The sequence below is a fragment of the Bacteroides sp. AM23-12 genome (genome assembly GCF_003434395.1).
In the GTDB taxonomy this organism is placed as follows: domain Bacteria; phylum Bacteroidota; class Bacteroidia; order Bacteroidales; family Bacteroidaceae; genus Bacteroides; species Bacteroides thetaiotaomicron.
Genome location: NZ_QTLF01000012.1, coordinates 39,128 through 96,798, shown reverse-complemented (window position 1 = coordinate 96,798; position 57,671 = coordinate 39,128). Strand labels below are relative to the sequence as shown.

32 protein-coding genes and 2 pseudogenes (1 of these 34 cut by a window edge) are annotated in these 57,671 nt (G+C 41.7%); 15 read left to right on the top strand and 19 right to left on the bottom strand.

Annotated features, from left to right (window positions below):
- Both DW640_RS12375 and DW640_RS12370 read right to left on the bottom strand, forming a co-directional pair.
- Positions 1-2,903: the 5' portion of a TonB-dependent receptor gene (locus tag DW640_RS12375; protein WP_117578274.1), read on the bottom strand. 397 nt of this gene lie to the left of the window's left edge; 2,903 of the gene's 3,300 nt are visible here — the first part of the coding sequence; the start codon lies at positions 2,901-2,903; its stop codon lies beyond the left edge, outside the window.
- A gap of 249 nt (positions 2,904-3,152) precedes the next feature.
- Complete coding sequence (locus tag DW640_RS12370; RefSeq protein WP_008766780.1) at positions 3,153-4,076, bottom strand: FecR family protein; 924 nt, start codon at positions 4,074-4,076, stop codon at positions 3,153-3,155.
- A 222-nt stretch (positions 4,077-4,298) separates the two neighbouring features.
- Between DW640_RS12370 and DW640_RS12365 the strand changes: the two genes are divergently transcribed.
- Positions 4,299-4,868, top strand: a complete 570-nt coding sequence (locus DW640_RS12365; RefSeq protein ID WP_011109391.1) for an RNA polymerase sigma-70 factor — start codon at positions 4,299-4,301, stop codon at positions 4,866-4,868.
- On the opposite strand, the gene DW640_RS12360 is transcribed toward DW640_RS12365, so the two are convergent.
- The 9 genes from DW640_RS12360 to DW640_RS12320 form a co-directional block, all read right to left on the bottom strand.
- Positions 4,842-5,945: an AMP-binding protein gene (locus DW640_RS12360; RefSeq protein WP_054958918.1), complete on the bottom strand. Its 1,104-nt coding sequence runs from the start codon at positions 5,943-5,945 to the stop codon at positions 4,842-4,844. The two genes, DW640_RS12365 and DW640_RS12360, sit on opposite strands and share 27 nt — an antisense overlap.
- Positions 5,945-6,970, bottom strand: a complete 1,026-nt coding sequence (locus DW640_RS12355; protein ID WP_022471050.1) for an o-succinylbenzoate synthase — start codon at positions 6,968-6,970, stop codon at positions 5,945-5,947. Before DW640_RS12355 ends, DW640_RS12360 begins: the two co-directional genes overlap by 1 nt.
- A gap of 3 nt (positions 6,971-6,973) precedes the next feature.
- Positions 6,974-7,798 (bottom strand): 1,4-dihydroxy-2-naphthoyl-CoA synthase, encoded by an 825-nt coding sequence (gene menB, locus DW640_RS12350; protein ID WP_008760413.1) that lies wholly within the window; start codon positions 7,796-7,798, stop codon positions 6,974-6,976.
- Between the two features lie 3 nt (positions 7,799-7,801).
- Entirely contained in the window at positions 7,802-9,469 is a 1,668-nt protein-coding gene (gene menD / locus DW640_RS12345) for a 2-succinyl-5-enolpyruvyl-6-hydroxy-3-cyclohexene-1-carboxylic-acid synthase (protein WP_117578272.1), read from the bottom strand.
- A gap of 19 nt (positions 9,470-9,488) precedes the next feature.
- Complete coding sequence (locus DW640_RS12340; protein WP_022471048.1) at positions 9,489-10,601, bottom strand: isochorismate synthase; 1,113 nt, start codon at positions 10,599-10,601, stop codon at positions 9,489-9,491.
- Positions 10,598-11,830 (bottom strand): Cof-type HAD-IIB family hydrolase, encoded by a 1,233-nt coding sequence (locus DW640_RS12335; protein WP_008760410.1) that lies wholly within the window; start codon positions 11,828-11,830, stop codon positions 10,598-10,600. The genes DW640_RS12340 and DW640_RS12335 overlap by 4 nt, the downstream gene beginning before the upstream one ends.
- 84 nt (positions 11,831-11,914) lie before the next feature.
- Positions 11,915-12,277: a DUF488 domain-containing protein gene (locus DW640_RS12330; protein ID WP_061474234.1), complete on the bottom strand. Its 363-nt coding sequence runs from the start codon at positions 12,275-12,277 to the stop codon at positions 11,915-11,917.
- 70 nt (positions 12,278-12,347) lie between these two features.
- On the bottom strand, positions 12,348-14,117 hold the full coding sequence (locus DW640_RS12325; protein WP_117578270.1) for an AraC family transcriptional regulator: 1,770 nt from the start codon (positions 14,115-14,117) through the stop codon (positions 12,348-12,350).
- 378 nt (positions 14,118-14,495) lie between these two features.
- Positions 14,496-15,263 (bottom strand): N-acetyltransferase, encoded by a 768-nt coding sequence (locus tag DW640_RS12320; protein ID WP_008766786.1) that lies wholly within the window; start codon positions 15,261-15,263, stop codon positions 14,496-14,498.
- A 145-nt stretch (positions 15,264-15,408) separates the two neighbouring features.
- Between DW640_RS12320 and DW640_RS23975 the strand changes: the two are divergent.
- Positions 15,409-15,514, top strand: a pseudogene (locus tag DW640_RS23975) (MmcQ/YjbR family DNA-binding protein); the annotation flags it as partial.
- Positions 15,515-15,599: 85 nt separating this feature from the next.
- Here DW640_RS23975 and DW640_RS12310 read toward each other — a convergent pair.
- The 6 genes from DW640_RS12310 to DW640_RS12285 all read right to left on the bottom strand — a co-directional run bounded on the left by DW640_RS12310 (position 15,600) and on the right by DW640_RS12285 (position 27,056).
- Positions 15,600-16,850: a TolC family protein gene (locus tag DW640_RS12310; RefSeq protein ID WP_117578268.1), complete on the bottom strand. Its 1,251-nt coding sequence runs from the start codon at positions 16,848-16,850 to the stop codon at positions 15,600-15,602.
- Positions 16,828-19,935, bottom strand: a complete 3,108-nt coding sequence (locus DW640_RS12305) for an efflux RND transporter permease subunit (protein WP_008766788.1) — start codon at positions 19,933-19,935, stop codon at positions 16,828-16,830. Before DW640_RS12305 ends, DW640_RS12310 begins: the two co-directional genes overlap by 23 nt.
- Before the next feature lie 6 nt (positions 19,936-19,941).
- Positions 19,942-21,051 carry an efflux RND transporter periplasmic adaptor subunit gene (locus tag DW640_RS12300; RefSeq protein WP_182427166.1) on the bottom strand — a complete coding sequence of 370 codons (1,110 nt, stop codon included), beginning with the start codon at positions 21,049-21,051 and terminating at the stop codon, positions 19,942-19,944.
- Between the two features lie 237 nt (positions 21,052-21,288).
- Positions 21,289-24,282 carry a hypothetical protein gene (locus DW640_RS12295; RefSeq protein WP_233525440.1) on the bottom strand — a complete coding sequence of 998 codons (2,994 nt, stop codon included), beginning with the start codon at positions 24,280-24,282 and terminating at the stop codon, positions 21,289-21,291.
- 287 nt (positions 24,283-24,569) lie between these two features.
- The gene (rlmF, locus tag DW640_RS12290) at positions 24,570-25,493 is read right to left on the bottom strand and encodes a 23S rRNA (adenine(1618)-N(6))-methyltransferase RlmF (RefSeq protein ID WP_072067604.1); all 924 of its coding nucleotides are present in this window, start codon (positions 25,491-25,493) and stop codon (positions 24,570-24,572) included.
- Between the two features lie 117 nt (positions 25,494-25,610).
- A complete protein-coding gene (locus DW640_RS12285; RefSeq protein WP_117578294.1) occupies positions 25,611-27,056 on the bottom strand; it encodes an alpha-amylase in 1,446 nt (481 codons plus the stop codon).
- A gap of 296 nt (positions 27,057-27,352) precedes the next feature.
- Here DW640_RS12285 and pulA point away from each other — a divergent pair.
- Together pulA and DW640_RS12275 are read left to right on the top strand one after the other, a co-directional pair.
- Positions 27,353-29,320: pseudogene (pulA, locus tag DW640_RS12280) on the top strand (type I pullulanase).
- 56 nt (positions 29,321-29,376) lie between these two features.
- Complete coding sequence (locus DW640_RS12275; RefSeq protein ID WP_008760401.1) at positions 29,377-30,441, top strand: mechanosensitive ion channel family protein; 1,065 nt, start codon at positions 29,377-29,379, stop codon at positions 30,439-30,441.
- A gap of 593 nt (positions 30,442-31,034) precedes the next feature.
- On the opposite strand, the gene DW640_RS12265 is transcribed toward DW640_RS12275, so the two are convergent.
- Complete coding sequence (locus tag DW640_RS12265; protein WP_032813529.1) at positions 31,035-31,613, bottom strand: RNA polymerase sigma-70 factor; 579 nt, start codon at positions 31,611-31,613, stop codon at positions 31,035-31,037.
- 134 nt (positions 31,614-31,747) lie between these two features.
- Between DW640_RS12265 and DW640_RS12260 the strand changes: the two genes are divergently transcribed.
- From DW640_RS12260 to DW640_RS12225, 7 genes are all read left to right on the top strand, one after another.
- Positions 31,748-32,773, top strand: coding sequence for a FecR family protein (locus tag DW640_RS12260; RefSeq protein WP_225657906.1), 1,026 nt, complete (start codon positions 31,748-31,750; stop codon positions 32,771-32,773).
- Positions 32,774-32,943: 170 nt separating this feature from the next.
- Entirely contained in the window at positions 32,944-36,474 is a 3,531-nt protein-coding gene (locus DW640_RS12255) for a TonB-dependent receptor (protein ID WP_117578264.1), read from the top strand.
- A gap of 10 nt (positions 36,475-36,484) precedes the next feature.
- Positions 36,485-38,506, top strand: coding sequence for a RagB/SusD family nutrient uptake outer membrane protein (locus DW640_RS12250; RefSeq protein ID WP_117578262.1), 2,022 nt, complete (start codon positions 36,485-36,487; stop codon positions 38,504-38,506).
- Between the two features lie 194 nt (positions 38,507-38,700).
- Positions 38,701-41,388, top strand: coding sequence for a glycoside hydrolase family 2 protein (locus DW640_RS12245; RefSeq protein ID WP_117578260.1), 2,688 nt, complete (start codon positions 38,701-38,703; stop codon positions 41,386-41,388).
- A gap of 54 nt (positions 41,389-41,442) precedes the next feature.
- Positions 41,443-43,014, top strand: coding sequence for an arylsulfatase (locus tag DW640_RS12240; protein WP_048693576.1), 1,572 nt, complete (start codon positions 41,443-41,445; stop codon positions 43,012-43,014).
- 202 nt (positions 43,015-43,216) lie between these two features.
- On the top strand, positions 43,217-45,658 hold the full coding sequence (locus DW640_RS12230; RefSeq protein ID WP_048693570.1) for a glycoside hydrolase N-terminal domain-containing protein: 2,442 nt from the start codon (positions 43,217-43,219) through the stop codon (positions 45,656-45,658).
- Positions 45,659-45,707: 49 nt separating this feature from the next.
- A complete protein-coding gene (locus DW640_RS12225; RefSeq protein WP_048693566.1) occupies positions 45,708-47,285 on the top strand; it encodes a beta-N-acetylhexosaminidase in 1,578 nt (525 codons plus the stop codon).
- 7 nt (positions 47,286-47,292) lie between these two features.
- On the opposite strand, the gene DW640_RS12220 is transcribed toward DW640_RS12225, so the two are convergent.
- A complete protein-coding gene (locus tag DW640_RS12220; protein ID WP_048693563.1) occupies positions 47,293-48,564 on the bottom strand; it encodes a histidine-type phosphatase in 1,272 nt (423 codons plus the stop codon).
- Positions 48,565-49,831: 1,267 nt separating this feature from the next.
- On the opposite strand from DW640_RS12220, the gene DW640_RS12215 reads away from it, so the two are divergent.
- Genes DW640_RS12215 through DW640_RS12200 form a run of 4 tightly spaced genes read left to right on the top strand, consistent with a single transcriptional unit; the run spans position 49,832 to position 57,391 of the window.
- The gene (locus tag DW640_RS12215) at positions 49,832-51,187 is read left to right on the top strand and encodes an IPT/TIG domain-containing protein (protein WP_080973887.1); all 1,356 of its coding nucleotides are present in this window, start codon (positions 49,832-49,834) and stop codon (positions 51,185-51,187) included.
- 30 nt (positions 51,188-51,217) lie between these two features.
- Entirely contained in the window at positions 51,218-54,343 is a 3,126-nt protein-coding gene (locus tag DW640_RS12210; protein WP_048693557.1) for a TonB-dependent receptor, read from the top strand.
- Positions 54,344-54,362: 19 nt separating this feature from the next.
- On the top strand, positions 54,363-56,381 hold the full coding sequence (locus DW640_RS12205; RefSeq protein WP_080979788.1) for a RagB/SusD family nutrient uptake outer membrane protein: 2,019 nt from the start codon (positions 54,363-54,365) through the stop codon (positions 56,379-56,381).
- 56 nt (positions 56,382-56,437) lie between these two features.
- Positions 56,438-57,391, top strand: coding sequence for a BT_3987 domain-containing protein (locus DW640_RS12200; RefSeq protein WP_008766809.1), 954 nt, complete (start codon positions 56,438-56,440; stop codon positions 57,389-57,391).
- Positions 57,392-57,671: the final 280 nt, after the last annotated feature.

Genomic DNA, 57,671 nt, shown 5'->3' with positions numbered 1-57,671 from the left:
GCCTGTGTCTGTGATACAACTACACCACCGACACGTGCCGTGAACAGGAATCCCAATGAAAGCCCTTTGTAACTGAATGTGTTTCCCCAACCGAGGTTATACTTAGGAGCACTATTACCAGCCTTTACAAATTCATCAGGCTGAGTAACTACAACCTGGTCCGAAGGATGGACATAGATAGCTCCATGTTCGTCCGTGCGAAGCGTATTCACATAAATATCGCCGATAGATCCGCCTTCTGTCAGTATCATTTTATACATACTTGTCCCGCCCATATCAATTCTATCCAAAGAAGTAAGTTCGTGCGTATAAGGATCTTCATAGTTGCGCAGCAATTCCACCACTTTATTTCGGTTCAATGAATAGGTCAGATACGAACTCCAGCCAAAATTTCCCCATTTGTCCTCAAAACGCAAAGACAATTCGATACCTTTATTATCTACACGACCGCCATTGACTACTTCCGATTTATAGCCGGTAGTAGAAGAAAGGGTACGTTCAAAGAACTGATTGTAGGTACGTGACTGATAGATAGATCCATCCAATCTCAAACGGTTCTTGAAGAAGACAAAGTTAAATCCGGCTTCCCATGATTTGGTACGTTCCGGCTTCAGATTGGGGTTAGGACGTCGGGACTGAGTAACAGGAACGCCATCAACCAACGCATAAGTCGGAATAGCCAGAAATACATCCGGTGAATTACCTACTTCCGAATAAGAAATACGTACTTTCATGTATGGCATAATATCCGTACTGCAACGGAATATATCTGTGATAATCCCCGAAAGACCGATAGACGGATAGAAGAAAGAACCGGTATTCGTCCCTTTGAAGGTAGATGACCAGTCGTTACGAGCCGTCACATCCAGATAAGCCATAGACTTGTAACCGATCTGAGCACTACCGAATATGGCGCGTTTTTTCAAATGATAGCCATATTGGTTGGCCAGATTCTTCTCTGAAGTATCCACGTTGCCAAAAGTAAAGAGGTTGGCTACCGACTTCAGTTTGCCTCCGAAATAATCAGACTGATAATCATTGTTTTCAAAGTTCCCACCCACATTAGCTGTTACATTTAGGGTATTATCGACAAAGTACTTATTAATATTCAGCAATAATTCACCGTATATCTGTTGATTCTCGATATTACTCTTGGAGTAATAACCGTATTTAGAAGCAAACAAAGTATTTGTTCCGGCATCATACATGCGCTCACGGCGTTCGTTGTTGCGGTCCATTTTGGCACGGGCTGTTACATTAATCCAGTCAGCAAATTCATATTTTGCCGATGCAGTTGCCATATAACGGTTCTTATGATTAGGTATTTTAATATGCTCGGTAATCCAGTATGGATTCTGTAAAGCCAGACTTGTGCTGTAAGGCCAGTACTGAGTCAGTAAATTTCGTTCCGAATCATACCGCTGATATGCCTGTACTTTGGAGAAATCATCTCCCGCAGGAAATAGATAAAGAGGTACTAACGAGTTATAATAAAGTCCCTGAGAGGTCATATTTTGTTCTTTTACAGAGCTAAGCATAAAACTCAGGTCAAGAGTCAGCTTATCTTTCAGCATCTTGGCAACATTACGGACAGTGACATTGTAACGTTCGTAGTCATTATTATGGATAATACCTTTGGCATTGGTAGTACCTAAAGATAAGTAAGTCTGATTCTTGTCAGTACCTGTAGAAAGACTGGCAGCATTTGTTACATTCACACCTGTCTGAAAGAAGTCTTTAGGATCATAGCTGCTCGGCGTATTCAATTTACTGCCCCAGCTGTAGTAACTACCCACTTCTGTCTGCCCATAAGTATTTTGAAATTCGGGCAAGACAAGAGGAGCGGAGAAAGTCGTATTATTGGATATGCTGACTGAAGTACGTCCTTCCCTACCTTTTTTAGTAGTAATCATCACAACACCATTGGCAGCGGCACTACCGTAAAGAGCTGCAGCTGACGGTCCACTCAAAACAGAGATACTCTCTATATCCTCGGGATTCAGACCGGAAATAGGATCACCGGACTGACCGGCACCTTCGTATGAGTCCGTAGGCTGTGTAGAAGCGGCACTCATATCACTCATCGGGATACCATCAACCACATAAAGAGCATTGTTATTACCATTCAATGATTTGGTTCCACGCATCACTACACGTGAAGAGCCACCGACACCAGCTGAAGATGAGTTAATTGTAACACCCGCAACTTTACCGTTCAGATTATTGACGAAGTTGGCATCTGCAATGCGTGTAATCTCGGCATTGCTTACTTGCTGTACATTGTATGACAAAGATTTAGCTTCCTTCTTGATACCCAATGCAGTAACAACGACTTCATTCAGTACTTCTGTATCTTCTGTCAGCACAATATTCAGAACTTGGGCATTCTGTACCTTTACTGTTTTCGTGGCATATCCCACATAAGAAATTTCCAGAATATCTCCTTTCCTGGTCTGTAGCGTAAAGTTTCCGTTTATATCGGTGATAGTACCGACCGTAGAATCTTTCACTTTCACATTCACACCGATCAAGGGATCTCCGCCAGCATCTTTCACAACTCCTTTTATTTGGATTTGTCCTTCCTGCTGAACAAGTTGCATTTTATTAGTCGATAAAATAATCTGCTTGTCAACTACGGTATACGTAATATCGGTCCCCTTAAAAATATCATCTAGAATATCCAGAATCTTACCTGATTTATTTCTCACAGAAACAATACGATTCTTCTGAATCGTTTTGTCATTGTAAAGGAAAACATAATCGGAAGCTTCTTCTATTTTATTCAGTACCTGTTCTACAGATACATTGTTCATAGAAATGGCAACATGCGTCCGTTGAGCATAGCCATTCTCTGCAGATAGTTGTAAAACGACTGCAAAAAGTAGTGCCAGACTAATCCTCATAACTAAAGGTAGTTTTAGATTTAAAGCATATTTAGGATATAATGCAATAAATGAATGATTTTTTTTCATACATTTGCGGTTAACTAAAGTTTATTACTATAATGAACTGTGGTTTGATTCCGGTTAGCGTTTGCAAGACTCCTTACCGCGAATCTGAAAAATTGGGGGAAGACAGCTGTTGGTAGCAGCTTTCTTCCTTTTTTTACGATCTTTGTGTTATCTCATAGGCTATTCTCATTTTTATGGTTACTAATATAAATCTACTATTATCTTTTTCTTTGTGAATGTATCATCTGCCTGTTGTACCGCCTCCTCAGTTCTCCACTTCAAGGCAGCAGACTTAGCCAGATAATCCAATATCTGTGGCAGTGTTTCATTACGGAAGGTCGCACGATATTTATATTCTTTTCCCGATATATTATTAAACTGAATATCTACATTAAAATGCCGTGCCAGCCGTTTGAATATTTCACCCAACTCGGCATTGCGGAATATCAACTTACCGTCTTTCCATGCCACCTTTTCATAAACATCCACTTTTCCCTTCAACAATTTCTGATCTACCTTATTATAAAGCAATCGTTCTCCTGGAGCTAACTGAACTGTTGTTTTTCCGTCCGGTGAAATAACGTTTACTTTACCCTTTTCTAATACCGTTTCTATACTATTATCATCTTCGTAAGCATTCACATTAAATTTGGTTCCGTACACATAGACACTTAACCCGGCAGGAGTATTGACGTAAAAAGGCCGTTTCCTGTCCGCTTCTACTTCAAAATAGGCTTCACCTTTTAATTCAACATTACGATTATCTTTCTTAAAAACGGTAGGATAACGTAAAGTACTACCGGAGTTTAACCAGACAACCGAATGGTCAGGAAGTTCGTAACGAATGACTGAACCTGTAGCCGCCATGACTTCTGCATACTTCTCTTCAGTATCCGTTGCTCCCCAATATAAATATCCCAAAATCAAAGAAGAAAGTAATAAAGGTATAGTCAAGAATGCAGCATAACGCATCAACTGATTATACATACTCCTTCTTCTGTTTGTCTTTATTTGGGTCTGTGCTTGTTGATAGGCACCCATTACATCAATAGACTCCATTTCCTTAATATCCTCTCCTAATGCCTGCGCTTTTCGGAGCAATGATTCCGGATTCATATTTTCCATATTCTCTTTCAAAATCTTATCTTTTAATTGCAATTACACTAATAGTACAACTGAGGTAATCGAAAAGGGACAGGTATAACATACTTTTTTTTTTTATTTTTTAAGCTATCTTATTTTCCACAGCTTCATACCAAAAACAAAAAAAGAAAGAAAATTTTAGGAAATGCTGATTTTCTTATTATATATTTGCAGTAAAATGAAAAACTACAGAATCTCAAAATAATGAAAATATCTTTTTCCAGACAGACTAAAGAAAGAGCTTTCAAACAACTTTACGAGGATTATTATGCCCCTTTCTGCCTGTATGCAAAAAGATTTGTAGATGATAAAGAAGTCCGCGAGGACATTGTTTCGGATGTATTCACCTCCCTATGGGACAAGTTGGATACCGACTCTTTCGATTTGCAATCAGAGACAGCATTGGGATATATAAAAATGTGTGTAAAAAACAGCTGTTTGAACTTTCTGAAACATCAGGAGTATGAATGGAGTTATGCCGAAAATATCCAAAAGAAAGCTCCTCTATATGAAACAGAAACAGATAGTGTATATACACTTGATGAGTTATACCGAATGCTATACGAAACATTAAATAAGCTTCCGGAAAACTATCGCACCGTATTTATGAAGAGTTTCTTTGAAGGCAAAACACATGCGGAAATTGCCGAAGAAATGAATCTCAGCGTAAAATCCATTAATCGGTATAAACAAAAAACAATGGAACTCCTGCGGAACGAGTTGAAAGATTACCTCCCGCTATTTTTATTATTCCTGTCTCCCGAGCAACTGTAAGCTCTCTGCTAAAACACGGCACTCTTTACGATTAATCTTCCCATTTCCCGTTTGAGGAATATGATTTACCTGATAAATATATTTAGGACGATAATAAGGTGCTAAGACTGATTCCAATTTAGTCTCTAGCGCACTTATTTCCATCTGCCCTTCTATCAATAAAGTAACAGCCTGCCCCAAACGTTGATCCGGAACGGAAGTGATTACAAACGGGACAGGAATAAACGACTGAAGTAACTTTTCGATCTCTTCTGCCTGCACTTTAATTCCTCCGCTATTGATTACATTATCCTTTCTTCCCAGAATCGTAAAACTACCGTCCGGATAAATGCGGGCAATATCATTTGTCTGCAGAGTATCATCGCAGACAAGCGGAGCATTAATCATCAAAGTATTTTCTGAAGACAAAAACAACTCTACGGATGAAAAAGGATAATAACGATCGGATGCTGCTGCGCCATTCAGACGGCGAAGAGCGATGTGAGAAAGGGTTTCCGTCATCCCGTAAGTTGAATAAACAGCATTGGACAGATTTCTGATTTTTTCCTCTAAAGCCTTGTCAACTGCTCCGCCTCCTATAATTAAAATCTCCGTTTGCTTTAATTTCTCTTTCTCTTCGGGTATCTGAAATGTATTATACACCTGCAAAGGCACCATAGCCGCAAACCTTAAAGGAGTGTCCACATCTGCCAATGGATGACCGGAAGCCCGACGTACTATAAGATTCAACCCGGCAATCAAAGAACGGACGACTACCATCATCGCCCCGATATAGCGAAGGTTCATACACAATAATGCCGTTTCACCCTGCTTTAAATCCAGAAACTCACAAGTCAGGCGTGCACTCTGTATCATCTGATCTTTGCGAACAAGCAATTCTTTAGGTGCCCCCGTAGAACCGGAAGTATGTACAGTGATCACAGGATCATCATTAAACCATTCGTTTAGAAAAAGATACAAGTCCCATATAGCAGAAGGGTGGTTTCCCTCACCTTCTGCTACAAGGCTATGTATATCGCCCGGAGTATATTCCTTTCCCTCCAGCAACAAACGCTGTTTTTGTCGGTCGAATATCATCATTTACAAAACCACAAACAATCTTTTCTGATTTCAAGAGGCATCTCTACATTATCTGTAAAGAGTAACCCGGTGCCTAACCCTTGCGGCAATGGATTCTGAAAAGTAGCACACCATTGAGCGATAGCATTCAGACCGATATTAGACTCCAGAGCAGAAGTTATCCACCAACCGATATTCAGTTTCTCCGCTTCTGCAATCCACTCCTCGCCACCGGCTAATCCGCCATGAAGAGAAGGTTTGATAATAATATATTGCGGACGGATAGCCGAAAGTAATCTTTGCTTTTCTTCCCAGGTATTATAGCCTATCAGTTCCTCATCCAAAGCTATCGGCAAAGGAGATTCGGAAGTAAGACGTGCCATTTCTTCCCATTGTCCGGCACGAATGGGCTGTTCTATCGAATGTAAGTCCAGTTCGGACAAGCGTTTCAATTTCTCCATCGCATCTGTTGGCGAGAATGCTCCGTTGGCATCTACACGCAATTCTATTTCTTTAAAAGAATAGTGAGAGCGGATATGTTGGAGTAAAGCCAGTTCTTCTTCAAAGTTGATGGCACCGATCTTCAACTTTATACAGCGGAATCCCGCCTCCATCTTCTTCTCTATCTGAGCAAGCATTCTATTGAAGTCACCCATCCAGATAAGCCCGTTTATCGGAATACCTGCTTCCCCACGTGAGAAGGGTGTATCCCACAAAGCCCAGCTTCCTTCAAAAAAGTGACGAATGGCTGTCTCCAAGCCAAAAAGGATGGAAGGGTACTTGCATAGAGCTTCCATGTCCAGCTTACCTCCCTGATTCTCTACCTGCCGGCAGATTTTAGCCAGCACTTCCTCGTAATCGGGAAGATCATCACAGCTAAGATTTGGCAGAGGAGCGCACTCCCCGATCCCTACCCAATTGGGAAATTCGGGAGCAGTAAAATGAAGATACCAGACTTTTCGCGTTGTGTATGTGCCTCGTGAAGTTCCGGCCGGCTGCTTGAAATGAAGCACCCGCGGAATAATGTCTATTTTGCAATCCATTGTTTAAGGGAACTTCGGATATTTCTTAAAGTTAGGTTTACGTTTCTCCAGAAATGCATTCTTTCCTTCCTGAGCCTCATCCGTCAGATAGTAAAGCAAGGTCGCATCCCCTGCCAGCTCCTGAATACCTGCCTGGCCGTCCAGTTCGGCATTCAATCCGGCTTTAATCATCCGCAAGGCCAACGGACTGAGCAGCATCATTTCTTCCGCCCATTGCACATACTCATCCTCCAGTTGCTCCAATGGAACTACTTTATTCACCAATCCCATATCCAACGCTTCCTGCGCATTGTATTTCCGGCAAAGGAACCATATCTCACGTGCCTTCTTCTGACCGACGACACGAGCCAGATAAGAGGCTCCGAAACCTGCATCAAAGCTACCTACGCGAGGACCGGTCTGTCCGAAGATCGCATTCTCCGAAGCAATCGATAAATCGCAAACTACATGAAGCACGTGTCCGCCACCAATGGCAAATCCATTTACGGCAGCAATTACCGGTTTCGGAATGCTGCGGATTTGTTTCTGTACATCCAGAACACTCAGACGGGGAACACCGTCCTTGCCGATATAGCCGCCACGCCCTTTCACATTCTGGTCACCGCCCGAACAGAAAGCCTTGTCACCAGCTCCCGTAATCACGATCACATCAATATCCGCTTCTTCCCGGCAAATGCGCAATGCGTCACTCATTTCAGCCGTTGTAGTCGGAGTAAATGCATTTCGATAGCGTTCACGGTTAATGGTGATGCGGGCAATCCCATTATAGTAATCAAAGAGGATATCTTCGTATTCTCTGATGGTTGTCCATTCTCTTTGTGTTGACATAATCTATTTTTGTTTTAGTTGATGATAATAATCTTTCAGTATACGTGCATCTTTATTTTTATTGCTGAATACTTCCATCAGAACCGGTTGTTCCATGGCTTCCGGTTGTGTGAAGGTTTTCATCGCTTCGGCAAGCTGTTCTTCATTCTCTACCCGTTGATAAAGGAATCCGCGTTCTTCCGCCCATCCTTTGGCAGATGTCTTGTGAACGGCTGTAATATACTTGTGCGATGTACCCGACATATCCAGTCCGGGTAATGTATGGAAAATCTCCCCTCCTCCGTTATTCAGCAAAAGAATGCGTAGATTAGGACGGACATTGATATTCCACAAAGCATTCATATCATAAAAGAAACTAAGGTCACCTATAGCTATAAAATTTAGTTTATCCGAACCGGCAGCATATCCCACTGCCGTGGACAACGAGCCTTCGATGCCGCTTGTACCCCGATTACAGCATACCTCAATCGTAGAAGGAACCTGGTATAACTGAGCATAGCGGATAACAGAACTATTTGCCAGATGCAATGCACATGATTCCGGCAATGCTTTTATCAAAGCACCGATAGCCGACATTTCCGAATATCCGAACTCCGGTTCGGGAATGGTCTTGCAATAATTCTCCCATACACGGGGATACTCCGGCACGCGGTTATCCAGCAATGGAGCTATTTTCTCCAGAAACTCAAACGGGTCCATTTCGATGACGGTAGTCAGAGAACCGTAAAGGTCAACCACTTCTCCATCAGCAGACACATGCCAGTGTTCTTTAGGCGGATGCTGCCGAAGATATTTTTTCAACCGCTTGGAAACCACATGTCCGCCATAAGTAATCAGTAGTTCGGGAGTCATCTGGCCGGTTTTCTCTTCGGGCATCGCATAAAGCGCCGCATCAAAATTCTTCACCGGAATACCGGGTACTGTCTGATTACCGATATGCTCGGTCAGCCACACGAAATGTTTATATAACAATTTGGTATGCCGTTTCTCAAACAAGTAAATCAAGTTCATCTGTCCGACAATAACCATCCGCTTCTGATATCTGTTCAAGCGTTCGATCAGGTCATTGTAATCCCGGTCGTATACATTCAGACCCTGATAGCGCGTGATAACACGTACTTCGGGAAGCGACTCCGCCGTAAACTGGAACAAAGGTTCGGATATAGGAATATTAATATGTACCGGACCTTTTCCATGATGGTTGGTTTCCAGCAATGCTTCATTCACCAAGCGGTTACAGTACCATTCATCCTCTTCTGTCTGAATCTCCGGAAGGTTTACCGATTTCTTGACCAATGTCTGAAAAACACCGGGCTGCGGCAATGTCTGTCCCGCCATCTGTCCAATCCAGGCAGCAGGCCGATCGGCAGAGATCACAACTAAAGGTATATTCTGATAATACGCTTCTGCCACAGCAGGATGAAGATTGAGCAACGCTGTACCGGAAGTACAGCAAACGGCAGCAGGATGCCCGCCATTCAGCGCAAGACCAATCGCAAAATAACCGGCACTCCGCTCATCCGTCATAGCATAACAAGTAAAACCCGGATGAGTAGACAGCGTATGCACAAGAGGTGCATTACGGCTACCGGGACATAACACTACTTTCGTAATTCCATGCGCCTCAAGCAACGCGACCAACTGGAGTATATTTTTCTTGTCCGAATACATATTAATAGTGATTAGCTTGTTAATGATTCATCATTATTGGAGCAGACACAAGAATACGCCTCATTGTCTGCAATTTCTTTTCCGTTTCCTGCCATTCATCATTCAACTCTGAAGAGGCTAACAATCCGCCACCGGCATACAGTGTCAGTTGCTCGTCTTCAATGTGCATGCAACGCAGATTCACATACAAATCTGTGCGTCCCTCCGGATCGAGCCAACCGATAAAACCGGAATAATACTTACGATCGTACCCTTCATTTTCCAAAATGAACCGGTAGGCTTCTTCTTTAGGCAGTCCGCACACGGCAGGAGTCGGATGCAGGACTTTCAGAAGGTCTCCCAGATTTTTATTATCTTTCAAAGAGAAATGAAAATCAGTTTTCAGATGTGACAGGGCGCCGGCATATGCCGGATAAGGCCCGCTCTCTGTAGAGCGAATGCCCAGCGAAAGAAGCTGCCGACGGATATAGGACGCCACATAATCCTGCTCCTGACGGTTTTTGTCATCCCATACTTGCGGAAGTTTACCATTCTGCAAAGGTTGAGTTCCTGCCAAGGCAACTGTATTCCATTCATTTTTTTCGCCCGACAATATAATTTCGGGGGTACTTCCCAGCCACACACCCGTCTGAGGAGTATAACACAGATAGATATAAGAATGAATATAACGTTGACAAGCTGCACGAAAAACAGCTGAAGGGGAAAACTCCGGATTCTTTCTAATAGTGAGACTACGGGAAAGCACCAGTTTATCAAAGGTAGCATCACGCAAGGCTTCAATAAATGTATGAAAACAGGTCGCATACTTCCCTGTACAAAGGGTATGAAAAGATTCCTCCGGATAACTTTGCAAGACCTGCTCTTCGTCTGCCACGATTTCCATAGGCAACGGCCGTCCAGTCCTGTCGGACTGTATCAACACAATCGGGCATGACTTATCTACACGGAACGGAGCAATCACAAATCCTCTTTGTCCATTCAGTTCTTTCAAATCGTAAATCAGGCGGACAGCTCCGACATCTTCAGTCAACAGACGAGGATACTTCTCCCCGGGAACACGATAAACAGCAAAGGGCTGTTTCCGCAGAATGAGTGCATCAATAGTTGTCAAGTTACTTTTTTCGTCAATCATCTTTTTTTCATCACACTGTTGACCACCCGTATAGAGGACACCAGTTTATTGGTTGAAGTAAAAACGTCCACATTCCATACATGGGAGGAACGTCCTTTGTGTACAATCGTCGCTACTGCACGTACTGTATCACCTTCGTGCGCAGAAGATATATGATTTCCGCTGACCTGCATTCCTACCACAATTTCATCCGGCTGACAGAGAATCATCGAGCCGAGTCCGGCAACTGTTTCTCCCAATGCAAGCGTAGCTCCACCGTGCAAAATACCGAACGGCTGACGGGTACGGTGATCTACCGGCATCGTCGCCTCTACACGGTCTTCGTCGGCATATGTATATTGGATACCCAGATTACCCATCAATGCGTGACGCGCCTGTGCATTCAACTGGTCCAAAGGAATCTCTGCAGCGCGAACTTCCGCTATTATCGCCTTTTCGACAGCCAGAGCCACTCCGTCTTCCTCATTGGAAGCTGTCACATAATCCGCACAGACCTTTACCGAATCCTGCGAATGCCCCATCGCCACTCCCAGTCCTGCCAGCTGAATCATCGTTACATCGCACACACCGTCTCCTATAGCGATGACTTCTTCACGCTTCACATCCAGTTCTTCCAATAAAGCTCCCAATGTGTTGGCTTTATCAATCGCACACGGCACTACTTCCAGAAAATAAGGTTCGGAACGGAAAACATCCAAAGCTCCGTTCAACCGTCTCTTCCAGTGTCCTTCCAGACTAACCAACGCTTCCTCGTCATCGCTGACAAGCATACACTTACACGGAGCAAAGTCAATTGCTACAGAAAATTCCTCTTCCTTGATCACTTTCAAATTATTCAAGCGAGCTTCATTCTGGATATGTTCATTCTCCGGAGTGTCAGTAATGATCGTATCATCATGGTAAGTGAACAGTGCGAAATTATTTTTTCTTGCCTTCTTTTCCAGATAAGGCAACATTTCCGGATTAATCCTCCGCTCAAACAGTATTTCTCCGTTTTGAGCATTAATTATCTGGCAACCATTATAAGAAAGGATATAACCTCCATAATTTCCGAGTTCTAGGGATTTGGCTAAAGGCATCAGACCGTAAGTCGGTCGGCCGGATGCCAACACGATACGTACTCCCATCTGCTGAACTTTCAGCAAAGCAGCCAATGTACGTTTACTAATTTCTTTTGCATCATTGAGAAGCGTTCCGTCTACATCAAGAACTAATAATTTATACTTCATGGACACACGATTTTGATTTAGATTACAAAGGTAGGAAATTGAGTGAACGACTGAAAGCGGAAAGAGATAAAAATTACTTTAATTTCACTCTTTCAGATGCATTTCCAAATAATCACGAAGGATTCGGGCATGATTATAAACCGGTTCTTTGGATGCATAAAGCAAAGTGATCACCAGATGAGGTTTGATAAGAGTCAGAAAATCGGCAACAGCTTGAGAAGCTTCCAGTTCCTTCTGATACATTACGACAAAATCATTCCAGTGCCCCGGAATATCTTCATGAAACCATCTGCGCAGTGCTGCGGAAGGCGTTATATCTTTTGCCCAGTAATCATATTTCAACCATTCTTTTTTGATTCCACGTGGCCAGAGTTTATCTACCAGCACCCGATATCCGTCGGTCTCTGAAAAGTCTTCGTACACTCGCTTTATCCTAACTTGCACCATTTCCGTTTATATTTAGTTATCATAAGAATAAACCGATAAAACGGAAAATTGTTTATCGAAAAAGCCAAAATCAACCTAAGGATTCCTGCGCTTTTTTAAATTCGTAAGGAGTCATACCAGTCTTTTTCTTGAACATACTGTACAGAATAGGCGTACTATTAAATCCGGCTTCATCAGCTATCGCACGAATGGTATAATTGGGATGTTGCTTCAATAACTGAATCGCATAGTTAATACGAAGTTCATTAATATACCCGTTGAAATTAGTTCCGGTGTTTTCCTTGATCATCCGGGCGAAACGCGCATTATTCAAATGTACAATCTGAGCCAGATCCTCTCTCGACAACTCCGGAGACAGATATAACTGATCCTGGACAACAATACGATTCAGTTCTTTGAAAATTTTCTTATTCTCATCCTCTTCCTCCCTACTCTCCACTACTTCATCCGGAGATAAATCGTCTTTTTCGGAAAAGCCAGTTTCCGGTTCCAAGTCCAATGGAACAGCTATCGGATCTTCCGCATCTCCATCTATGAATAATTGTTTGTTCTCTACTTTTCCAGCCAGTTTCTCATTGATAAACTTTGCCAGCATTTTGTTTTTATATTTAACAATAATCGTATGACGCCAAATCCGCCATAGCACAAATAAAATGAGACAAGTGACACATCCCAAAAAAGCAAGTGATATGTTTCTGATTCTTAACTGTAAAGTCTGTTCGGCAATATATTCTTCCTGCTCGTCAGCTTTATGAATAGCATTTAATTCCAAAGCCGCATTCTGTTTATCCTTGCTGTTAATACCATCAATAATAGAAATAATAGACTCACGTAATGCTGCTACTTTTTCAAAATCCTTCAAGCCTTTATAAGCTTTCACCTCTTTCTGAAGGATACTAATATACTGCAAGTTGACAGTATCCTGCTCTTGCATCAATTTCTTAAAATCCTGACATTGATCAACGACTTTCTGATATTGTTTAGACACTAGCAGATAAGGTATCGCATAGGTTTTTCCATCCGGTGTCTGTGAATTCTCTGTTGACAAATATTGTTGATAATATTTTTCCGCCTGATCATACTTTCCTTCCAGATAGCAGATATACGACATTTTTGCATACAAGTAAGTATATTGCAGATCAAGAAAGCCTTTTGTTTTTTCCGGTAATTTAGCTATATCTTTAAGTAGCTTTTCGCGCTTCAACCCAACCTCCAATGCTTCTTTACTACGGGAATCATTGAGCAGATAATCCATTTTCATCCCATAAAAGTATGAAAGCATAGCCATTTCCAATTTGGAACTTGTACCTTGAAGCAATTTGATAGCTTTGTCAAAATAGTCATATGCCTCCTCTTTGAAAGACAATTGCCATTTATTTTCACCAATGCAAAACAACAGCTTACTTTCAGCCCCTTTATCCTTTTCTTTTTGTGCTAGCTTGATACCATCAAGAGCATACCTCATACTCTCTTTATAGTCACTCATAAGCACTGCTAATTCTGCCAGGTCGACAGTCATGGTCAACAAGTGCTTAGTATCTTTCTGAGAAACGGAATCCAGCAAATAAGACTTTTTGGCATACAAAAAAGCCAGTTTAGTCATATACATATTACGATAAACCCTGCTACGTAATTCATGTATAATACGCAGAGGGATAGTCTTCTTACTTTCAGCTCCATCCAACAAACTTAAAGCCCGTTCAGGTTCTGCCATATAAATTCGACTTATATACTCACTGGTATATAGCGAATCATTCTCTATAGTTTTGTCGGCGAAAAGGAGCTGGTTAAACACAAACAAAAACAAACAAAAACAAATAACCGAGCGAATACTTTTCATTATAATCCCAATGATTTTACTCCCCAAAAGTAAAACATAGTTTCATAAAATGCAAGAATTGAACATATTTGAATGAACTAAAATAAGAAAAGTTAGTGATTATAAAAGTCAGGAGCTATCAAGTTTTCCCCACCAACCACATACAATAAAATACTAAAAATCAAGCATATGTCACATACATAAAACAAAACATCTCAACATATAAATAAACTGCCGATTCTATTAATGAATCTGCATAAGATCAGAGCAGCACATGAAAAATCGAACCGACCAGTCTAAATAAACACCAGACAATTATTAACCCGCCACACTCATCAGAGCAAAACAGCACAAAAACAGAAAATCAAAAAAGAGAAACACATACTGTAATAAGAAAGATTATAATCCCAACGCTTTATCAAACCGTTGCTCCATACATGCACTCAAATCCGTCGTTACAAACTTTCCTTTATAGAAAAGAGAAAAGATAGTAGCAGGTGTAGGTGCATTTTGTGCTTGTGCCATCGTTTCCAATCTGACTATCTTCAATGGAATACCTTTGTTCTCAGTCACACTCACTAAAGAATTACGGACATGAAACTCTGCAAACGGACAACGATGTGTATAATAAACGACTACACCTTCTTTTTCCTCACATTCTCCACTTGATACTGTTCCATTGAATGACGGATCAGGAGCTGCCGGATTTATCTTCAAAGCCAAAAGACTGAAACCATAGGGTAGTTTTTCTATCGTCTCAAACCCCTGACGTAATAACCATTTCGCATCACCCATAAAATGAAATTTAGAGGTACCGACCACAGTCACCAAGCCATCCCTACCCTGTGCTTTGGCATCCTCGACAGCAGACTGCAATAGTGCTTTGCCATGCCCGCATCCTTTATATTTTCCTGAAACCCAAAAACAGTTTATCATTAAATAGTTAGGTGCATTAACCGGAACCCAAGCTTTTTCGGCAGGTCCATATTCTATAAATACTTTTGCACGTTCGTCAAGCCGTCTGAAAACATAGCCATTCTCAAACTCATTTTTCAGCCATGTCTTTTTCAACTCATAGCTATCCTTACATTTCTTATCGGAGAAAGCACAGCAAATATGTTCTTTTTCGATATTCTCTTTAGTCAGAGTGATATACTTCGCTTCCATAATATTCTGTTTATTAGTATATAAATTCCGGTTGTCCATTTTAACTACAGCAAAGATACACAATCGAAAGTAATAAAACATTGTCCAGTCTCGTCAAAATGACACAGTAGTACGGATTAAAGTTCGGAAAACAGATAAGTAAATAAACCTGAGTGACAAACTTATCAAAGAACTTATTGACCACTCTGTGGAAGAAGTGATCAAAAAAACTCCCTAAGAAAAAACAGGAGGAATATCGCACAATGATTTAACATAAAGCGTGAAACCGCTGACTGGTAACCATACAAATATCCGGCTTTGCTGCAATTCACAATAGTAAAGCCGGATATTTAACTGTCAAAAGCATATATCCCATATACCACAAGCTCTTTCCAATGCTACTAGTGAAGCGGCATATCCTTTCATTGTTTCCAGATACTCCTGTTGCACTTCATTATAAGTACGCTGGGCAACCAGTACATCAAGAATACTCGTTTCTCCCCGTTTGTATTTATATACCATTCCGTCGAGCACCTTCTGCGAGTCTTCAAGTACACCGGCTTTATATTGAGCTATCTTTTTCTTTTCAGCCTCATAGTTGAACCAGGCCTGGGTTATCTCTGCCTGTATCTGCAATTCCATATCTCTTTCCATTATCTCCGATTGGGCAATCCGAAACTTTGCAGCTTTTACAGCTCCTTTATTTATATTCGAGAATGTCAGAGGAACAGATACACCGGCAGTAGCAGAACGGGACGGAGGAAGAAAGCCGTTCCAGTTTCTTTCATAAGAAACAGATACTCCGATATCGGGTCTGCGTTCCGCTCTCGTCAGTTTATATTCCCGGGTAGTAACTTCAGTACTTTTTTGAGCAACAAGCAGGTCGATGCGATTATCCAGTCCCGCTTTGACCAAATCAGACAGAGCAAAGTCCCTGCTTAGCTCTTCCCAATTTCCCAAAGGGATATGAAGCGTATCAGCACTCATCCCCATGTGTTTATTCAACAAAACCAAAGCGGAATGATAAGCCGCCTCCTGACTGTAAACAGTATTAAGCAAGGTGACAGTTTCCAGTTTTGACTGCCGGACATCATTCTCCGTAATCTCTCCCGAAACATAACGTAAACTATCTGACTGACTCAGCTGATACATATACTCATAAGAACTTTTCTGTACTTCAAGTAATTCGCGCTGAAGAATTGCTTCTAGAAAAAGGTCGGCAGCCTCCGCCCTCAAATCCTGAAAGCCCTGTTGCAGGAACAGTTTCTCCAATTCTGCCTGAGTCCGCGCCAACTTAATACGTGCTCCCCTTTTATTTCCCATTTCTAATGAATAGGAAACTCCCAACGAGAAAGTCTCATTACCTGCTTCAAATTCCAACTCCGGATCCGGAAAGATTTTCCGGGCAATTACTTCCGCATCAGCAATACTCACATTGAGTTTTTCGGCTAAATAACTCAGGTTCTTTTTCCCTACCCGATTCAGATATTCTTCGAAAGAAATAGACTGCCCCTGCTTTATTTCAGGCATTTGCGCAAAAGTCGGAATGAGTACGGCTTCCACCATTAAAAGCAAGAGCACTATATTATATCGTATATTCTTTTTCATCGTTCTTCTTTTTATTTAAAACATTGTTCTCAACCAGATAATAGAAAGCCGGAAGCAGAAACATAGAGATAAGGGTTGAAAACATCAATCCATACACAATCACTGTTGCCAGCGGACGCTGTACGTCACTACCAATTCCGGTTGCCAACGAAGCCGGGAAAAGTCCGAGTATCGTAGTGACCGAAGTCATCAGAATAGGTCGGAAACGCTGGCGTGCCCCTTCTATGACCGATTTCCGGAGTTCCATTCCTCCCCTGCGCAGCCCATTGACCTGCGATACCATGATAATTCCATTTTGTATGGAAAGCCCGAACATCGCTATAAATCCTACGGCAGAAGATACATTCAGCGTCATACCACGCACATTAAGAGCAAGCATACCTCCGAAAAGTGCCAGAGGAACAATAGCCAATACCAGTCCTGCCTGCCGGAACTTCCCGAACGTGACATAAAGCAGTATAAACATCCCTGTCAGTGTCAGCGGTATAATGACAGCAAGACGTGTATAAGCCCGTTTTTGATTTTCGAAGGCCCCTCCCCATTTGATGGTATATTTATTCTTGTCATAATGTACTTTCTCATTGATCGTATTCTGGGCTTCATTCAGAAAAGATGTCAGGTCACGACCGCGCAAATTCAGCTTTACCGTCAAATGGCGTCTGTTCATTTCCCTGGTAATCGTACTTTCGCCGACACTCAATCTGACATCGGCAACCTGAGAAAGAGGTATCTTTGCACCGGTGGAAGAAGTCAACATAAGTCCGGCTATTTTCTCCGGAGTATTCCGCGCTTCCTCTTTATACTTACAGGTGATGCCATACTGGCGGTCACCCTGATAAAGTTGTGCGATAGCTTTACCTCCGACAGCCACTTCAATCAGATCCGCTACATCGGATACATTTAATCCGTAACGAGCTATGGCATCACGATTCATACTGATCTGTAACTGTGGCAAGGGTGGTTCCTGATCAATATCCAGATCAACAGCCCCTCGCACAGTTCCTAATGCCCTGGTTATTTCTTCGGCAATACGACGTGTTTCACGAAAATCTTCGCCATATACTTTCACCACCAGTTCACTATGGGCCCCGGCTATCTTATCCATCACCCCGTCTATCATAGGTTGGCTAAATCCTACTTTAAAACCGGGAAGTAACTTATATTCTTCTTCCAGTTCATGAATCAAATCCTTTTTAGTTTTTCCTTTCGGCCATTCATCATAAGGCTTAATACCGATGGACACTTCAAAATGTGAAGGGGTGAACGGATCAGTTCCGTCGTCATTCCTTCCCGCCTGTACCATAATATAAGTTACTTCGGAATACTTCATCGTACGGGCACGCAAAGTATCAGATAACTCCCGTGACTTTTCTACGGAAATTCCGGGTGGCAGATTAACCTGTAACCATATCGAACCTTCATCCAGCTCCGGAAGGAAGTCTTTTCCTACGACAACACTCAACACGATCCCCGCTGTCAGAATCAGTCCTGATGGAATGATGGCTTTTAAGGGAGCTTCCAGAAATCCTGTAATGGTACGAATGTATTTATCCTTTAGTCTGTCCAGCCATTTATTCTTATATATTTTATGTGGTTTACGATAGATTGCATAGGCAAGTCCCGGAATCAATAAGAGCGCAACCAACAGTGCTCCAATCATTGCATAGCTCATCGTAAATGCCATTGGAGTAAAAAGTTTGCGTTCAACACGTTCAAAGGCAAACAGCGGAAGGTATGCCGTAATAATGACAATGGTTGAGAAAAGAATAGGCCGACCCACTTCTTTGGCGCGTTGCGCCATGCTTTTTTCTTCGAGATATTGTTTGGGATTATCCTCACGTTTCTTAAGGATCGTTTCCAGCATAACGATAGCGCCGTCCACAATAATACCGAAATCAATAGCACCAAGCGACAGAAGGTTAGCCGGAATATCCGTCAGATGCATAAGAATAAAAGCGATAAGCAATGACACAGGAATCGTTATAGATACCAATAATGCACCACGCCAGTTGCCTAGAAACAGAATAAGCACAAGAACCACCAAAGCCATACCCATCAGCAAGGTATGGGATACGGTACTCAAAGTAGTATCCACCAAGTTGGTACGATCCAGAAAAGTATGTATCCTCACTCCTTCCGGCAATGTCTCATTATTTAACTCATCAACTGCCACATGAATATCTTCCAGTACTTTAGACGGATTCTCATGTTTCAGAAGGAGTACAATTCCTTCCAGACTCTCAGAGTAGTTGCGGGTACGGTCCGTATATCCCAGCACTCCCTTTCTTTCAAGATTTCCATACTTCAAAGAACCTATATCATTCAGAAAGACAGGAACTCCGGAAGTAGTACTCACTACAATATGTCCCAAATCGTCCAAATTTCCGATTAATCCAATTCCCCGTACCACATAACCCAAGTCACCACGATTCAACACGCTTCCCCCCACATTGGCATTGTTATTCTCAATGGCTTCAACAACCTGGCTGAGAGATAAATTATATTGTTCCAGTTTGGACGGATCTACTTCAACCTGGAACTGAGTAGTGATCCCACCGAAATTGGTTACATCAGCCACTCCCGACACTTCCTTGATACGGGGAATAATTACCCAGTTCTGAAGGTCGGTTAATTCGCGTAATGAGTGCTGGTCACTTTCTATGATATAACGGTACACTTCTCCTACGGGAGATGTCAGCGGATCAAGTCCCGGAACAGCTCCATAAGGCAGTTCTACTTCATTCAATCTTTCCTGTACGCGCTGGCGGCTCCAGTAGTCCTCTGTCCCGTCCTTAAAGACAATGGTAATCATTGACAGCCCGAATGTACTCTTACTCCGCATGACGTGCATACCGGGCAGCCCATTAATAGCGCGTTCCAAAGGAATGGTTATCTGCTGTTCCACTTCCTCCGCAGCCAGTCCGGGAACTTGAGTGACCACCTGGGAAGTGACATCTGCAATATCCGGATATGCTTCTATCGAAAGCTGTTTCCATGAGTAATATCCAAAGATACACATCATCACAAACAGGCAAAGCATTACCCATCTTTTTTGTATAATTGAAAGCATTAATTCCTTCTTCATAATTTCTTACTTTAAATAATATCCTCCTTCACTGATTATCTTATCTCCGGGACGCAATCCTTCGCTGATCACCGCTATTCCGTTTTCTGTTGTCTCCACTGTCACCGACGTCCGTACGAAAACCAACGGAGCAATCTGCACAAATACATAGCTATCCTTTTCGCCCTGCAGTAACGCTTTCTCCGGGATTTGAATTTGTCTGACCGGAACACTCAGAAAGTGGACAGTAGTGTACATCCCCAGCTTCAGATGTCCGTTCAAATTATCACAGATCGAAAGTACCTGAATGGACCGGGTTTCCTCGTCTACCTCCTCCTCTACATGATACACATTGCCTTTAATAACCGTACCGGGCAATGCCGAAATTTCAATATCCAGACTACTGCCTTCATTTATAAACCGGATATCTTTCTCCTTTACCTGAGCCGCAATCCATACCTTAGACAGGTCGGCAACAATAGCTATCGGTTCGGTATCGTCTTTCAGATATTGCCCTGTTACGATGTTATCCTTTATCACTTCCCCGGGAATAGGAGAACGAACAATCATCGGTTGCCCCAATATCATTTCCGCCGGATTGTCCACCTGATATACCCGCAATGCGGCAGAGGCGTTTTCAAACTCCTTATCTGCTATCAATAAAGCATTCTGGGCTTCTTCCAGTTCTCTTTGCGAACTGACACCATTCCTTATCAGATCTTCTTTGCGTTTCAAATCTTTTTTAGCAAGTTCCCTGGACGAAAGTGCCTGAAAGTATTCCTTTTGTGCAGAAGTAAAGTCGGGGGAACTGATTTCAAATAAAGGTGTTCCCTGACGTACCGACTGTCCGATACGCACATAAGATTTTGTGACTCTCCCTGCAAATGGAGGAGCAACATAAGCATAACGGGGAGGAATGGGACGCACCACACCGGACGTTATCACCTTCTTGGAATAGGGTTTCAGTTCAGACACTGATACTTTGATTTTTTCAAGTAAAAGAGGATCTGCAATATAGACCGTGTCACCTTGTATACGATAGCCACTTTTTTGCTCTGATTCCTGTTTATCCCCGCATGCGGTAAAAAACAACACACTGCCAATAATAAATGTGTGTAACTCTCTCTTCATCATCATAATTAAACATAAGTTAAGTTAGTAACCGGATTTCCGGGCACAAAGATAGACGGCTCCCTTCGGAGAGCCTGTTAGAGAATAGTTAGAATCCTATTAGAATCTTATTAGAGTAAATAAAGATTTCTTCTTAAAACAGCAGTTTTGTTGTTAGAGAGTACGCACAAATAAGGGGTTGACTAAAAAGCCAACCCCTCAACGGATGATATTCCGGTATTTTTATCGTAAGCCGAAAAGTTCTTATTCTTTCACACAACGTATACTTTGAGCAAAACCTTGATATGACAATCTGAAATTATGAGAATTATATGCAGACTCAAGCGACCAGGCTCCATAACGTATTCTCCTGTCATAAGGTGGATTCTGCAATTCCGATCTCATATAAGGAGGACCTACACTTGCCGACCAATAGTATCCGGTACTACCCCTACTTTCCAAAGCACCACTTGTGTTATTCAGACGACCGGCTGACGGAAAAAAGACAGATGCATTCGTTCCGGAATCGGGATTAAAATACAATACTCCCTGATAAGCAACATTACTATTTCCTAATGATACGCCATAGTTTCCATTCGAAGCCTCTTTTATCGGACGTCTGTCGAAAAATCCGTCCGAATAAAATGTATAAGTTGTTCCTTTTAGTTGTTTCCAGGCAAGCATATCTTTGTTTGCTCCGTAAGGATATGTCCCAGGACCTGTATTACCAGTTCCACCAAAAGGAGTAGTAAAAGCTGTAGCGTAGTCTGCACTTGAAGCCGCATTTCCTGCAAAAGGTACATTAAATAAAGAAACCCTTAATTCTGAATACTCTATTTGATCTTTATAATTCGTGGCAGTACCCGTAGTACCCTCATCCGGCAAATAATCATAATATCCATTATAAGATATTTTATCCGTATAGCCATCCGTCGGACGACGATATCCCGGAGGGCAAACTTCAAACTGTTCTTTATATGCAGGGATATTAGCACTGACATCTCCATCCCACATGATCGGAAATTCCCCATATCCCCAAGGGAATCCTGAAACAAGATATGACTTCGAGGGATTAAAAGCTCTGCGGTAATAATCAGTCATACCGGAAGTAGTGCCTTTCAAATCGACCGCCCACTGAAAGAATGCACCCGCCTGCGAAGGGAAGTCTACAAAACGAGCACCTTTTACGTTCACATTCTCATAATCCGGATTCGTATTCCCTGCTAACCTCTCGCTTGTCAGGTTTAAAGCAGAGAACTTAGCTGCTCCCCTACGGGCATTCGTCGATAAAAGACGCATATCTTCTCTCACATGTGTAGTAATATCCGTACCTCCATTCCACGCTCCCCATACAGTTCCCGGAATAGCATCCCCCGGCGCATATATATAAGCACCGGCTTCGCCCTGACGAATATAAATTTTCATTGTTGTCCGCCATCCCGGATAATATGACAAATTGATATATCCAAATTTAGGATCGGATTCTTTAGTTGGTACAAAATCGGCATTTTCCTTAACGCCAATACGGAAATATATACGACCGGTGAGACCTGAGATACTAGTACCATCTTCTCCCCTATACGGATTGAGAGTTACCGGATAATGTTCCGCATCACCTGGTGATTCTGTTCCAATATTCGGATCAAAGCTGGGAGTCGCGCTCACAACAAGCCAGTTTTGATAGGCAACAGGTACACTAACAGACCATGTTTGATCCAATCGATGCTGTCCTGTTATAATACGTTCTCCTTTCTGGTTATGTTTAAAAAATGCTGCATTGAACAAACCATGTTGATTTGCCGTAGGATTGTGAACAAATCGCAAACCTTCTTGTGTGACGGTAACCTTTATCTTCCTCTGCAATGCATTCTTACCATTAGTATCCTCTGCTGCAGATAATGTCAATGTATATGTACCACTCATATTCTCGGTCCTGTCATGCGTACCAAAACCGGTGGTATTTGTTCCGTCAACCAGTAAATCCATATATCCGCTGCCCGAAGCCGAATCATAAAAGAAACGATAAGGATCAGGATTATTATCATCTACTGCCAAACAGTTAAAGACTGTATTAGTTGCTCTTTCATTCGCTTCACCTTCTTTCTTTACTGTGCCCAACACCTTCACTACCGGCATATTGGACCAGAAAGAAATCCGGACTCCGTTCATATCCGTCATCTTAGCCTGTATATGCGATACATTCAGAACACGGACGCCTGATATTTCCCAATCATCTCCATCGTCAATCCACGGAGAAGGCTGTATATTTACTTCTAAAGGTTCTCTTATGATACCTGTCAAATCAAGTTTCGCATTTGCCGGTAATGTATAATCCGGGTCGGACAGAATCTTCAATTTGCAGGAAGGACTATACTTGTCAATCAGGTTAACAGTAAAATTTATCGCATTCGTCTCGTCGGACTTCGATGAAAAGAAGCTAGATGGCAGAATTACTTTTTTAACTTTAACAGCCCAGACTAAATCGTTATTTTTATCCTCAGTGGTCAATAAAGTGGGATCTATTTTAAAACAGTCGGCATTATCAGCTAATGTGAGTTTACGTTCCACATTTCTGGTTATGGCCGTTCCACCATAAGGAAGAACCGGATCGGCATACGCCCAGGAACTGGGTAAACAATCACTAGGCAAGCCATATACCAAAGGCACTCTATCCGGTATATTAGAAAAAGTAATTCCTTCAAATTCACTCGAACTGGCATCACCAAAATCGACTTTCGATTTCAAAACCACATCCACACGTGCCGCCAAGCGTCTGAGTCCTACTGTCAACTTGGTAGATGCAACACCATTTACCTCCAAGTTTCCATCAGCCAGCACTTTTATACTATTATTTTCCGCAATCATAGGTATAACCCGTTCCGAATCGAAGAACTCCGCCGGATAGGATATTGACTTTAGTGCATCATAATCAGTTATATTGTCAAGAACCGCCTTCACAATTGTATTATGAGGTTCATTGGCCAAAAAGACAAAATCATATTCACCCTTATTAATCGGATGCCGTAGCGTATTTCCGCCCAGCACATCTCCATAATAAAAAGTATTACTTTCGCAGATGCGACTTGTCTTATTGAAAGCCAGAATACGCAGAGTTTCAACCTTATCATCGAGCCCGTCACCCGGATAGGCTCCTGTATAGGCACGTGTATTGATACCGGTAATTGTTATATATCCCTCTTTAGGTGTATCTTTATAAAACTCATCAATACAGGAGGAAAACAATAAAAATATAACCAAAAACGACAAATGTAAATAGTTTCTCAATCTAACAACAAACATATATTCCCTTGATTTGATATTTCCTAGCACTATAATCTCATACTACAAATATCGGCATATCAAAGAAAAGGAGAAAGGAGAATTAATACTCATATAGAATATACAGAGAGAGAAACGACTCTATTATCGAAAACAACAACAAATCCAGGCACATTATAACAAATAACGGTCTTAATCATCAATATTTTTTCATTATACAGATAATCTTCTTTAAAAATATCCGTTTATCGAAAAAACAAAATCAGCTATTCCAAAAATCGCCAAGCCAAAATTCTGCTATTTTTTGTACCCTGACACATTCGAATTATCTTATATTCCGATACATGGACGGCTTTTAATTTAGCATATAGTTTATCCAGATTCTTCTCCTTAGAAACCAGACTTGTAAACCAACCGCAATTCTTCCGGTATTTCCGGCTCTCAGAAATCATATTCAGCAAAAAATGTAATTCTCCACCCTCACACCAAAGTTCATTCGCATTTCCACCGAAATTCAATTTGGTTTTCTTTACTTTCTCCCCTTTCAGACTACTCAATTTACGTAATGTCCCCTCTTCTGCTTCTTCTTTCGAACTGTGAAACGGAGGATTGCAAATTGTTACATCAAAATATTCATCGGGAGCAATGATTCCGTCAAAAATCCTCCGATTGTCTTTCTGAAGCCGCAAATCAATCTTATGTGCCAATACAGGATTGCAAGTCACTATCTTACGCGCATTTTCTATAGATACCGGATCAATATCGGAACCCACAAACATCCATCCATACTCAACGTGCCCAATAATCGGATAAATACAATTTGCACCTACACCGATATCCAAGCATCTGCACTGTCGTTTTGGCTTATCTCCATTCTCTTCATTTGCCGTATTACTGACTCTCTCCAGATCAATTAAATCGGCAATATAATGAACATAGTCTGCCCTCCCGGGGATAGGCGGACACAAATAATTCCTTGGAATATCCCAGTAGCGGATACCATAATAACTTATCAGCAATGCTTTATTCAGCGCTTTCACAGCATGTGGATTAAAAAAATCGATTGTTTGTATTCCCAAAGGATTGAGAAGTACAAATTTTCTGAGCGGTGGATAATTCTCTGTCAACAATGAAAAATCATATTGTCCATTGTGTTTATTTCTCGTATGTAGTTCGCTTCTTTCTGCCATGGCGGCAAAGATACAGAGAATCTTTCTGTCTGCAAATGACTTTCATACAAATCATGAAGATACCTGATTACAACTGTAACAGGCATCTTCATAATTAATTATATAAGTACCATATACCTAATCCTTCTTCACCCAAACAGCCAGGTTACGGAATTCGACAGAGAACTCTCCGTTTCCTTCTTCATCTAAAGTTATTTCTTCGGATATACTTCCGGTTATTTCGTGCCAGACTTCGCCTTTATGTTTCCCACCCAAGCTCATTATTTTACTTCCCGCCTCATCATTAGACATAAGGAAGACCAGCCCGGAGCCATTATGTTCCTCATCTCCTGTACGGATAAAGCCAATTGTTGAAGGATGGTCGAAGTATTCTATCTGATCACCGTAAGCGTACTTTCGTCTCGCATCCAACAATATATCAATAATCCGGGTATGAGGAGACTTCTCCCCCTTTATACCATAATAATCTCCATAAAACAGACATGGATAGCCTTCCTTCATCAGCAAAATCAAGCCATAAGCCAACGGTTTAAACCAATCTTCTACATTGGATTCAAGAGAACTTCCGCGTTGCGTATCATGATTGTCAACAATGGTTACTGCCAGATCGGGATGATGTTCAACCAGAGTATCTTTTAAAATATCCCTCAAATCATAGTCTTTACCTTCCTGTGATGCCTGGAACATATTATAATGTAACGGGACATCAAATAGGTTTACTTTGTGCCCAACAGCTTCTATATAAGCATCCAATGCTTCCAGGTCACCATTCCAATATTCACCTACGGCATAAAAATCATTGCCTCTTTCACTCCTCACCGCATCGAGGAATTGTGCGACGAATTGATCTTTCATATGTTTAATGGCATCCAGACGCATTCCGTCGAGATTCAATTCATTGGAAACCCACTTTCCCCAACGGTTCAATTCAGATACAACTTCCGGATGGTCCAAGTCAATATCGTTACATAACAGAAAATCATAATTACCGTTTTCACTATCCACGCCCTCACTCCAAGCTTTTCCTTCTCCCTGTATCTGAAAAACACCGCTGCGCTTTTGCGCATCATCAAAACCCGTCCCGGAAAAATGATACCAATGCCATTTAAAATCCGAATGTTTGTCCTTACGTCCGTGAAAACTATACCCGGTCCACCCTTGTATCTCAAACGGCTCACCCAAAGCCTTGGTTCTCTCCTTGGGATCGACCTCCACTACCATAAACTTTTCAGTAAAATCACCACCCGCTTTATGATTCAATACAACGTCCAGATAAACAGCAATATGATATTTGTGCAATTCGTCAATCATTTTCTTCAGTTCATCTTTCGTACCATATTTAGTTCTTATGGTTCCCTTTTGGTCAAATTCGCCCAAGTCATACAGATCATAAGTCGCATATCCTTCGTCTTGCTGCTCATCGGCCTTATAAGCAGGGGGAATCCAAACAGCAGTCACACCTATATCACGAAGATGCGACGCATCTTCCTTTATCTGTTTCCATAACTTCCCGTCATTCGGGAGATGCCATTCAAAATATTGCATCATAACACCATTTTCCATACGCTCCATTTTTTTTATAATTAACTTTATACAAAACAAAGATGATGTTAACAAAGTTCCTACGTTTCTATAAATTATAAGCTAACAAATACAAAAAAGTGCAAAGGATAAAAAGCTGATTTACAACACCGTAAAATTACCTTAATTATTCTTTTATTATTCATATTTATCAGAGCGTGAACAGGAATTTTTGATTTCACATTTGTTTTCAGTCATACCATAACGGAATAATTCGGTTCATTTATTCCACAACATAATTATTTTTTTTATATAGTATTAATATAAAATTAGAAAATATGAGAGAGTTGAAAAATCATCCGTCCCCGGACCAGTTGGATTCGTATGACAAGTATCCGTGCTATTATGAGAACGATTTGGAATTAGTCTATACACCCCAGCAATCCATATTTACGCTATGGGCACCAAGTGCCGATAATGTCCGTTTAAACCTGTATTCATCCGGCGAAGCGGGAGATCCGGAAGAACAACTGGAAATGGACATAGCCGACAATGGGACCTGGTGTATCCATATAGACCGTGATCTGAAAGGTTCTTTCTACACCTTCCAAATAGAAAAAGATGGAAAATGGCTGGACGAAACACCCGGTATCTGGGCAAAAGCAGTCGGCATCAATGGCAATCGCGCTGCTGTAATCGACTGGAACGAGACAAATCCCGAAGGTTGGGAATCAGACCAGTCACCCGAACTGAAAATGTATTCCGATATCATTCTTTATGAACTTCATCACCGCGATTTTAGTATTGATCCAAACTCAGGAATTGAACATAAGGGGAAGTTTCTTGCTCTGACAGAGACCGGAACTAAAACTCCCGAAGGAGAATCTTCCGGACTGGATCATTTAAAAGAATTGGGAGTAACGCATATACACATCCTTCCTTCATTCGATTTCGCCACAATCGATGAAAGGAAATTGGAGAAAAACAAATACAATTGGGGATATGACCCGAAGAATTATAATGTACCGGACGGAAGTTACTCCACCGATCCTGTCACCCCCACCACCCGTATCCGCGAATTTAAAGAGATGGTAAAAAGCCTCCATCAAAATGGTTTTCGTATTGTACTCGATGTGGTTTATAACCATACAGCCTCAACCGAGCATTCTAATTTTGACCTGACGGTTCCGGGATATTTTTACCGCCAGAATCCCGACGGTTCCTATTCAAATGCTTCCGGGTGTGGAAATGAGACAGCCTCAGAACGCGAAATGGTTCGCCATTATATCATTGAGTCGGTCAAATTCTGGGCGAAAGAATATCACATTGACGGTTTTAGATTCGATCTGATGGGGATACATGACATCGACACCATGAACTAGTTAAGAGAGGAATTATTAAAAATTGACCCCACCATTTTTGTATACGGAGAAGGTTGGGTAGCAGCAGATTCTCCATTACCTTTCGAGCAACGGGCTGTAAAGGAGAATGTACGAAAAATGAAAGGTATTTCCGTATTTAATGATGAATTTCGTGACGGTCTGAAAGGAAGTACCTTTGACGAACAGGAACCAGGGTATGCCTCCGGAAATATCAACGGGCATTTTGAACCTGTCAAATATGGAATCGTTGGCGGAACACAACACCCACAGGTAGATTATAGCGGGTTACTTTACTGTGACGGTCCATATGCCGCTGCTCCCTCTCAAATGATTAACTTTGTTTCCTGTCATGACGGATATACGCTGGTAGATAAGCTGAAATTATCTGTTCAAGGCGAACATTCTGAAGAAGAACTGGTTCCTATTGACAAATTAATACACACCGTGCTTTTAACCTCGCAAGGTATTCCTTTTATTCGTGGCGGTGAAGAAATCATGCAGGACAAACAGGGAGAGCCAAACAGCTACAAGTCTTCTGACGCCGTCAACCAAATAGACTGGGCGTTAAAAGCTAAAAACCGTGATATATTCAATTATATCAGAACATTAATCGCACTCCGCAAAAAACATCCCGCCTTCCGTATTCCTACAGCAGAGGGCTTAGAGAAATGGCTTCATTTTCTTGATACAGGCGATTCCGGTGTCATCGCTTATACTCTAGGCGAGTATGCTAACGGTGATGAATGGAAAGAAATTCTAGTTGCATACAACGGTAACCGGAATCAGGCAGACATCAATATCCCGGAACAAGATTGGATTATAGTCTGCCATAACGGACAAATTGATCTAGACAGTCAGGAGCATTTATCGGGAGGGGATATTTCTATCGCAGCATCTTCAGCTCTTATCTTGTATCGTCAATAAAAAGGAGATCAACTTGATATTATTAAATAAAAGTACAATTATAAATCAGTTAGACTATGTTAGAAAATGAATTATGGGGAAATACTATTGAAAACTGGGGTATTTCCATTCTTATTATTTTAGGAGCAATTATTATTGTGAAATTATTATCGCTATTAGGCAAGAAAGTTATCAAACCTTTTGTTACGGGAACCGACAATCACCTGGACGACGTCATTTTTTACTCTTTGGAAGCGCCTGTTAAGTTTGCTATAATTCTGTTGGGAATCTGGATCGCTATCCATCGGTTGGTTTATCCGGACAGTTTTGTGAAAGTAGTTGACAATGCTTACAGCATTTTGATTGTTCTGGATATTACTTGGTTTTTCGGCCGTTTGTTCAGTAGTTTACTTCAGGTTTACTGGGGAAAGCAGTCCAACGGACAAGCTAACAAAATGATGCCAATCATCAAAAGAACCATCTTGGTTATAGTCTGGCTCATCGGCATCGTCATGGCTTTGAGTAATGTGGGAGTTAACATCAGCGCTCTGTTGGGAACTTTGGGTATTGGTGGTATCGCATTTGCTTTGGCAGCACAAGATACAGTAAAAAACGTTTTCGGTGCGTTTACCATTCTGACGGATAAACCTTTCAGCATCGGAGACACAATTCGCGTGGATAGTTATGAAGGAACGGTAGTAGACGTAGGAGTCCGAAGCACAAAAATAATGAATTACGACAAACGTATTATAACTTTCCCCAATTATAAGATTACCGATACTTCTATCGTTAATATTTCATCCGAACCTATGCGCCGAGTAGTCTTGAATCTTGGACTGACGTATGATACGACTTCCGAAAAGATGAAAGAAGCTTTAGAACTATTGAAATCCATCCCCAAAAGAGTAGAAAATGTATCTTCTAACCCTTCTGATATAGTCGCTGTTTTTACAGAATACTCAGATTCCGCATTGGTTATCATGTATATCTATTTTATAGAGAAACAAGGAGATATTTTAGGCGTAACCTCAAATATGAATATGGAAATACTGGCTGCTTTTAATAAAGCAGGATTGAACCTTGCTTTTCCGACACGGACTGTCTATATTCAGAAAGACGAATCATTGAAACAAGAAAGTTGATAAACCCATCGTTCTCTTAGAAATATGTACATGCAGCCCAACATCAATGTGCTATTTTTAAGATTAAACAAAAATACAGTTGAAATAAAAATAGTAAAACAAAGAATAAAGCGCATAAATTAGTGCAATAATATACGGAATAACAGATTATTATTGCATAAATTCACATGAGATATGCATCTTTTTCTATCACTAAACCACTCGTTGGTCTTAAAGGAACGCCTCCTTGGTTTAAAACCAACGTATTCTTCCTCACCGAGGAACCTGTTTTTCCTCGGTGAGGAAGAGATAAAAAGACTATCCGGAGCTTGTTTTCACGCTGGCTAATCACAAATAGCGAAAAGGCAAGATTAAACAAAAAGTTATCCTTTCAGTCAATACATCATCTAAAAGAAAACATAAGAAGTAATATCATATCAATCTATTCAGCATACAACTTAAATAAAAGAAAGAGAGATTTTCATTCAAGCAAATGCAGGCGTTTTTCTACTTCTTATTTATCCGTAATGTAATTTACAGCATTCCTTGGCTGATTAAATATTCCTTTTTTAAGAAAGTTCTTTTTTTCAGCAATAGGTAAGCCTGAGCAATAGTTAACGAACGACTAACAATACACAAACGATCATAGTAATTAGTAAGTCTGCAAGATCTTTTCGAAGCAGCTTTGTTGCCTGTTGTATACGATAAGCAATTGTTTTTACTGAAACCCCGGAACTCTCAGCTATTTCCTTATAGCTCTTTTTAGTAAAACGATGCATAACAAAAGCCTCCCTATAGGAAGCAGGCAATGCATCTATAGCTTCTTTCACTCTTTTTGAAAGCTCTTGGAACTGGTAAGTCTCTGCATCATGTATCAGCTTTTCCATCTCCTCATAATACATAGTATCAGCATGATTCTTCAGCTGTTTTTGCTTGATGCAGTTAAGTGATCTATGGTAAACCGATTTGAGTAAATATCTGCCTAAGGAAGTTTCAACCTGAAGTGTTTCGCGATGTTCCCACAGCCATAAAATAGCGTCACCCGCTATTTCTTTCGACTCTTCATAGTCTACAAACCTATTTCCATACGCACAAAGAATCGGGTAGTATTTTTTAAATATACTATCAAAAGCGATCATCTCCCCTCTCCTTAGTGCCATCAATAAGTACGCATCTTCATTGCTGTATTCCATGGCTGCAATGATAATGCTTATATTTTAAATAAGCGTAAAATAACACAGTTATTAACCATAAAGTTTATTAATGTTAATTATTTAAATAACCTTAGTAGTTTTATTTTCCCGCTTGTCTCTTTAATAAATTTATCATGGAAATGCATCATTCAACTATAGAAGACTTGCTGATCAGCTATTATGATGGTAAAGCAACAGCAGACGAAATTCAGGAAATAGAAGCCTGGATCAAATTGTCAGATGAAAATAAAAAGAAGGCCATGGACATTTACACACTTCTTCTTATGACTGACACGCAACAGGTTACTGAAAAAATGGATATGGATGAGGAGCTATCAAAAGTGAAGGGACGGATGCAAGAGAATAAGTATCATATTTCCTGGTGGGGTTGGATACAACGTGCAGCTGTTGCCTTACTCATACCGATGGCTATTACTATTTTGGTTTTGCTTAACCAACCCCAATCTACCGCCCCCGTCCATGCCCAGATATTCGAAGTCCGGACACAACCCGGAATGATAACTTCTTTCAGATTACCAGACAGCACTTTAGTGTACTTAAACTCCGGCTCAGTCTTAAAGTATCCTTCCATTTTCACCGGTAACATTCGTGAAGTGAGTCTGAATGGCGAAGCGTATTTTGAAGTTGCGAAAGACCCTGAACATAAATTCATTGTTTCGACTCCCCAAAAATCTAAAGTGGAAGTTTTGGGTACACACTTTAACCTGGAAGCATTTGATGAGATGGATGAGGTGATTACCACTTTGGTAGAGGGAAAGGTCGAATTTGTTTATGAGAAAGACGGACAGGGAAGTAAAATACTAATGCGTCCCGGACAAAAAGTGATTTATAATAATAAGGACGGACAGATTCTGTCATACAACACCAATGGCGAATCGGAGCTTGCCTGGATGGACCAAAAGGTTATTTTTGATAAAACTCCATTTAAGGCAGCATTGCATATACTGAAGAAACGCTATAATGTAGATTTTATTGTAAACACTTCGAAATTTGACAAATATACATTTACCGGAGCGTTTACAGAACAATATATAGAAGAGATTCTGGAGAATTTTAAAATATCCTCACACATACGCTGGCGTAATGTGAAACTGACAAATAATCAAAGTGAAGAAAGGAGGCAGATTGAAATATATTAAAGCCTTTCATGTTTAACCAATAAAATTATAATACGTATGAGAAACTTCCAACCGCCTTAAAAAAAAGCATACAGGCAGATGTTCCCGCATCCAGCCTGTATGAGAAAGCCTTTAACCTGTTTGAATACAAACAGAGAAAATTATTTCTTAACTTTAATTCATGCAAATATATGAAGAAAAACAATTATGTCCAACAATTGTGGGCGGATAATCCCGTTTTTATTGTTTGGAAAAAAATTCCTTTGTCTATGAAACTGCTCTTTGTTTTCTGTTTTTGTTTTGTTGGGCTTCTATGTGCTAACGACAGCTACGCCCAACGTACTATGATCTCTGTGAAAGCACAAAACTTGACTGTGAAAGAAGTTCTGTCACAAATTGAGGCACAATCTGATTTTAGCTTTTTCTACAATGACCATCATATTGATGTAGACCGCCGGGTATCGGTAGTTACCGAACAGAGCAATATATTTACCTTATTGAATGAAGTGTTTAAAAACACCAATGTCAAATATGCCGTACGTAATAAAAAAATAATATTATCTACGCAAATAGTGGAAGCGCCTGCCGCGAAACAAACCGTGCAGATAAAGGGAAAAGTGACGGATATGTTTGGCGATCCGGTCATTGGCGCTACCGTAATGGAAGATGGCACCCAGAATGGTACAATTACAGACCTGGATGGGAATTTCATATTGAATACAGCATCTGCCAATGTGACGATTACGGTTTCTTACGTAGGCTATATGTCCCAGACCGTGAAGGCACAGCCCGGCAAAAGTCTGTCGGTCATCCTGAAAGAGGATACCAAGACACTGGACGAAATCGTTGTCGTAGGTTTTGGTACACAGAAGAAAGTCAACCTGACCGGTTCGGTATCTACGGTAAATGCCGAGGATTTACTGTCACGTCCGGTTTCTAATGTAAGCCAAGCATTACAAGGATTAGTTCCGGGAATGAATTTTTCTTATGCTTCGGATGGCAACGGTGGTGAAATTGGTGCAGACATGAAAGTGAATATCCGTGGAGCCGGTACGATCGGTGACGGTTCCAATGCATCTCCGCTGATTCTGATCGACGGCATGGAAGGAAACATGAATATGCTGAACCCCAATGATATTGAAAGTATTTCGGTGTTGAAGGATGCGGCTGCCTCTTCCATCTATGGTTCCCGTGCGCCATTCGGCGTAGTGTTGATAACGACTAAAAAAGGAAAAGCGGGGAAAGTCAACATTAATTATAATAATAGTTTCCGCTGGTCAGAAGCCATTAATCTGCCGGATGTAGCAGATGCCTACACTTATGCCATGTACTTCAACAAAATGCAGTTGAATGATGGTAAAACAGCGGTACAGTTTGACGATACCCGTCTTCAGGCTATCAAAGATTACGCATCAGGCACAATTACCACTACTACCCAACCGAACAGAAATACTCCCACTATCTGGGACTGGATCGGTAATACGAATACAGACTGGTATGACGTAGTTTTCGGAGGTACGGCATTCTCGCAGGAGCATTCTCTCAGCGTCAGCGGAGGAACAGAAAAAATACAGTATTATTTCTCCGGCAACTATATGGGACAGGAAGGAATGATGGCTATCCGCCGTGATAAATTACAGCGTTATTCGGTGAGCAGCAAGATTAACGCACAGCTTTATCCGTGGCTGAACATGAATTACAGCATGAAATATATGCGGAAAGATTATAGCAAGCCTACCGCGATGACTGATAATACCTTATATCAGAATATAGCCAAACGCTGGCCGATGGAACCAACTGTAGACCCCAACGGTTATCCGATGGGTAATACGATTATCCGGCCGATTCTCTATGGAGGCGATAACAATTCGCAGACTGACTGGCTATACCAACAGTTCCAGGTGGTGATAGAACCGATCAAAGACTGGAAAATCTTCGGAGAAATCAATTATAAAGTGATAGATGCCTTCACCCATACGGATTATTTAAAGGTGCCGCAGATGAATGTAGCCGGCGAACCTTATTCCGGTGATACATGGAAAACGTCGAAAGTTACCGAAGGTGCCGAGCGTACCAATTATTTCAATGCCAACGTCTACAGTGAATATTACAGATCATTTGCCGACGCACACCATCTGAAAGCAATGGTCGGTTTTCAGGCCGAAGTAAATAAATGGCGGCAGTTGCAGGCGTCCAAGCTGGACTTGATCTCAGAATCCGTGCCCAGTATTAATGCCGCTACGGGTGAATCGACTATCGATAAGTCCAAACTGACACATTGGGCAACAGCCGGTTTCTTCGGCCGACTCAATTATGATTATAAAGAACGGTATCTGCTGGAAGTCAATCTCCGGTATGACGGTACTTCACGTTTTGCAAAAGACAAACGCTGGAATTTGTTCCCTTCCTTCTCTGCCGGATGGAACGTAGCCCGTGAGGCATTCATGGAACCTACCAGCCATATCATTAATACGTTAAAGATCCGCGGTTCCTGGGGAGAGCTGGGCAATCAGAATACAGAAAACCTATATCCGTATATCCAGTTAATGAAGTTTGTCGCCCAAGATCCCGACTCCCACTGGCTGATTAACAACAGCCGTCCCAACACAGCGAATGCACCGGATTTGATTTCAGCGCTATTAGGATGGGAAACCATGCGGTCATGGAACATCGGTTTTGACCTGGGTATGCTGAACAATCGTCTGACCGTAAGTTTTGACTGGTTCAACCGGAAGACTATCAATATGGTAGGACCAGCTCCCGAACTTCCTGTAACTTTAGGGGCAAATGTACCCAAAATGAACAATGCGGATATGCAGTCTACCGGTTTTGAATTGGATCTAGGATGGCGGGACCGCATTAAAGATTTTGACTACGGAGTGCACCTGTTGCTTTCGGACGACCGTCAGAAAATCCTCAAATACCCAAACACGACCGGTAAAATAAACACGTGGTATGTCGGTAAATATAATGGAGATATATGGGGATTCGAAACCATTGGCATAGCCAAAAGCCAGGAAGAAATGGATGCTCATCTTGCTTCACTGCCCAACGGCGGACAAGATGCATTAGGAGTCAAATGGGGCGCAGGTGACATCATGTATCGGGACCTGAATGGTGATGGCAAGATTTCCGATGGAGCTACGCTTAATGACCCAGGTGACAAAAAAGTGATTGGCAATACTTCCCCACGATTCCGTTTTGGTCTGGATCTGAATGCATCCTGGAAGGGCATTGATGTACGCTTATTCTTCCAAGGAGTGGCAAAACGCGATGCCTGGTTGAACGACAACATGTTCTGGGGAGCTACAGGAGGGATCTGGCAATCGGCCTGCTTTACTTCTCATCTTGATTTCTTCCGCGAAGAAGGGGATGATTTCTGGAGCGCTAACAAGGACGCTTATTTCCCGCGTATCTTGGTTGATAACTTCGCAAAAAATCAAAAGACGCAAACCCGCTATCTTCAGAATGCCGCCTATGTACGGTTGAAGAATTTGCAGATCGGGTATACCATCCCCGCCCAGATCACACGCAAAATAGGTGTTTCCAACCTGAGAGTCTTCTTCTCGGGAGAAAACTTATTCACCCTTACGGGATTGCCCGGAGGATTCGACCCGGAAACAATTAATACCGGTTATGGAGCGAAAGACGGATCGAACAGTTCAGGAAAAACTTATCCGTTGTCCCGTACTTTTTCCACAGGATTTAGTGTTAACTTTTAATTGATGACGTATGAAAAAGATAATTAAATATTTATTTTTGCTGACAGGGGGAAGCTTTATACTCGCTTCTTGCAATGATTTTTTGGACAGGGAACCTTTAGACAGTGTGACCCCGGACAACTTTTTCTTTACTGAAAATGACTTGGCTGCCTATGCTGTGAAGCATTACAACTTCACGACGCATGAGGGATTTAATGCCGGAATCTGGAAAAACGACAATGCTACAGATAATCAAGCTGCCACTGACTATGATAAGAAATGGATTCCCGGTCAATGGAAAGTTCCGGAAGCTTATGATAATCCAGCAAGTAATGATCCGTGGTATTTCTCTACCATTCGTGAAGCTAATTACTTCCTCGAAACAGTAGTGCCCCGCTTCGAAAAGGGAGAGATAGAAGGTTCGGAAACAAACATAAAGCATTATATAGGTGAAATGTATTTCCTGCGCGCTAAGAATTATTTGTCAAAACTAGAGACCTTCGGTGACTTCCCGATTATAAAAAACACATTGCCGGATGAAAGTGAATCTCTGATTCAGGCCAGCAAACGGGCCCCCCGCTATAAAGTAGCACATTTTATTCTGGAAGATCTGGATCAGGCAATCAGTTTGCTAACCAATAATATATCCGGTGGGAAGAACCGAATTACCAAAAATGCTGCTCTGTTATTGAAATCCAGAGCAGCTCTGTTTGAAGCTTCCTGGCTGACTTATCACAAAGGCACTGCTCTAGTACCGGGTGGTCCGGGATGGCCGGGAAAGGCAGAAGACATTGCGGACTTTAATATCGATACGGAAATCGCATTTTTTCTGAAGGAGGCCAAAGCGGCAGCCAAAGAAGTGATAGGCAATGCAGCCTTGGTACAGAATACAGCAAAAGACTGCATGGATGAAACAGTTAAAACAGACGAAGACAAATATAAAATGAGCAACCCCTATTTTGCTCAGTTCTCAGCGAACAGCCTGGAAGGATATTCAGAAATATTAATGTGGCGTGCGTATAATCTGCTTGACTATAAGATTGTGCACTCAGCTCCTTTCTATATTCGCGTAGGTGGAAATACCGGATTTACCCGGCAATATATAGAAAGTTTCCTTTGCCGTGACGGTAAGCCGATCTATGCAACCGACCAGTATAAAGGTGACGAATCATTATTGAATGTACGCAAAAACAGAGATCTACGTCTACAACTATTCCTGATGACACCGGGTGAGACTCTCAGCCCGAATGTGATGAATGGTACTCCCGATTTGCTGCCGGAGGTTCCACAACTTCTGGATATAACGGAAAAGAGATGCGTAACAGGCTATCAGGTACGTAAAGGATTATCAGGAAACTGGTATCGGGATGGCAACACAGCGATTGAAGGGTGTCCGGTATACCGTGCAGCCGAAGCTTATCTCAATTACATCGAGGCTGACTGTATGGAACATAATGGAACTTCCATTGGTTCGGAGGCAGCAGGATATTGGGGAGATCTCCGCGAAAGAGCCGGATTACCAAGAGACTATACAGTGACCGTGAACAATACCGATCTGTCCAAAGAACTGGACTGGGCCATATATTCGGCAGGTAAACTAGTCTCTCCTCTACTATATAACATCCGCCGTGAACGGCGTTGTGAGCTACTTGCAGAAGGTTTACGCATGTTAGACTTAAAACGCTGGAGAGCACTGGACCAGGTTAAACAATTTGTAATCCAAGGAGTTAACTTGTGGGAATCCGATTTAAAGGATAAATACATGCAGGACGGAAAAAATCTTCTGATACAGGAAGGAACGGAAGGACAAACCTCCAATGTATCAAGCTATGTTAATAGCGGTAAGTATCTTTGTCCTTACCGTTCTGTGAAGACAAATAATCTGATGTATGATGCAGGATACACATGGTGTGAAGCGCATTATCTGAATCCTATCGCTATCACGCACTTCAGAATTACGGCCTCAAATCCTAACGATCTGAGTACTTCTATTATTTACCAGAATCCAGGATGGCCAATTCAAGCCAATGAAGGCCCGATAGGTATTAAATAAAGATATAGGTCATTTCGGATATGGTAAAAAGTGTAGGATGCACCGGGCTAATGTTTAAGAAAAAATAAAGCTCAGCGTCCTATGCTTCAAACTATTGGAAAATTTGTACCTTGGCGGGACGAAGTTCTAATGCAAAACAAAACAGTCTGACATTAATATATTAAAGATAGATCAATCAAGCAAATCTAAGAATTATGAAAAGTACTTCAACATGGTGGAAAATCTTACTCAGTGGTCTGTTATTGGCTGGAACACTGGTAGCTAACGCCGACACTTACCAGCCATCTTACTCCACAGCAGGCTTTTATCAGCTTTCCAACACAGGCCGCACAGTGTATAACATGAATCCTGCCTGGCGATTTTATAAAGGCAATATCGAAGGAGCGGAACAGCCGAGATTCAATGATAAAGACTGGAACATCGTATCATTACCCGATGGCATAGAATATCTCCCCACCGAGGCAAGCGGATGCATCAATTATCAGGGTGAAATCTGGTATCGCAAGCATTTCACTCCCGAGGAAAACTGGAAAGGAAAACAACAATTCCTCCACTTCGAAGCCATTATGGGAAAATCAAAAATATGGGTGAATGGAAAGTTGCTGAAAGAGCATTTCGGTGGTTTTCTACCTGTCATCGTAGATGTCACTTCCAGTCTGAAGTATGGAGAAGACAATGTTATCACCGTATGGGCAGACAACAGTGACGATCCCTCCTACCCTCCCGGCAAACCGCAAGATGCACTGGACTTTGCATATTTTGGAGGAATTTACCGAGATTGCTGGATGATAGTTCACAACAAAGTATTCATTACCGATCCAAATTATGAGAACGAGACAGCCGGAGGCGGATTGTTTGTCTCTTTCGACAAAGTTTCCGAGCAATCCGCACAGTTGAAACTGGATGCACATATACGTAACACTTCCGGAAAATCCTTCAGTGGTAAAATAATCTATGAACTCTATGACCGCGACGACAAACGTGTTCTCTCTAAGGAGACCGGTTTGTCGGTAAGCAAGGATCTTGCGAAACAAATTTCTTGCAAAGTGACCGTAGAAACACCTCATTTATGGTCACCCGACAGCCCCTATCTTTACAAACTACACATTTATATAAAAGACAAAGCCGGTAACACCATCGACGGATATTACCGCCGTATCGGCATTCGCAGCATTGAATTTAAAGGAAAAGACGGATTCTGGCTAAATGGCAAACCTTACCCCTATCCTCTGATGGGAGCCAACCGTCATCAAGATTTTGCAGTGATTGGCAACGCCTTACCCAACAGCCTTCATTGGCGGGATGCGAAGAAGTTGCGTGATGCCGGAATGCGTGTTATCCGTAACGCCCATTATCCGCAAGATCCGGCGTTTATGGATGCTTGTGATGAATTAGGACTGTTTGTTATTGTCAACACACCGGGATGGCAATTCTGGAATGATCAGCCGATATTTGCTCAGAGAGTATATAGTGATATCCGCAATATGGTTCGCCGCGACCGCAACCACCCCAGTGTATGGATGTGGGAACCGATTCTGAACGAAACATGGTATCCGGCTGACTTTGCTAAAAATGTAGTGGACATTCTCAATGAAGAATATCCGTATCCTTATTGCTATGCCGGATGTGATGTAACCGCACGTGGACACGAATACTTTCCGATACACTTCACCCATCCGATGAACGGAGGTGGAGGAGCCTTTAATACCGAAAATCTGGATCCGAAAATCAGTTATTTCACCCGCGAATGGGGAGATAATGTGGATGACTGGAACTCTCACAACTCACCAAGCCGGGTCAATCGTGGCTGGGGAGAAGTACCGATGCTGATTCAGGCACAGGGATATGCCAAAAACGATTACCAACTCACCAGTTATGATGGACTATACAGAACTTCAAGACAACATATGGGCGGTTGCCTGTGGCACTCGTTCGATCACCAGAGAGGATATCATCCTGACCCGTTTTACGGAGGTATCATGGATGCCTTCCGACAACCTAAACTATCTTATTATATGTTCTGTTCCCAGCGTCCTGCCGAACCCAACAAAGAATTGATCGCAGATAATGGACCGATGATTTACATAGCCAATGCCATGACCCCATTCTCTCCGAAAGATGTAACGATATATAGCAACTGTGACGAAGTTCGCCTCACGTATTGCAAGGGAGGCAAAGAATATACTTATCATAAGCCGGCAAATGAAAGCGGAATGCCCTCACCCGTCATCACATTCAAGGATGTATTTGATGTCATGTATGATAAAAAGCTGTCACGCCAAAAGAAACAGGCAGATTCTTACCTTCTGGCAGAAGGATTAATGGACGGAAAAGTGGTTGCGACACATAAAGTAACACCCACACGCCGCCCGTCAAAACTATTGCTTTGGGCAGATGACGAGAAAGTACAGATGAAAGCGGACGGATCGGACATCGTGACGGTCATTGCAGCCATCGCAGATGAAAACGGAAACATCAAGCGTTTGAATAATTATGAAGTAAAGTTCGAAATCGAAGGGCAGGGCCAACTGGTTGCCGATGAAGAAACATTCACCAATCCACGTCCGGTACTTTGGGGAACTGCTCCGGTGCTGGTAAGGTCCACCACTACACCGGGAGAAATTAAAATCCGTGCATCAGTGGTATGGCAAGGCAAACATACGCCGGTTCCGGCAGAACTGATTATTCCTACTTTTCCATCAGAACATACGCTGGTAGCAGACAAAGATGAACTGACACAAGCACAATCCGCAAGCAAAGATGCCGGAAATAAAATAAATACCGCTCCATCCGATTGTGAGAAACGTGTACTTGAATTACAACAGGAACTGAACCGCCTGAAACTGAAAGAAGTCGAAAAACAACAGAGTGACTTTGAATAATGCGCATAGTTCTATCTATAAACAGAAAAAACACAAACTTATTAAAATACAGTTATGATAAATAGAATAGTATATACTTCATTTTTATTAGGAGCGAGTTTCGCCAGTACAGAAGCACAGGTAAGTACTCCTCCCAATATTGTATTGATTTTATGTGACGACATGGGATTCTCCGATCTGGGTTGCTACGGAAGTGAAATCCAGACTCCCAACATAGACCGTCTGGCAGAAAACGGGGTACGCTTCAGCCTGTTCAAAAATACAGGAAGAAGCTGCCCTAGCCGTGCTGCTTTGCTGACAGGACATTATCAGCACGAAGCCGGCATGGGATGGATGACGGCAGTAGATGAACACCGCCCCGGATACAGAGGACAAATTACAAAAAACATCCCCACCATTGCCGAGGTGATGAAAGCGAATGGCTACAGCACATATATGAGCGGTAAATGGCACGTCACAGTGGACGGAGCTTTTGATACTCCCAATGGCAGCTATCCGGCCCAACGGGGATTTGACAAATATTACGGTTGCCTGAGCGGAGGAGGCAGTTATTATAAACCAACACCGGTATACAGCAATCTGACCCGAATCAAAGAATTCCCCGATGACTATTACTATACCACTGCCATCACCGATTCCGCCGTCAGTTTTGTCAAGCAACACCCTACAGACAAACCGATGTTTATGTACGTAGCTCATTATGCCCCTCACTTACCCCTCCAAGCTCCTGCCGATCGTGTAGAGAAATGCAGAGACCGATATAAAGTGGGATATGACATGTTGCGTAAACAACGTTTCGACAGGTTAAAGGAGCTGAAGTTCATTTTGGACGAAATGGATTATCCTGTCTACCAAAAAGAATTTGACGGAAAACGTCCCTCTTGGGAAACACTCACACCAAAGCAACAGGAGCAATGGATTACCGATATGGCAACCTATGCCGCCATGATCGAAATTGTGGATAGCGGAATCGGTGAACTGGTGGAAACCATCAAGGAGAAAGGGATGCTGGACAATACCGTATTTATCTTCTTAAGCGATAACGGTGCAACCAAAGAAGGCGGATACCTGGGCCAGCTTATGGCTGATTTGAGCAATACTCCTTATAGAAGCTATAAGTCACAATGTTTTCAGGGAGGCACAAGTACCCCTTTTATCTTATCTTATGGCGATGCCGAAAAAAACAAGATGAAAGGTCAGATTTGCAGGCAACCTGCCCACATTATAGACATACTGCCTACCTGCATGGATATTGCCACAGCTACTTATCCGTCAGAATTCAAAGAGAATTTGCCCGGCAAGAGCTTACTCCCTCCAATCCATGGAAAAAAGATAAAGCCCAGAGAATTATACTTTGAGCATCAAAGTTCCTGCGCCATTATTTCCAATCATTGGAAACTGGTACGCGGCAGCCGGAATGAACCATGGGAGCTAATCGACTTATCGGCAGATCCGTTCGAAACCAAGGATTTGTCCGCCCAATATCCGAAGCTAGTGAAAAAACTAGAGGCTAAATGGAATAAATGGGCGAAACAATGTAATGTCTTTCCACTCGAAAACAAACCTTGGACCGAAAGAATTAACTACTATCTGAAACAAAATCCGGATCAAAGCGGAATAGAATAAAATCCGGGAACAATAGCCTTCTTAATACTAGGTTTAGAAAAAAGACTGTTCCTTTTAGACGAACAGTCTTTTTTCTGTTTACAAGACATATTGTTTGTATATAGCTGTTTTTTTATTACTTTTGTGCTTTCAGCCCCAAAGAGCTGTAACACACTTAAATTCATGAAATATACTTTTATCTAATAATAAACACGCTACGACAATGAGAAAGAAACATTCGCTCCTATTTTGTGCCTTATTTACGATTTTTACGGGACATGCAGAAGATACGGATTATACCAAAGGACTTTCTATCTGGTTTGATTCTCCCAATACATTACAAGGAAAAGAAGTCTGGCATAGTTCCAAACAGGATGCCAGTTGGGAATCACAGTCATTGCCTATAGGTAATGGAAGTATCGGTGCTAATATTTTGGGTTCAATAGAGGCGGAACGCATAACTTTTAATGAGAAAACGCTTTGGCGTGGCGGTCCTAATACAGCCAAAGGAGCAGATTACTATTGGAATGTGAACAAACAGTCCGCGTACATCCTGGACGAAATACGTAAAGCGTTCGTAGAAGGAGACCAGAAAAAAGCGGAAAAACTGACACGCGAGAATTTCAACAGTGAAGTCCCTTATGAATTTTCCAGAGAAAAGCCTTTCCGGTTTGGTAACTTCACTACAATGGGAGAATTCTATGTAGAAACAGGATTAAGCACAATAGGTATGAGTGACTACAAACGTATCTTATCATTGGATTCGGCAATGGCGGTGGTTCAGTTCAAAAAAGATGACGTAGCATATCAGCGTAACTATTTTATTTCTTACCCTGCCAATGTGATGGTGATGCGTTTCAGTGCCGACCAACCGGGCAAACAGAATCTCACTTTCAGATATGCCCCCAATCCGGTATCTACAGGACAGTTCTCTGCCGACGGTAATAATGGTCTTGTTTATACGGCTTCTCTGGATAATAATGGAATGAAATATGCAGTCCGTATTCAGGCAACAGTAAAAGGCGGTACCTTAAACAACACAGATGGACGGATTACAGTGAAAGAAGCTGATGAAGTCGTATTCTATGTGACTGCAGATACCGATTATAAAATGAATTTCGCACCGGACTTTACCGATCCTAAAACATATGTCGGTGTTAATCCGCTTGAAACAACCCAGCAATGGATGAAGGATGCCGTAGCCAAAGGATATGCCAACTTACTGGACGAACACTACAAAGACTACGCTTCTTTGTTCAACCGGGTGAAACTGGAGTTGAATCCTACAGTGAAAACATCCAATCTGCCCACTGCTCAACGACTGAAAAACTATCGGAAAGGACAACCTGACTACTACTTGGAGAAACTCTATTACCAGTTCGGACGCTATCTGTTGATAGCCAGTTCCCGACCGGGAAATATGCCTGCCAATCTGCAAGGCATCTGGCATAACAACATAGACGGTCCTTGGCGTGTGGATTATCATAATAACATTAATATCCAAATGAACTACTGGCCAGCCTGCTCTACAAACCTGGATGAATGTATGCTTCCGTTAATCGATTTCATCCGTACCTTAGTGAAACCGGGAGAAAAGACCGCTCAGTCTTATTTTGGCGCAAGAGGATGGACAGCATCTATTTCCGCCAACATCTTCGGCTTTACCACCCCATTAGAAAGTCAGGACATGTCCTGGAACTTTAATCCGATGGCAGGCCCCTGGCTGGCAACTCACGTCTGGGAATATTATGACTATACCAAAGACCTGAAATTCCTGAAAGAAACAGGATATGAACTGATTAAGAGCAGTGCCAACTTTACTGTTGACTATCTCTGGCATAAACCGGACGGAACGTATACGGCTGCCCCCTCTACTTCACCGGAACACGGCCCTATCGATCAGGGAGCTACATTTGTGCATGCAGTTGTCCGTGAAATCCTGCTGGATGCCATCCAAGCGAGCAAAGAGTTGGGAATAGACAAAAAAGAACGCAAACAATGGGAACATGTGCTTGCCAATCTCGTTCCTTATAAAATAGGTCGTTATGGTCAGTTACTGGAATGGTCAACCGATATCGACGATCCGAAAGACGAACATCGCCATGTAAATCATCTCTTCGGTCTGCATCCCGGACACACTGTTTCTCCTATCACTACTCCCGAACTGGCAGAAGCTGCCAAAGTTGTATTGGTGCATCGTGGCGACGGTGCTACCGGCTGGAGTATGGGATGGAAGTTGAACCAATGGGCACGCCTGCAGGATGGAAATCACGCCTATACCCTCTTTGGTAATCTGTTGAAAAACGGAACAGTAGATAACCTTTGGGATACACACCCGCCTTTTCAAATAGATGGAAACTTCGGTGGCACAGCAGGTATCACAGAAATGCTGTTGCAGAGCCACATGGGATTCATCCAACTGCTGCCTGCATTGCCGGATGCCTGGAAAGACGGTTCGATTCAAGGTGTATGCGCCAAAGGAAATTTCGAGATAGATATGATATGGAAAGACGGGCTCTTGCAAGAAGCCACCCTTCTATCCAAGGCGGGAGAAAATTGTACCGTAAAATATGCCGGTAAAACAATCTCTTTCAAGACTGCAAAAGGACGTAGCTATCAACTTAAATATGACAAAGAGAATGGATTAACCCAAATCAGACAATAGCACTGAATCTATTTCATTCAGATGAACACATTTACCCCCAATATCGACCATGAAAATTTATACTTGCCTTTGTTTGCTTTTCTTAGCCGGATATCTGGTTGCCCAGAATAATACTTCGGCTTTGTTGCCCATGCCCAATCAGATCACACCGGTAAAAGGGAAACCTTTTACCGTCCGTTCCGGAAAGACGGCTATCTATTTGAATCAGCCGGAATTGCAGTTTACAGCAAAGACGCTGCAAACGATATTACAAGACAGGATGCAGGCAAAGGTTCCACTTGCATCCGAATCCGGCCGTGCGGACATCCGTTTGCTGGTTGATCCTGCAATGGAAGGAAAAGAGCATTATCGTATCAAAATAACCTCCAAAGGGATCACTATCAGCGGAGCTACCGCAGGAGCGGTCTATTATGGAGTCATGACGATGGATCAGCTTCTATTAGGTGACGCGTGCGCCACTGCACACAAGGAGATTTCTCCAATCCGCATTGATGATGCACCCCGCTTCCCTCATCGGGCATTGATGCTCGACCCTGCCCGTCATTTCCTTCCGGTAAATGATGTGAAGTTCTTCATTGACCAGATGGCACGTTACAAATACAACATACTCCAGTTGCACTTGACAGACGACCAGGGATGGAGAGTCGAAATAAAAAAACATCCTAAATTAGTCGGCAAAGATTATTATACGCAAGAGCAGCTTGCCGAAATCATTCAATATGCCGCCCAACGGAATATCGAAGTCATTCCCGAACTGGATATCCCCGGACATACAGTAGCTATACTAGCCGCCTATCCCGAATTGGGATGTACACACACCGATACGCTACCTAAGATAGTAGGCAAAACTACAGATCTAATGCTTTGCGCGAACAATGAGAAAGTGTATTCCGTATATCAGGATATCATCAAAGAAATATCTTCCTTGTTCCCATCCGATTACATACATTTAGGAGGCGACGAAGCTGTGATAGAAAAGAACTGGACCCAATGTAGCCGTTGTCAGGCCATGATGAAAAAGCTAGGTTATCAGAAAGCTTCACAGCTCATGATTCCTTTTTTCAGCCGTATGCTTTCTTTCGTCCAAGAGAACAATAAGACTCCTATACTTTGGTGCGAACTGGACAATATTTATCCGCCTGCCAACGACTATCTCTTTCCTTATCCCAAGAACGTAACTTTAGTAAGCTGGCGTGGAGGATTGACACCTACCTGTCTTGAACTTACCCGAAAACACGGTAATCCGCTTATCATGGCACCAGGTGAGTACGCTTATCTGGATTATCCGCAACTGAAAGGAGATTTTCCCGAGTTCAACAATTGGGGTATGCCCGTTACTACTTTGGAAAAGTCGTATCAATTCGACCCGGGATATGGCGTGCCTGCCGAAGATCAGGCTCATATCACCGGAGTTATGGGAACTTTATGGGGAGAAGCGATACGAGACATTAACCGGGCAACTTATATGGCATATCCCCGCGCTTTCGCATTGGCAGAAGCCGGATGGACACAAATGAAATTCCGTAATTGGGAATCATTCAAACAACGTCTCTACCCCAACCTAACTAATCTGATGAAGAAAGGGGTTTCGGTACGCGTTCCCTTTGAAATAGCTGACAAGAAATAGATTCAAATTAGTTTTTGACAAGTATCCTTTTTGCCATTTCTATTCGTTCTTTAAAATATGCGCAAACGGTTTCCCAGGGATAATAGGGAAAACGAGAAGTTGCAATGGGGAGTTTCGCTTCTTTTTCATTCAAAAGAATCTTAACCCATACCCCACGGGCTTTATCATGGTAGAAAATCCATTGTACATTAGCAGCCATTGGAGATATCTCATAATCTTTCCAATATCGGGAAACTGAATCAGGATTGGAAATTTGAACATCCGTATTCTCTATGCCCATCAATGCCACAAAAGGGATCACCGTTTCCGCATGAGCAAAACGAAAGTTCGCAGCATTATCAGACTTGCCTTTTATTACTTCATCAGTAGTATAAATGAAATCTGATAACAAAGGCCATGAAATGGCAACAGGCAACATCCTTCCGACAGGTGCGGAGCTTTTACTCATATATTGTCTCAAATTCTGAGTTTGCCAATAGCTACGCCATTCTTCCATTGTGAAAAGGTCGTCTAAATTCGTCAATAGACCTGTATCAGGAAGTATGGCAGCTATGGAAAACAAAGCCATAACAACCTCTTCCGCTTCTTCATCGGTCTCTCGTTCCGGTTCAATAAAAAATTTCTTCATGATAGAAGCAGAAGATATTTTATTCCGTACAAATGCTTCATATATAGAAAGCCAATCACCATTATTCTTATAATTTACATAAGATTTGTTTAAATCAAAAAAGCGGAGAATATCATCGTATTGCCTCCCCTCATTTCGTTGTATACGTAAAGAAGGATTATCCTGCATCAAACGAGTAAGAAATGCATCCATACTATTTATACACCGAGGAACATAGGTTGCTATAGCCTCGACTTTAACCGAATTACTGAATAATTGAGGATAATGTCTCATCATACGTCCGGCAATTCCCTTTTGTTCCAACTCTCCCAACACTGACAGTTTTCCCCACTGTCCCTCAAAACTATCAGATAAATGCTGTAATGTAGAGAGTAATATTTTCCCATCAGTTGTTAGTCTGTTTTCCTGTTGCCCCAGTATAAGTGCTTCTTTAGCCTTATCCAGTGCCTTCCCTGAAGTTGGGAACCGGGCTCCATGTCTTCCCAAATGGTTGATATAAAATGGCACCATATCACTAGTAGAAAGATGGAATGAATCTTCCTGAACAGGATATAGCATTGCTGTTCCTGCATATTGTTTTATTACATCCTGTCCCCAAACACTGGAAATAGAATAAAACATAAAAATCCCAATTAACAATAACCCTTTCATATTATAAATCCATTATATTTATAGGCTATAACGATGAAAACAATGATTATGTTTACCCAAACTCACACATAAAACCCTAAGATTTCAGTTTCAACTGGTCATTTATGAACAGTCTCTATATGAATAGAAAAATAAAGTTGTACTATACACACTTTCTATTCTTAAAGAGACAAGCATACCTTTCCATACAAACAAGTGAATATATATAATTTAGGGATAAAGCGTTTTTTGCAACCATTTAAACAGTAGTATAAAACGGAAAGCATACTACTATTATTAAGTTAATATACAAATAGATACAGATCATTATATTCTCAACATGTTCTCATGCCTTTGAGAAAAAATTCTCACCATAATGAGAAAAAATACTCATGCCTTTGAGAATATTTTCTCATTGCAATGAGAAAAACTTCTCATTGCGGTGAGAATAAAAGTCCCTTGTAGGAATCTGATAATGATTCACTACTTCACGTTTTATAGATGCTTTAATTCATGACGGAATAAAGAAAAGGATAAACTTTCGATGCTATTACTTGAAGATTTCAAATAAGTTCTTGTGGAACTTGGTTAACTCTGTCTTTTAATAAATCCAATACTGTTTGTATTCACCAATATCATATTTATGTCTGTGCAAATATAAAACTATTTTTTAAAGAATGATATAATAACCCCATTTTTTCTTTATTTTCCTCCTAATAAAATGTTTTTTCCAACGAATACTCATCAAAATAATACAATTTGAGTCTCTATATTAGTACTCAAAATATAATAAAAGTCATTCTTATTCATAAGCAACTCATAGACTACTATTTAGCTATTCTCCATATAATTATATCAAGTTCCACAAGAACTATAATCTAATTTGTATTTTTTATAGAAACAAAACAGCACAGTTCGGCATTGCAGAAAAAAAAGATATAATATGTTAGCCTTTTAGTATAAATAAAATAACAATAATGCCTATGGAGAAATAAATATTAAACTATTTAATGTACACACAACATTACAGAAAATACATGATTAAAATTAATCATGTATACAACGAAGCGAAATCCTATATCAAGGAAAACACAATGAAAGATTGCCTATACAGACAATAGTTTGAAATAACCTTAATAGTTTAACTAATATCAATTTCATGGAAAACACATCCTAGGACTCCACTCGGAGATCTCGCCAAGCGAGAGTTCTCTGTTTACTCCAAGTATACATTTAGCAACTTAAATCTCTCCCCTTGCCGAGGAGTATTAACATTTAAATACTATTTATGAAAAAGAAAATCACACAAACGTTACTGCCAATAGTTATGGGATTATCCCTAATAATGCAGTTTGCCTGTTCGGATGACGATAAATCAGGCGGAAATTATAATGGACCTCTAAAACTAACCACTTTTTATCCGGATTCAGGATATCTTTCCTCCAAAATTATAATAGAAGGTGAAAATCTAGGAACAGATGCTTCTAAATTGTCAGTCTACTTTAATAAAAAGAAAGGATACATTTCACAAGCATCCGGAAATATTCTGATGGTTTATGCACCTAAATTACCGGGAGACACCTGTATCATCTCTGTAGTAAAAGGAAATGATTCTCTTACTTTCGACAACAAATTCCGCTACATCTCCCGTTTTACAGTAGAAAATGTATGTGGTAAAACAGGTAGTGGATATAATATTGGCGGAGATCTTGCCAGTACAACCTTTGAAGCTTGGCGATTAAAAGTAGGATGCTGCGATCCGGAAGGGAATTATTATTCATGTTATTCTTCATTTGGAAATAATGGAGGTCTTGCGTTAATCAGTGAGAAAAAAAACCAATCAAAGAAAATCATATCAGAAATGGTTAATGATGTAATGTATCACAATGTAACCGAGAAACTGTACGCCGTAGGTACACAAAAAAACGTCATTTATGAGATTGATCCTTCCAACGACTGGAAAGTTAAGCGACGTTACTTGAAACCACAAGACCCTCCTGCCAAACAAATTGACTACAACTCTACAGCTTGTATAGCTTATTGTACTACAGATGGCTACTTTTACGGCCGTACGGCAACCAAACAATTATTCCGATTTAAACTGGAAGATATGGTATGTGAATACATCAAAAACGATGTATATAACTCGACAACTCCAGAAACAGAAAACAGCTATATTGTCAGCATGATGTTCGACCCGACTGAACCAACTCATCTATATACTTCTTACGGAGCATCTTCTGTTATAACCATGCAGGATGTATCGAAACCTGAATCTGAAGAAATAATATATGCCGGACATCTTAATGTAAGAGCTGATAATACGAGTACTACTCAAGTAATTAATGGATATCGGACAGACTGTTTGTTTAACTGGAACAACCAAATGACCATTATAGTAGACGAATCTGGACAAAAAAACATGTACATTGCAGATGCCGGAACCCAGACCATACGCAAAATTGATATGAATACAGGTATGGTAACAACCGTTGTAGGCAGACAAAATGTTAAAGGTAACCAAAGTGGCACTCCACTGGAAGCCACCTTCAACTGGCCCAAGGGAGTAGGATTGACTGCCGAAGGAGATTTGTATATTTCAGACTGCGGGTCCGGATGTGTCCGCAAGTTGAGTCTGCGTTAACCCCAATAATCATATGTAAAGAAGACACTAATGAAAAAATACATATTACTATCATTACTGTTCTTCTGCAACGCATCAATAATGATGGGGCAGGAGAAACAATTAACAATTTCGGGACATGTATTCGACGAAAGCAATGAGTCGCTGCCCGGAGTCAGCGTATACCTAAAGGACCGCGCAGGAGTAGGTACCAGCACCGATATTAACGGAGCCTTCAAGTTATCTGCCCAAAAAGGAGATATGATTATATTCTCTTTTATCGGTTACAAAAAGATGGAACATATCGTTTTGAAAGATGAAAAGAATCTGCGGATTATGCTGAAAAGCGATTCACAACAAATGGATGAAGTTGTCATCACCGGTATGGGAACAAAAGAAAAGAAGGTCAACCTGACCGGAGCTGTCACCAATGTGGATATATCACAGATACAGACACCAGCCACTTCCCTAACTAATATGCTCGGTGGTCGTGTACCCGGTATTATCTCCGTACAGTCCAGCGGTGAACCGGGCTCTAACATGTCTGAATTCTGGATTCGTGGTATTGGTACGTTTGGAGCAAGCTCGAGTGCACTTGTACTTATCGACGGGCTCGAAGGTGACTTGAACAGCATCGACCCCGCCGATATCGAAAGTTTCTCCGTATTGAAGGACGCTTCCGCAACTGCCGTATACGGTGTACGCGGTGCGAATGGAGTCGTACTGGTGACTACCAAGCATGGGACATCCGACAAGATGGAAGTAAACGTTCGTGCTAATGTCAAAATCTCCTATCTCACTAAGCTTCCCGAATATTTACGTGCATACGACTACGCTGTGTTAGCCAATGAAGCAAGTGCCATGCGTGGAGCACAGCCTATTTATGATGACATTGAACTGAAAGCCATTCAGTATCATCTGGATCCCGACTTTTATCCGGATGTAAACTGGCAGGATGAAATTCTGAAAAGAACCTCGCTTCAGCAAACATATTACGCTAGTGCCAGAGGAGGTGGTAGTATCGCCCGTTATTTTGTCAGTATGAATATGTCAAATGAATCGGCAATCTACAAGCAAGACGAAAACAGCAAGTACATCAAGGATGTGCACTACAACACTTACGGAATGCGTCTGAACGTAGACTTCAACCTGACCAAGACAACCGAACTTTATTTCGGTTCGGATATCTACCTATCCTCACAAGCACTACCCGGGCAAGGAGCATCAACCGACCAATTATGGGATGCCCAAGCCAAACTGACTCCGCTCACTATTCCTGTCCGTTATTCTACAGGAGAACTGCCCACCTACAAATCGGGCGCAAAAGATGTGTACTCACCCTATGCCATGTTGAATTATACAGGTTTGAAAAACATCAATACTTACTCTGGTACCTATACAATACGCTTACAGCAAGATTTCAGTTTTCTACTGAGAAATCTGGCTCTTAACATTCAGGGGGCCTACAGCAACAGCTCTTATTTTGAAGAGACACGTTCTGTCAAGCCCGACATGTATTGGGCGGAACGCAGGGATGAGAACGGAAATCTGGAACTTATACACACTATAAAGAAAGAAGGAACAAAATATACTAAAAACAGAGACAGCCAGTACCGGAAATACTTTCTTCAGGCAAATCTAACCTGGAAAGCTATGCTGAACGATGAACACCGTATTTCCGCTCTTATACATTATGAAATGAGTGATAGCAAAAACACAAAAGATTTAAATAAGGACGGTATGGCTGCTATTCCTTTAAGATATCAGGGTTTGTCTGGAAAAGTCAGTTATGGGTTCAGAGATACATATCTGCTCGATTTCAACATAGGATATACCGGTTCAGAAAACTTTGAGAAAGGTAAACGCTTTGGCTTCTTTCCGGCCATATCCGGTGGTTGGGTGCCTACCCAATATGAATTCATGCAAGAAAAGCTTCCTTGGCTGAATTTTCTCAAAATCAGAGCTTCGTATGGTATCGTAGGTAACGACCGTATTTCAGACAAACGTTTCCCCTATCTGACGATTATCAATGAGTCTGCCGAAAAAGGCTGGGGATACAATGAAGCCGGAATCACTGAAAATCAAATGGGAGCCGACAATCTGAAATGGGAAAAAGCGAAAAAGATAGATGTAGGTATCGAAGGCGAATTATTCAACAGCAAACTGAGTTTCGTGATCGATTTCTTCAAAGACATCCGTGATGGCATCTTCCAGCAACGCCAACAAGTTCCAGAGTATATCGGCCTTGTCAGCATGCCATTTGGCAATGTAGGCAGCATGAAAAGTTATGGTTCGGACGGAAACGTGACCTATATACAGAATATTGGCAAAGATATGTCGGTAACATTCCGAGGAAATTTTACCCTTAGTAATAACAGGGTGAATTATTTTGAAGAGGCAGATACCAAATATGAATATAATTCTGCCACCGGACGTCCTTATGGATACCAAAAAGGACTGATCGCATTAGGATTGTTCAAAGATGACGAGGATATCGCTAATAGTCCTAAACAGACTTTCGGTAGCTATCTGCCCGGAGATATTAAATACAAGGATGTCAATGGAGACGGTGTTGTAAACGGGGATGACAAAGTACCTTTGTCATTCAGCAGTACTCCACGCTTCATGTATGGATTCGGAGTTGAATTCAGATATAAGAGACTGTCGGCTGCCGTACTATTCAAGGGAACCGGAAATACCGATGTTTATCATGTGGGGGTACCAGCTTCAAACGGCGCTCTATATGACGAAGGCTACATTCCATTCTATGGCAAACAGACTGGTAATGTACTGAGCATAGTCAAAAACCCTGCCAATCGTTGGATTTCCCGTGAATATGCTGAGAAGATGGGGCTAGATCCATCTTTGTCAGAAAATCCTAATGCCCGATTCCCTCGCATGTCATACGGAAATTTGGAAAACAATTCCCAGACATCCAGTTTTTGGAAAAACAATGCAAAATACCTGCGGCTATCAGAAGTAAACATCAATTATAGTGTAAATGTACCCAAGACTATAAAGAATTTGGGAATCAATTCTATCGACCTTTCACTCGTAGGCAACAATCTTTGCGTATGGGATAAGATTGATATCTGCGATCCGGAACAAGCATTATACAACGGACGGCGTTATCCAATTCCTGCCAGCGTGACTTTGCAGGCATACATCAAATTCTAACTATCAAAAAATGAATTATATGAGAAAACTAATATTGCATTCAATTCTATTGTTGTCCGTCTTTTCTATCTCTTCCTGTAATTATCTGGATGTAGACAAGTGGTTTGACGATACAATGAAATATGACTCCATCTTCTCCCGTAAAGAATACTTGGAAAGATATATGTGGAACGTAGCATCCATGTTTCCCGATGAAGGAGACTTTCTCAATAGTCCGGCGACAGCAGGACCGTTAGCTACCGATGAGGCTTTTGAAACTTTTAATGCAGAAACCTATACTGGTATGGCATACGTCACGGGAGCCATTAACGAAGAAAACATCACCAATAAAGATGCTAAAAAGAAAAAATCTATTTATCAATGGGACACGATGTACAAAATCATCCGTAAGGCAAACATTATCCTCTCACGTATGGATGAAGTGACCGATATGAGCAATCTGGAAAAACCGGACATCTGGGCATACACCTATTTTATGAGAGCCTACGCATACTACCATCTCATCATGGATTTCGGTCCTGTCATCCTTGTAGGAGATCAGGTATATCCCTCCAACGAGCAGCCGGAAGCCTATGCAAACGTACGTGCGACGTATGACGAATCAGTAGACTATGCTTGCGAACAATTTGAGTTGGCGGCACAATATCTGCCAGAGACTCAACCGAACAGCAGCTTCGGCCGTCCCACCAAGGGAGCGGCTTACGCACTGATTGCACGGTTAAGATTGATACAGGCTAGCCCATTATACAATGGCCGCGGACAAACATACTTCGGGAACTGGAAACGGAGCAGTGACGGAGTGTTCTACATTTCCCAGCAATACGACGATCGTAAATGGGCGGTAGCCGCAGCAGCTTGCGAAAGAGTCATGGACATGGGGCGTTATGAACTGCATACTGTCCCTGCAGATAAAGACTCTTTTGTACCTCCAACCAACGAGAATCAGGCGTTTCCCAACGGAGTAGGCGGTATTGACCCGCTTAAATCTTACAGCTATATGTTCAATGGCGAAACAGATGGCAGAAAAAACAAGGAGTTCATATGGGGAAGAACGACCGGTAATCTATGCATTAGAGAATCTTTTCCACATTCGATGGACGGATACAATGGGATGGGCGTAACACAAAAGATGGTCAACATGTTCTATATGAATGACGGAACAGACAACTATCCCGAAGATGCAAAGCCATACAAAGAAGACGGAACATATGATAATACAAATTTCAGCACCGAGGATGAGACCTTCTCCGAATATGTATTGAAGTCAGGAGTCTTCAACATGTACCGTAATCGGGAAATGAGATTCTATGCCAACATCGGTTTCTCCGGCCGTTTCTGGAAAGCCCGCTCATACAGCGGAAGCGATGCTAAAAAGGAGCAGATGATTAAATATGACAACTCTTCTGTAACGGATGGGAAGCACTCCTCCAGTGGTAATGTGAACGACTACCCCGCCACCGGTTATGTTATCACCAAATACGTGCATGACGACGATGCATTCTCTTCGCCCGGAGGAATATTAATGGAAAAATTTTTCCCTATCATCCGTTATGCTGAAATCCTGCTGGCTTATAGTGAAGCACTCAATAATCTTCAGGGCAGTTATTCCATCGAACTGAAGGGATCGAACGGAGAGACTAAAGTCTACGAGGAAAGCCGTGACATATACAAAATCAAGCAGGCGTTCAACCCAATCAGATACCGTGTAGGACTCCCCGGAGTGAAAGATGATGAGTTGGCCAGCGTGGATGGCTTTAACAAAATCCTTCAAAGAGAAAGAGCTATTGAATTCTTGTATGAGAATCAAAGATACTATGACGTGCGCCGATGGGGCATCTACGAAGAGTCCGAAAAAGAAGCGATACAGGGGATGGACCTCAGCAAAGATGAGATGAGTGGATACTTCTATCCGGTAGTAGTAGACCATCCCTGGATAAGACACAGAGTAGTAGATCGTAAAATGGTATTCCTACCTATTGGCAAATATGAAATAAGAAAAGTGGATGGTCTGGATCAGAATCCCGGCTGGGGAGATTAAACAAATCACCCTATGAGACAATTCGTTAGCATTGAATATAAATTAAAAGAATAAGAATGAAAACATATAAAATAAGCATCCTGTCGCTGTTACTCGCATTACTATTTCTTGCCGGATGCAGTGACAGAAAGAAGTTCTTTGAAGATGAACGATACGAGAAAATGGTATACATTGTCAGCGACAATAACAATATACACAATTTGGTTTACGACCTGGATGGCAAAGACGGTAATATACGCAATCTGTCGATTGCGTGTAGCGGAACCAATCCGACAGAGGAACCGGTTACAATATCGCTCACAGAAGACACAGTTCTTCTGGATGAATATAACTATACGAACTTTATCGAAGATTATAGCCGATATGCCCTCAAGATGGACCCGAAAGACTATGCGATAGAAAGCAGCACAGTTACTTATCCGACAGGAGAACCATACACGTTGGTACCTATCAAAATAGACATTTCAGTCATTGAAAGTCTGGACCCGGATAAAATCTACTTTATTCCCATAGCAATAGCCGACGCAACTCCTTATCCTATAGTAAAAAAGAAAGGAAATGCATTATTACAGATACAAAAGAAAAACAAATATACCAGTTCCGCAGAACCTGCAAGCTATAATGCATCAGGGTATGAAGGCAGCGGATACTTTGTCATCACCAAAACAATGGTACCTCTGACCAAAAATCGGGTAAGAATCAATATCGGTACTAAGAGATTACCGGCAGAACCGGAGAATCAGCCGGACTTCATCAAGAAAAATACGATTGTTATCGAAGTAGCTGATGATAACTCCCTGACTGTAGAACCTTATGATCCTGAAGAAATGGAAGTGGAAACAGTGGATGTCAAAGTAGCCCATCCGGGTGATAACGCCTATGCACTCTACAACAACCGGCTCGACCCGACAACTACGACCTTCTGTGTATGCTATAAGTATAGACTCAAAACAGGTAGTTGGACCGAAGTACGGGAAGCAATACGCTTACCGGTGATTGTCATAGAGTAAACAAGCCAAATAAAGACCTATTAATATAAATCCGGAATAACCATCCGAATCAGAAGAAGTTATTGCAAAAGTCTGTAAGCTCTCCTCCCCCCTCTCCTTTTTTTTAAGGAGAAGGGAGAGCTGAAGACCCGAAGAGCAGATAAACGCACAAACCATTATCATATAAATTTATCCTGCCGACATCTTTCTGACAATAAGGCAGAGAAATAAAAACGACTATGAAATAAACACAAAAAGTCCCTGTAAAGCATTAATTTACAGGGACTTTTTATTTTCTTAA

What these genes read in the sequence shown, in the direction of transcription:
- DW640_RS12370 (WP_008766780.1), bottom strand. Translation starts at nt 4,076, where the DNA reads ATGGAAAATATGAATCCGGAATCATTGCTCCGAAAAGCGCAGGCATTA.
- DW640_RS12365 (WP_011109391.1), top strand. Translation starts at nt 4,299, where the DNA reads ATGAAAATATCTTTTTCCAGACAGACTAAAGAAAGAGCTTTCAAACAA.
- DW640_RS12360 (WP_054958918.1), bottom strand. Translation starts at nt 5,945, where the DNA reads ATGATATTCGACCGACAAAAACAGCGTTTGTTGCTGGAGGGAAAGGAA.
- DW640_RS12355 (WP_022471050.1), bottom strand. Translation starts at nt 6,970, where the DNA reads ATGGATTGCAAAATAGACATTATTCCGCGGGTGCTTCATTTCAAGCAG.
- menB (WP_008760413.1), bottom strand. Translation starts at nt 7,798, where the DNA reads ATGTCAACACAAAGAGAATGGACAACCATCAGAGAATACGAAGATATC.
- menD (WP_117578272.1), bottom strand. Translation starts at nt 9,469, where the DNA reads ATGTATTCGGACAAGAAAAATATACTCCAGTTGGTCGCGTTGCTTGAG.
- DW640_RS12340 (WP_022471048.1), bottom strand. Translation starts at nt 10,601, where the DNA reads ATGATTGACGAAAAAAGTAACTTGACAACTATTGATGCACTCATTCTG.
- DW640_RS12335 (WP_008760410.1), bottom strand. Translation starts at nt 11,830, where the DNA reads ATGAAGTATAAATTATTAGTTCTTGATGTAGACGGAACGCTTCTCAAT.
- DW640_RS12330 (WP_061474234.1), bottom strand. Translation starts at nt 12,277, where the DNA reads ATGGTGCAAGTTAGGATAAAGCGAGTGTACGAAGACTTTTCAGAGACC.
- DW640_RS12325 (WP_117578270.1), bottom strand. Translation starts at nt 14,117, where the DNA reads ATGAAAAGTATTCGCTCGGTTATTTGTTTTTGTTTGTTTTTGTTTGTG.
- DW640_RS12320 (WP_008766786.1), bottom strand. Translation starts at nt 15,263, where the DNA reads ATGGAAGCGAAGTATATCACTCTGACTAAAGAGAATATCGAAAAAGAA.
- DW640_RS12310 (WP_117578268.1), bottom strand. Translation starts at nt 16,850, where the DNA reads ATGAAAAAGAATATACGATATAATATAGTGCTCTTGCTTTTAATGGTG.
- DW640_RS12305 (WP_008766788.1), bottom strand. Translation starts at nt 19,935, where the DNA reads ATGAAGAAGGAATTAATGCTTTCAATTATACAAAAAAGATGGGTAATG.
- DW640_RS12300 (WP_182427166.1), bottom strand. Translation starts at nt 21,051, where the DNA reads ATGATGATGAAGAGAGAGTTACACACATTTATTATTGGCAGTGTGTTG.
- rlmF (WP_072067604.1), bottom strand. Translation starts at nt 25,493, where the DNA reads ATGGCAGAAAGAAGCGAACTACATACGAGAAATAAACACAATGGACAA.
- DW640_RS12285 (WP_117578294.1), bottom strand. Translation starts at nt 27,056, where the DNA reads ATGGAAAATGGTGTTATGATGCAATATTTTGAATGGCATCTCCCGAAT.
- DW640_RS12275 (WP_008760401.1), top strand. Translation starts at nt 29,377, where the DNA reads ATGTTAGAAAATGAATTATGGGGAAATACTATTGAAAACTGGGGTATT.
- DW640_RS12265 (WP_032813529.1), bottom strand. Translation starts at nt 31,613, where the DNA reads ATGGAATACAGCAATGAAGATGCGTACTTATTGATGGCACTAAGGAGA.
- DW640_RS12260 (WP_225657906.1), top strand. Translation starts at nt 31,748, where the DNA reads ATGGAAATGCATCATTCAACTATAGAAGACTTGCTGATCAGCTATTAT.
- DW640_RS12255 (WP_117578264.1), top strand. Translation starts at nt 32,944, where the DNA reads ATGAAGAAAAACAATTATGTCCAACAATTGTGGGCGGATAATCCCGTT.
- DW640_RS12250 (WP_117578262.1), top strand. Translation starts at nt 36,485, where the DNA reads ATGAAAAAGATAATTAAATATTTATTTTTGCTGACAGGGGGAAGCTTT.
- DW640_RS12245 (WP_117578260.1), top strand. Translation starts at nt 38,701, where the DNA reads ATGAAAAGTACTTCAACATGGTGGAAAATCTTACTCAGTGGTCTGTTA.
- DW640_RS12240 (WP_048693576.1), top strand. Translation starts at nt 41,443, where the DNA reads ATGATAAATAGAATAGTATATACTTCATTTTTATTAGGAGCGAGTTTC.
- DW640_RS12230 (WP_048693570.1), top strand. Translation starts at nt 43,217, where the DNA reads ATGAGAAAGAAACATTCGCTCCTATTTTGTGCCTTATTTACGATTTTT.
- DW640_RS12225 (WP_048693566.1), top strand. Translation starts at nt 45,708, where the DNA reads ATGAAAATTTATACTTGCCTTTGTTTGCTTTTCTTAGCCGGATATCTG.
- DW640_RS12220 (WP_048693563.1), bottom strand. Translation starts at nt 48,564, where the DNA reads ATGAAAGGGTTATTGTTAATTGGGATTTTTATGTTTTATTCTATTTCC.
- DW640_RS12215 (WP_080973887.1), top strand. Translation starts at nt 49,832, where the DNA reads ATGAAAAAGAAAATCACACAAACGTTACTGCCAATAGTTATGGGATTA.
- DW640_RS12210 (WP_048693557.1), top strand. Translation starts at nt 51,218, where the DNA reads ATGAAAAAATACATATTACTATCATTACTGTTCTTCTGCAACGCATCA.
- DW640_RS12205 (WP_080979788.1), top strand. Translation starts at nt 54,363, where the DNA reads ATGAGAAAACTAATATTGCATTCAATTCTATTGTTGTCCGTCTTTTCT.
- DW640_RS12200 (WP_008766809.1), top strand. Translation starts at nt 56,438, where the DNA reads ATGAAAACATATAAAATAAGCATCCTGTCGCTGTTACTCGCATTACTA.